This is a genomic window from Pseudomonas sp. FW305-3-2-15-C-LB1 (assembly GCF_058787615.1).
Window position 1 is genome coordinate 105891 of the sequence record NZ_JBYSZX010000004.1, and the last position, 57671, is coordinate 163561.

Annotated in this window: 51 protein-coding genes (1 of these 51 only partly in view); 29 read left to right on the forward strand and 22 right to left on the reverse strand. The window is 60.5% G+C overall.

The window, feature by feature from the left end:
* On the reverse strand, nt 1-502 hold a 502-nt coding region (locus tag AC3WP7_RS09850; protein ID WP_492599324.1), incomplete at its 3' end, for a hypothetical protein.
* 195 nt (nt 503-697) lie between these two features.
* On the reverse strand, nt 698-1270 hold the full coding sequence (locus tag AC3WP7_RS09855; RefSeq protein WP_092242187.1) for a DUF2780 domain-containing protein: 573 nt from the start codon (nt 1268-1270) through the stop codon (nt 698-700).
* Between the two features lie 135 nt (nt 1271-1405).
* On the opposite strand from AC3WP7_RS09855, the gene AC3WP7_RS09860 reads away from it, so the two are divergent.
* From AC3WP7_RS09860 to AC3WP7_RS09880, 5 genes are all read left to right on the forward strand, one after another.
* Nucleotides 1406-1864, forward strand: a complete 459-nt coding sequence (locus AC3WP7_RS09860) for an anti-sigma factor domain-containing protein (RefSeq protein WP_093120769.1) — start codon at nt 1406-1408, stop codon at nt 1862-1864.
* Nucleotides 1865-2260: 396 nt separating this feature from the next.
* Nucleotides 2261-2416: a hypothetical protein gene (locus tag AC3WP7_RS09865; protein ID WP_170856043.1), complete on the forward strand. Its 156-nt coding sequence runs from the start codon at nt 2261-2263 to the stop codon at nt 2414-2416.
* A gap of 206 nt (nt 2417-2622) precedes the next feature.
* Nucleotides 2623-2976, forward strand: a complete 354-nt coding sequence (locus AC3WP7_RS09870; RefSeq protein WP_092242181.1) for a hypothetical protein — start codon at nt 2623-2625, stop codon at nt 2974-2976.
* Nucleotides 2977-3029: 53 nt separating this feature from the next.
* Entirely contained in the window at nt 3030-3434 is a 405-nt protein-coding gene (locus AC3WP7_RS09875) for a DUF3757 domain-containing protein (protein ID WP_092242177.1), read from the forward strand.
* 157 nt (nt 3435-3591) lie between these two features.
* Entirely contained in the window at nt 3592-3975 is a 384-nt protein-coding gene (locus AC3WP7_RS09880; protein ID WP_078050475.1) for a hypothetical protein, read from the forward strand.
* 46 nt (nt 3976-4021) lie between these two features.
* Here the strand turns inward: AC3WP7_RS09880 and fdhA are convergent, their stop codons facing one another.
* From fdhA to glyA, 7 genes are all read right to left on the reverse strand, one after another.
* Complete coding sequence (gene fdhA / locus AC3WP7_RS09885; protein WP_016972852.1) at nt 4022-5221, reverse strand: formaldehyde dehydrogenase, glutathione-independent; 1200 nt, start codon at nt 5219-5221, stop codon at nt 4022-4024.
* Between the two features lie 180 nt (nt 5222-5401).
* Nucleotides 5402-6259: a formyltetrahydrofolate deformylase gene (purU, locus tag AC3WP7_RS09890; RefSeq protein WP_005792124.1), complete on the reverse strand. Its 858-nt coding sequence runs from the start codon at nt 6257-6259 to the stop codon at nt 5402-5404.
* Between the two features lie 10 nt (nt 6260-6269).
* Nucleotides 6270-6902 (reverse strand): sarcosine oxidase subunit gamma, encoded by a 633-nt coding sequence (locus AC3WP7_RS09895; protein WP_093527297.1) that lies wholly within the window; start codon nt 6900-6902, stop codon nt 6270-6272.
* Between the two features lie 103 nt (nt 6903-7005).
* The gene (locus tag AC3WP7_RS09900) at nt 7006-10023 is read right to left on the reverse strand and encodes a sarcosine oxidase subunit alpha (RefSeq protein WP_102591838.1); all 3018 of its coding nucleotides are present in this window, start codon (nt 10021-10023) and stop codon (nt 7006-7008) included.
* On the reverse strand, nt 10020-10322 hold the full coding sequence (locus AC3WP7_RS09905) for a sarcosine oxidase subunit delta (protein WP_010207083.1): 303 nt from the start codon (nt 10320-10322) through the stop codon (nt 10020-10022). Before AC3WP7_RS09905 ends, AC3WP7_RS09900 begins: the two co-directional genes overlap by 4 nt.
* Before the next feature lie 15 nt (nt 10323-10337).
* Complete coding sequence (locus AC3WP7_RS09910; protein ID WP_010207084.1) at nt 10338-11588, reverse strand: sarcosine oxidase subunit beta; 1251 nt, start codon at nt 11586-11588, stop codon at nt 10338-10340.
* A gap of 22 nt (nt 11589-11610) precedes the next feature.
* Nucleotides 11611-12864: a serine hydroxymethyltransferase gene (gene glyA, locus AC3WP7_RS09915; RefSeq protein WP_071490289.1), complete on the reverse strand. Its 1254-nt coding sequence runs from the start codon at nt 12862-12864 to the stop codon at nt 11611-11613.
* 407 nt (nt 12865-13271) lie between these two features.
* Here glyA and AC3WP7_RS09920 point away from each other — a divergent pair, with 407 nt between their 5' ends.
* Nucleotides 13272-15470: a hypothetical protein gene (locus tag AC3WP7_RS09920; RefSeq protein ID WP_092242169.1), complete on the forward strand. Its 2199-nt coding sequence runs from the start codon at nt 13272-13274 to the stop codon at nt 15468-15470.
* Nucleotides 15471-15491: 21 nt separating this feature from the next.
* Nucleotides 15492-16520 carry an NAD(P)/FAD-dependent oxidoreductase gene (locus AC3WP7_RS09925; RefSeq protein ID WP_093120756.1) on the forward strand — a complete coding sequence of 343 codons (1029 nt, stop codon included), beginning with the start codon at nt 15492-15494 and terminating at the stop codon, nt 16518-16520.
* A 20-nt stretch (nt 16521-16540) separates the two neighbouring features.
* On the opposite strand, the gene AC3WP7_RS09930 is transcribed toward AC3WP7_RS09925, so the two are convergent.
* Entirely contained in the window at nt 16541-17269 is a 729-nt protein-coding gene (locus AC3WP7_RS09930; RefSeq protein ID WP_093120754.1) for a TraX family protein, read from the reverse strand.
* A gap of 90 nt (nt 17270-17359) precedes the next feature.
* On the opposite strand from AC3WP7_RS09930, the gene AC3WP7_RS09935 reads away from it, so the two are divergent.
* Nucleotides 17360-18400, forward strand: a complete 1041-nt coding sequence (locus AC3WP7_RS09935; protein ID WP_092242160.1) for a threonine aldolase family protein — start codon at nt 17360-17362, stop codon at nt 18398-18400.
* 176 nt (nt 18401-18576) lie between these two features.
* Nucleotides 18577-18774 (forward strand): hypothetical protein, encoded by a 198-nt coding sequence (locus AC3WP7_RS09940; protein ID WP_092242156.1) that lies wholly within the window; start codon nt 18577-18579, stop codon nt 18772-18774.
* A gap of 57 nt (nt 18775-18831) precedes the next feature.
* Here the strand turns inward: AC3WP7_RS09940 and gbcB are convergent, their stop codons facing one another.
* Entirely contained in the window at nt 18832-19932 is a 1101-nt protein-coding gene (gene gbcB / locus AC3WP7_RS09945) for a glycine betaine monooxygenase reductase subunit (protein ID WP_092242153.1), read from the reverse strand.
* Between the two features lie 281 nt (nt 19933-20213).
* Between gbcB and gbca the strand changes: the two genes are divergently transcribed.
* Nucleotides 20214-21509 (forward strand): glycine betaine monooxygenase oxygenase subunit, encoded by a 1296-nt coding sequence (gene gbca / locus AC3WP7_RS09950; RefSeq protein WP_071490295.1) that lies wholly within the window; start codon nt 20214-20216, stop codon nt 21507-21509.
* 659 nt (nt 21510-22168) lie between these two features.
* Here gbca and etfB read toward each other — a convergent pair.
* From etfB to AC3WP7_RS09980, 6 genes are all read right to left on the reverse strand, one after another.
* Nucleotides 22169-22939 carry an electron transfer flavoprotein subunit beta gene (gene etfB, locus AC3WP7_RS09955; protein WP_093120748.1) on the reverse strand — a complete coding sequence of 257 codons (771 nt, stop codon included), beginning with the start codon at nt 22937-22939 and terminating at the stop codon, nt 22169-22171.
* 10 nt (nt 22940-22949) lie between these two features.
* A complete protein-coding gene (etfA, locus tag AC3WP7_RS09960) occupies nt 22950-24170 on the reverse strand; it encodes an electron transfer flavoprotein subunit alpha (RefSeq protein WP_092242147.1) in 1221 nt (406 codons plus the stop codon).
* Nucleotides 24170-26113, reverse strand: a complete 1944-nt coding sequence (dgcB, locus tag AC3WP7_RS09965) for a dimethylglycine demethylation protein DgcB (RefSeq protein WP_071490298.1) — start codon at nt 26111-26113, stop codon at nt 24170-24172. Before dgcB ends, etfA begins: the two co-directional genes overlap by 1 nt.
* A gap of 171 nt (nt 26114-26284) precedes the next feature.
* Complete coding sequence (dgcA, locus tag AC3WP7_RS09970) at nt 26285-28345, reverse strand: dimethylglycine demethylation protein DgcA (protein ID WP_071490299.1); 2061 nt, start codon at nt 28343-28345, stop codon at nt 26285-26287.
* Nucleotides 28346-28360: 15 nt separating this feature from the next.
* Complete coding sequence (locus AC3WP7_RS09975; RefSeq protein ID WP_008083165.1) at nt 28361-28891, reverse strand: DUF5943 domain-containing protein; 531 nt, start codon at nt 28889-28891, stop codon at nt 28361-28363.
* Between the two features lie 75 nt (nt 28892-28966).
* Nucleotides 28967-29944: a dipeptidase gene (locus tag AC3WP7_RS09980; protein WP_010207105.1), complete on the reverse strand. Its 978-nt coding sequence runs from the start codon at nt 29942-29944 to the stop codon at nt 28967-28969.
* A 219-nt stretch (nt 29945-30163) separates the two neighbouring features.
* Between AC3WP7_RS09980 and AC3WP7_RS09985 the strand changes: the two genes are divergently transcribed.
* Together AC3WP7_RS09985 and AC3WP7_RS09990 are read left to right on the forward strand one after the other, a co-directional pair.
* The gene (locus tag AC3WP7_RS09985) at nt 30164-30565 is read left to right on the forward strand and encodes a lysozyme inhibitor LprI family protein (RefSeq protein ID WP_071494402.1); all 402 of its coding nucleotides are present in this window, start codon (nt 30164-30166) and stop codon (nt 30563-30565) included.
* Nucleotides 30566-30606: 41 nt separating this feature from the next.
* The gene (locus AC3WP7_RS09990) at nt 30607-31023 is read left to right on the forward strand and encodes a DUF3010 family protein (protein ID WP_093120741.1); all 417 of its coding nucleotides are present in this window, start codon (nt 30607-30609) and stop codon (nt 31021-31023) included.
* A 109-nt stretch (nt 31024-31132) separates the two neighbouring features.
* On the opposite strand, the gene AC3WP7_RS09995 is transcribed toward AC3WP7_RS09990, so the two are convergent.
* A complete protein-coding gene (locus AC3WP7_RS09995) occupies nt 31133-32299 on the reverse strand; it encodes an AAA family ATPase (RefSeq protein ID WP_093514143.1) in 1167 nt (388 codons plus the stop codon).
* A 68-nt stretch (nt 32300-32367) separates the two neighbouring features.
* Nucleotides 32368-33312 (reverse strand): GlxA family transcriptional regulator, encoded by a 945-nt coding sequence (locus tag AC3WP7_RS10000; protein ID WP_093514142.1) that lies wholly within the window; start codon nt 33310-33312, stop codon nt 32368-32370.
* A gap of 193 nt (nt 33313-33505) precedes the next feature.
* On the opposite strand from AC3WP7_RS10000, the gene AC3WP7_RS10005 reads away from it, so the two are divergent.
* The 6 genes from AC3WP7_RS10005 (at nt 33506) to AC3WP7_RS10030 (ending at nt 38721) form a co-directional block, all read left to right on the forward strand.
* On the forward strand, nt 33506-34450 hold the full coding sequence (locus tag AC3WP7_RS10005) for a choline ABC transporter substrate-binding protein (protein WP_092242128.1): 945 nt from the start codon (nt 33506-33508) through the stop codon (nt 34448-34450).
* A 78-nt stretch (nt 34451-34528) separates the two neighbouring features.
* Entirely contained in the window at nt 34529-35416 is an 888-nt protein-coding gene (gene cdhC / locus AC3WP7_RS10010) for a 3-dehydrocarnitine:acetyl-CoA trimethylamine transferase CdhC (RefSeq protein ID WP_092242127.1), read from the forward strand.
* Between the two features lie 127 nt (nt 35417-35543).
* Complete coding sequence (locus AC3WP7_RS10015; RefSeq protein WP_092242126.1) at nt 35544-36509, forward strand: L-carnitine dehydrogenase; 966 nt, start codon at nt 35544-35546, stop codon at nt 36507-36509.
* A gap of 13 nt (nt 36510-36522) precedes the next feature.
* Nucleotides 36523-37002, forward strand: a complete 480-nt coding sequence (locus AC3WP7_RS10020; RefSeq protein WP_092242123.1) for a thioesterase family protein — start codon at nt 36523-36525, stop codon at nt 37000-37002.
* A gap of 9 nt (nt 37003-37011) precedes the next feature.
* Complete coding sequence (locus AC3WP7_RS10025; RefSeq protein ID WP_102591837.1) at nt 37012-38172, forward strand: gamma-butyrobetaine dioxygenase; 1161 nt, start codon at nt 37012-37014, stop codon at nt 38170-38172.
* A 285-nt stretch (nt 38173-38457) separates the two neighbouring features.
* Nucleotides 38458-38721 (forward strand): hypothetical protein, encoded by a 264-nt coding sequence (locus AC3WP7_RS10030; protein WP_010207120.1) that lies wholly within the window; start codon nt 38458-38460, stop codon nt 38719-38721.
* A gap of 95 nt (nt 38722-38816) precedes the next feature.
* Here the strand turns inward: AC3WP7_RS10030 and gbdR are convergent, their stop codons facing one another.
* Nucleotides 38817-39920, reverse strand: coding sequence for a choline metabolism transcriptional regulator GbdR (gbdR, locus tag AC3WP7_RS10035; RefSeq protein WP_005792167.1), 1104 nt, complete (start codon nt 39918-39920; stop codon nt 38817-38819).
* 508 nt (nt 39921-40428) lie between these two features.
* Nucleotides 40429-41805 carry an L-serine ammonia-lyase gene (locus tag AC3WP7_RS10040; RefSeq protein ID WP_102591836.1) on the reverse strand — a complete coding sequence of 459 codons (1377 nt, stop codon included), beginning with the start codon at nt 41803-41805 and terminating at the stop codon, nt 40429-40431.
* A gap of 415 nt (nt 41806-42220) precedes the next feature.
* Between AC3WP7_RS10040 and AC3WP7_RS10045 the strand changes: the two genes are divergently transcribed.
* The 3 genes from AC3WP7_RS10045 (at nt 42221) to choV (ending at nt 45258) form a co-directional block, all read left to right on the forward strand.
* Nucleotides 42221-43168: a choline ABC transporter substrate-binding protein gene (locus AC3WP7_RS10045; RefSeq protein ID WP_092242112.1), complete on the forward strand. Its 948-nt coding sequence runs from the start codon at nt 42221-42223 to the stop codon at nt 43166-43168.
* A gap of 69 nt (nt 43169-43237) precedes the next feature.
* Nucleotides 43238-44083, forward strand: a complete 846-nt coding sequence (choW, locus tag AC3WP7_RS10050) for a choline ABC transporter permease subunit (protein ID WP_016972877.1) — start codon at nt 43238-43240, stop codon at nt 44081-44083.
* The gene (gene choV, locus AC3WP7_RS10055) at nt 44080-45258 is read left to right on the forward strand and encodes a choline ABC transporter ATP-binding protein (protein WP_058426626.1); all 1179 of its coding nucleotides are present in this window, start codon (nt 44080-44082) and stop codon (nt 45256-45258) included. Before choW ends, choV begins: the two co-directional genes overlap by 4 nt.
* Before the next feature lie 61 nt (nt 45259-45319).
* On the opposite strand, the gene AC3WP7_RS10060 is transcribed toward choV, so the two are convergent.
* Nucleotides 45320-47254 carry a BCCT family transporter gene (locus tag AC3WP7_RS10060; RefSeq protein WP_232000993.1) on the reverse strand — a complete coding sequence of 645 codons (1935 nt, stop codon included), beginning with the start codon at nt 47252-47254 and terminating at the stop codon, nt 45320-45322.
* Nucleotides 47255-47632: 378 nt separating this feature from the next.
* On the opposite strand from AC3WP7_RS10060, the gene betI reads away from it, so the two are divergent.
* From betI to dbpA, 8 genes are all read left to right on the forward strand, one after another.
* The gene (gene betI / locus AC3WP7_RS10065; RefSeq protein ID WP_017735982.1) at nt 47633-48226 is read left to right on the forward strand and encodes a transcriptional regulator BetI; all 594 of its coding nucleotides are present in this window, start codon (nt 47633-47635) and stop codon (nt 48224-48226) included.
* Nucleotides 48227-48317: 91 nt separating this feature from the next.
* Nucleotides 48318-49790 carry a betaine-aldehyde dehydrogenase gene (gene betB / locus AC3WP7_RS10070; RefSeq protein ID WP_092242109.1) on the forward strand — a complete coding sequence of 491 codons (1473 nt, stop codon included), beginning with the start codon at nt 48318-48320 and terminating at the stop codon, nt 49788-49790.
* Between the two features lie 143 nt (nt 49791-49933).
* Nucleotides 49934-51637: a choline dehydrogenase gene (betA, locus tag AC3WP7_RS10075; protein ID WP_071490313.1), complete on the forward strand. Its 1704-nt coding sequence runs from the start codon at nt 49934-49936 to the stop codon at nt 51635-51637.
* A 181-nt stretch (nt 51638-51818) separates the two neighbouring features.
* Nucleotides 51819-53261 (forward strand): TldD/PmbA family protein, encoded by a 1443-nt coding sequence (locus AC3WP7_RS10080; protein ID WP_092242108.1) that lies wholly within the window; start codon nt 51819-51821, stop codon nt 53259-53261.
* Nucleotides 53261-54577, forward strand: a complete 1317-nt coding sequence (locus tag AC3WP7_RS10085; protein WP_093120724.1) for a TldD/PmbA family protein — start codon at nt 53261-53263, stop codon at nt 54575-54577. The genes AC3WP7_RS10080 and AC3WP7_RS10085 overlap by 1 nt, the downstream gene beginning before the upstream one ends.
* A gap of 199 nt (nt 54578-54776) precedes the next feature.
* A complete protein-coding gene (locus tag AC3WP7_RS10090; protein WP_071490316.1) occupies nt 54777-55625 on the forward strand; it encodes an alpha/beta fold hydrolase in 849 nt (282 codons plus the stop codon).
* A 36-nt stretch (nt 55626-55661) separates the two neighbouring features.
* Nucleotides 55662-57089 carry a multidrug transporter subunit MdtD gene (mdtD, locus tag AC3WP7_RS10095; RefSeq protein WP_093514136.1) on the forward strand — a complete coding sequence of 476 codons (1428 nt, stop codon included), beginning with the start codon at nt 55662-55664 and terminating at the stop codon, nt 57087-57089.
* Nucleotides 57090-57219: 130 nt separating this feature from the next.
* On the forward strand, nt 57220-57671 hold the 5' portion of the coding sequence (dbpA, locus tag AC3WP7_RS10100; RefSeq protein WP_231501119.1) for an ATP-dependent RNA helicase DbpA. It continues 886 nt past the right edge of the window; only the first 452 of its 1338 coding nucleotides appear in the window; the start codon lies at nt 57220-57222; the stop codon falls past the right edge of the window.

Here is a 57671-nt window from a genome sequence, read left to right on the forward strand (position 1 = left end):
TTAGCAGGCCGTCACTGCCCTTCACAAAGAATTTACCGCCTTCAGGGATCACTTTGTCTGCAGGCCACTCTTTGGCCGGGGTGATTTCTTTTGGCAGGCCACCACTGCCCTTCACAAAGAATTTACTGCCTTCGGGGAACCCTTTGTCTGCAGGCCACTCTTTGGGCGGGGTGATTTCTTTTAGCAGGCCGTCACTGCCCTTCACAAAGAATTTACCGCCTTCAGGGATCACTTTGTCTGCAGGCCACTCTTTGGCCCCGCCACTAAAAGAAGTCAGGAGTTGTTGAAACCCAGCCACCAAATTAGTGAGTGCCCGGTCAGGGACCGACCCATTAATCACCGCGTCCAAGTCATTTCGCAAGTTGTGCAGTAAGTTCGCGTTCAACCCCATATCATGCAAAAAATTGGGGGCAGTCAGCACAGGCTTGGTGCTCTGCAAGTTGGCGCCAATCTGGTTATATTGATTCTGAAGCGTTGTTTGCTGCGGATTAACAGATGTCATTAGTTCACCATTAATTCAGTCGATTTGCCCTTCAAACAGCACCGAAGTGATGCTGCGAAGGGTACAACTGCGTGGCACTCAGACTTCCTACCGTTCCTACCGCTTTACTACAACTCATTGCGCCGATAATCCAACTCATCATGAATAATGACGCAGAAATAATTACAGGAAATGCACTCCTTGGAGAAAGGGCGATTAACCGCCTGTACCCCAGGCCTTGGCCAGCTTGCCCAGCACCGAGCTGCTGGCACCCTGACCACCAAGGTATTGCAGGATCACCGGGGCAAACTGGCCGACCATGCCACTGTCCATGCCCAGGGCGCTGAACGCGGTGTTCAGGTCGTTGGTGTTCTTCACGTTACCCAGCAGGCCATCCAGGCCGCTGGTCTTGCTACCGCCAGCCTGGCCGAGCATCCCGCTCAAGGCCCCGAGGCTGCCCAACGCATTATTCCCCGACAGTTGGTCGAGGCCAGGCACACTATTGCCCAGTTGCGAATAGTCGTTGCCGCTCAATTTGTTCTTGGCCAGGCCCAGCATTGCGCCCGTACCGCCGACCGCTTGCTCGGGGGTGATGTTCAGTTGCGAGGTCAGGGCGCTCAGCAACCCGGCCGTCTCGGACGACGGCGCTGCTGCCGCTGCCTTGTTGTTACCACCCTGCATGCCGGAAATGGCATTGGCCGCGTCGCCAAGGCTGAACCCTGCGGCAAGCACCGGGCCGGCTGCCAGGGTCATCAGGCAGGAAAGGGCGAAACCGCGTGAAATCTTCATCGAAACAACCTCTGGGTGTAGGGGTGAAAGCAGGCGTTTGACTGGGTATCCGACGCATTGTTCCGGGCGGGCCGAGGAACCCAAGGGGAATACCAGAGTCCATGAAATGACTTCAACACAGCCAGGAATAGCCATATGAGCGCCACACGCCCCCAAGTGATTGAGCCAACGTCCCCATTCTGGAGCCGCCCACGTGTGTTTATCGGCGCCTGCATGGCCATCGTCGCCGGCCTCGGTGGCGCGCTCTACACCCAGGATAACGTCAAGTCCGCCGCCACCCTGGTGACCACGGCCCAGCAGCCGGCCGCTCAAATCATTGCGCACAAGGATTACCTCGAAGTTGAACCGATCGCCACGGCGGCCCCCGAGCCGGACCGCAGCCTGGAACTCTGGGCCATTCCAGAAGGCAGCGCGCCGGTTTCCCTGGGGCTGTTGCCGGAAGATGGCAAAGGCATTATCGGACTCAACCCACGCCAGCAGAAAAGCATCCGCAAGCCGGTGGAGTTGATGGTGAGCTCGGAGACCAAGGGTGGTTCCATCAGCAAACAGCCGACGGGGCCGACCGTCTACCAGGGCGCACTGGCCACACGCTGATTCCCCAAACACCACACACCCATGTGGGAGGGGGCTTGCTCCCGATAGCTGTAGTTCAGTCACAACTTTACTGACTGAGCCACCGCCATCGGAGCCCCCTCCCACATTGACATTCAGTGCCTGGGTGACTTGCTCGTGGCAAGGGATGGCGCTTTATAGTTCGGCCGTCGTCCACATGGCGACACGGGTTTGGCGACCCGGTGAATGGTGCAAAAGCTTCTGCTTTTTTGCAGGCCCTTTTGCGTCCGCAATAGCCGCTTTCATGGTGGCTGTGCGCGGGAGACCTTCGGGTCTGCCGGTTCCATTCCCGGCTCGCCAACCTGCGTACAGCTGCCACCCAATTCGTTTGGCGACGAATATATGTGTAGCCCACCTCTACTTGAATGGGTTCAAAACATGAACCGATACATGCCGCTCACCGGCCACGACAGCGCCACCCCATCCCTGCACACCGACACCCTCGTCCCCCAGGACTTCGACCTGCTATGCGCCATTCCGCTGTGCGACGGCTGCGATTTGCTCGATGTCATCAGCCGGCGATTGCAGGCTTAAAAAATTGCCGCAAAAAGGGCGATGCCCTGTCGCCCTTTCTGTACCTGCGTATGCTATTTCTGGCAGCTTCAAATATACCGACTCCCATATAAAACGAATTTCTCATACCGAATAATTATAAATTACTGTCATTTCTAACAGTACCCCACGCTAGCAAACCGTCTTAGCATTCAGACTTCACCTCACAATTCAATTAAGGATCAGATATGAATTATCAATTCGCCGTAGGGATGCTGGCTGCTTGTGTATTGGCCGGGGGCGCTCATGCAGCTGATATCGAGGACTGCCCGGCAACTAAAACCATTAAATCTGAAGCATTCCAAGAAACCATCCAAGGTAATAGCGTCGACGGTTTCAAATACACCGCCAAGAGCGGTGGTAAGGAGTGGACGGGCCAAACAGGTAACACTAAAGATGATTACCTGGCACCTGAATATGAACTCAAAGCAGAGACGTTCAATGTAGTGAATGGAAAGCAGCGCTGTGACTACGGAGGCAAAACGCTGATAAAAAATGGTGAAACTGCAGTTCCTAATCTAAGACTCACAGCACCGCAATAATTAATAAGGGCGACTTTGCGGTCGCCCTTCCCGCAACCCACAGGAGGCGGGTAATGAGAAGCTCACTGCTTGCAGGTATGTTGGCCACGATGGCCCTGGTGCACACTGTCGGTGCAGCGACCTCCACCTGTCCCTCGATCCAAGCCATCAAACAAACGGAGATGATCAATGGCGGTTACCGCTATGAGGCGTCACAACCTGATGGACGGGCCTGGATAGGTGAAAACCCGTTGGCTGCCGCTTCATACTTGAATGATTCGACCTTTCACGATGCCCGGTACGATGCAAATAACAAAACCGTCACCTGCACCTATAAGGGCCCCATGAATAACGACGCGAGCTTTTCGGTCACGCTCAAACCTGTGTCTGCCTGGAACCTTATCCCTCCTATTGGCGAGTGGAAAGGCACGTATTGCGAAGCCCTGGCAATTTCCAAGTGTTCATTTACGCATCAGTAAAAACGTCATCCGAATCATTCCGACCGTTCACGTTCACAAATCCTCAGCCAGCCGCCGACGTGCTTGCGGAACTGTAGGCCCGGCACGGCCCACCCAAGGCAGCCTTCTCACGATTTTCGACGCGAAGGTTCAGCCACAAACAAGGAACTGTGACGAGATGATCGGATTGATACCCAATATTTTTGCTGCCGCTACCGCACTCAACCTTCTCGATTTTCGCAGGCCACACCAGGCTTCGTCGGGCCAGGCCATCGACATCGGCCAATGCCCAGCCGTCAGCGACATCCACTCCAAACCCTACACGGACCCTGACCTGCCACCGCCCTACGGCGAAGGATATGAATACTCGGCCCACACCAGGGGCAGGACATGGAAGGGCCAGACAGCCGGAACAGATGACGATTATCTAGCCCCCAGGTACGCACTCAAGGCAGAGACCATCACCCAGACAGAGGGAAGGCTACGTTGTGACTATGGCGGAAAGACTGTCGTTGAAGAGGGTGTAACAGCCACTCCCTACCTGCGGCTCAACTCACAATAAATAATAAGGGCGACCCTGGGGTCGCCCTTATTATTTGCCCTGCTCTTTATGCCGCACTGAACAACTTATGCGGATCAATCACAAACTTCTTCGGCACGCCCGCATCGAACTCGCCATAGCCGCGCGGTGCGTCATCCAGGCTGATCACCTGCACACCGACGATTTCAGCAATGTTGATACGGTCCCACATGATCGCCTGCATCAGCTGGCGGTTGTACTTCATCACCGGCGTCTGCCCGGTGTGGAAGCTGTGGGATTTAGCCCAGCCCAGACCAAAGCGAATGCTCAGGCTGCCCATTTTTGCGGCGGCGTCCACGGCACCCGGATCTTCGGTGACGTACAGGCCAGGGATACCGATCTTGCCCGCCACGCGCACCACGCCCATCAGCGAGTTGAGTACGGTGGCCGGCGCTTCGGCCTTGACCCCTTCATGACCATGACCACGGGCTTCAAAGCCCACGGCATCGACGGCGCAGTCCACTTCCGGCTCGCCCAGCAGTGCGGCGATCTGTTCGTGCAACGGGGTGTCCTTGGACAGGTCGGCAATCTCGAAGCCCTGAGCCTTGGCGTGAGCCAGGCGGACCGGGTTGACGTCGCCGATGATCACCACTGCGGCGCCCAGCAGGCGGGCGGAGGCGGCAGCCGCCAGGCCCACAGGACCGGCACCCGCGATGTACACAGTGCTGCCCGGACCAACGCCGGCAGTGACGGCCCCGTGGTAGCCCGTCGGGAGAATGTCGGAGAGGCAGGTCAGGTCGCGGATCTTCTCCATGGCCTTGTCGCGATCCGGCAGTTTGAGCAGGTTGAAGTCGGCATACGGCACCAGCACGTATTCAGCCTGGCCGCCGGTCCAGTCGCCCATGTCAACATAGCCATAGGCGCCACCGGCACGGGCCGGGTTGACGGTCAGGCACACACCGGTGTGTTGCTCTTTGCACGAGCGGCAACGCCCGCACGCCACGTTGAAAGGCACCGAGACCAGATCGCCGATCTTCAGGTTCTCGACGTCGCTGCCCTTCTCGATCACTTCACCGGTAATTTCATGACCGAGCACCAGGCCGGTCTGGGCAGTGGTGCGGCCGCGCACCATGTGTTGGTCGGAGCCGCAGATGTTGGTGGAGACCACGCGCAGGATGACGCCATGCTCGATCTTCCTGCCACGGGGGTCCTGCATTTTGGGATAGTCGATTTTCTGTACTTCGACCTTGCCGTTGCCGAGATACACGACACCACGATTACCAGACATGCTTTCACCTCGCTGTTGTTTTTATGGAACTGCGTTGCCCGTTGGGTGGGCAGCGCGTTTAAGTGCTCGGGTACAGATGCTGTTCTTGCGTTGTTAGTGAGGGCCTCATCGGGGGCAAGCCCGCTCCCACATTCGACCGCATTCCAAAGGTGGGAGGGGGCTTGCCCCCGATGGCGTCAGTCAGAGCACCACCGTCCGATTGGCGTTCAAAAACACCCGCCGCTCAATGTGATACCCCACCGCCCGGGCCAACGTCAGCCCTTCGATATCCCGCCCCTTGGCAATCAAGTCCTCGGGATAGTGGCTGTGGTCCACCACCTCCACGCCCTGGGCGATGATCGGGCCTTCGTCCAGGTCGTTGTTGATGTAATGCGCCGTGGCGCCTACCAGCTTCACGCCCTTGTTATACGCCTGGTGATACGGCTTGGCGCCCTTGAACCCCGGCAGCAACGAGTGGTGAATGTTGATGGCCTTGCCATCGAGCTTGCGGCACAGCTCCGGCGACAGCACTTGCATGTAGCGCGCAAGGATCACCAATTCGGCGCCAGTGTCTTCCACCACCTGCCACACCTGACGCTCCTGGGACGGTTTGTCGTTGGGGTCGAGGGGGAAATGGTAGTAGGGAATCTGGTGCCAGTCGGCCAAGGGTTTCAGATCGGGGTGGTTGGACACCACCGCGACCACGTCCATCGACAGTTGGCCGATGCGCTGGCGATACAGCAGGTCGTTGAGGCAGTGATCGGCCTTGGATACCATGATCACCACTTTTGGCCGGTAGTTCGGCGCCGTCAGCTCGAAGATCATGCCGAAGGCTTCACCGCGGGTGGCCAGACCATCGCGGAACGCCTGTTCGTCAAAACCGTCGGGCTGGCGGAATTCCACGCGGATAAAGAACCGGCCCGAAAGCCGGTCATCGAACGAGTGGTGCTCGGTGACGTAGCAACCCTGCTCGAACAGGTAGCGGGTGACCGCGTCCACCGTGCCGAGCACGCTGGGGCAGTCGGCGGTCAAAATCCATGTATCGGGTGCGCGGCTCATGGCTCATTCCTCAGGCTTGGACGCTCAGGCCGAACTCGGCCGATGCATCCTGCAACCACAACCACCAGTAATCCGAGAAGCTGCGACGGATCACCAGCTCCCAGGTGTCTTCAGCCGTGTGGCGGATCACCAGTTGCGACTTGGCGAACACCGTGCCCACTGCCTTGCCCACCGGGAAGTTGCTGGGGTGCACGTCGTAGCTGGTGGACTTCATCAGCACATCGCGCACGTTCGGGCCGCTGAGTTCGAGGATCTGCTGACCGCCGCTGACATTGACGACCTGGATATGCAGGTCGCCCAGGGCGGCGCGCAGGTTTTGCTCGGCGGCGAATTCTTCACCGCTTGGCACGATCAGCAACCACTCATCCGGGCCGAGCCATTGCAGGCTGGTTTCGCCCTTGACGATCACTTGCAGCGCGCCGGGCAACTCGATGCCGATGGCTTTGTGCACGCCGGCGGCGAAAGCTGCGTCATGGCCGTCGCCACGAATCGTCAGATGGCCCAGGAGTTTCTTTTCACGCACGGTCACGCCGGCGTTCTTGCGGCCCTTGCCGACCAGGCTGGCGAGGTCGGCGTGGTGCAGCGACGACTCGGCCTTGGCGCCGGAGGTGGGGCGTTGTTGGTAAACATTGGCTGCTGTCATAAAGCACCTGTTCTGAATTCTGTTGTGAGGCTGCTGACCTCATCGGGGGCAAGCCCCCTACCACAGGGGAATGCATTTCAACTTGAGGGAGGGGCTTGGCCTGTCAGATGTTCTGGCGATCGCCTTTGGGGTCGAAGAACACCGAAGAAACAATCTCCGCCTCGATCACGCTGCCATCGGCCTGCGGTGAGAACACCCGCTCGCCGATACGCTTCAAGCCGCCCTTGACCACACCCAGCGCAAACGAATAGCCAAGGGAGTTGTGGGCGTAGCTGGAGGTGACGTGACCGACCATCTTCATCGGGATCGATTGCTTCGGATCAAACACCAGCTGCGCGCCTTCCGGCAGCCACACCTTCGGATCGACCGGCTTCAAGCCCACCAGTTGCTTGCGTTCTTCACGCACACAGTCTTCACGGTTCATGCCACGCCAGCCGATCCACGAGAACGGCTTGGTACGGCCCACGCACCACCCCATGTTGAGGTCATCCGGGGTCATCGAGCCGTCAGTGTCCTGGCCGACAATGATGAAGCCCTTCTCGGCCCGCAATACGTGCATGGTCTCGGTGCCGTACGGGGTCAGGTTGTACTTTTTGCCGGCGTCGACGATTTTTTCCAACACACCCATGGCGTAGTCGGCCTGCACGTTGACTTCGTACGACAGCTCACCGGTAAACGAAATGCGGAACACCCGCGCCGGTACGCCGCCGACCAGGCCTTCTTTCCAGGTCATGAACGGGAACCCGTCCTTGTCCAGGTCGATGTCGGTGACTTCCGCCAGCAGCTTGCGGCTGTTGGGGCCGGACAGGGTCATGGTCGCCCAGTGGTCGGTGACCGAGGTGAAATACACCTTGAGGTCTGGCCACTCGGTCTGTTGGTAGATTTCCAGCCATTGCAGCACACGGGCAGCGCCGCCGGTGGTGGTGGTCATCAGGAAGTGGTTGTCGGCGAGGCAGGCAGTCACGCCGTCGTCGAAGACCATGCCATCTTCCTTGCACATCAGGCCATAGCGCGCCTTGCCCACGTCGAGCTTGGTCCAGGCGTTGGTGTAGATGCGGTTGAGGAACTCCCGCGCGTCGGGGCCCTGGATGTCGATCTTGCCGAGGGTGGACGCATCCAGCAGGCCGACGCTGTCACGCACGGCCAGGCATTCGCGTTTGACGGCGGCGTGCAGGTCTTCACCGTTGCGCGGGAAATACCAAGGGCGCTTCCACTGGCCGACGTCTTCAAACTCGGCACCGTTCTTCACGTGCCAGGCGTGCAACGCGGTGTAGCGCACCGGTTCGAAGATGTGTCCACAGTGACGGCCCGCTACGGCGCCGAAAGTCACCGGCGTGTAGTTGGGACGGAACATGGTGGTGCCCATCTGCGGGATGGTCACGTTCAGCGAGCGGGCGGCAATGGCCAGGCCGTTGACGTTGCCCAGCTTGCCCTGGTCGGTGCCGAAGCCCAGCGCGGTGTAGCGCTTGACGTGCTCGACCGACTCGAAACCTTCGCGAGTGGCGAGTTCGATGGCGGCGGCGGTCACGTCGTTCTGCAGGTCGACGAATTGCTTCGGCGCCCGTGCAGTCGGCTTGTCGTGCGGTACTTGGTAAACCGCCAAAGTCGGCTCTTCCAGGCGGCTCAGCGCTTTGGGCAAGGTGCCTTCCACCGGCGCGAAACCGGCTTCGCTGGCCGCGCGCACGCCGCCTTCAAAACCATCCGCCAGGGAGTCGCCAAGGCCGTAGACCCCGTTGATCCCACCGACACACACGCGTTTCTGCGGCGCTTCGCCGGGTACAAACCCGAGGATATCTTCACGCCAGGTCGGCTTGCCGCCCAGGTGCGAAGCCAGGTGAACTACCGGGCTGTAGCCGCCGGAGCTGGCTACCAGGTCGCACTCCAGCCATTCGCCTGGGCTGGTGACTTTATGCGCTTTCACATCGATCGCGGCCACGCGGGCGGCTGTCACGTGCTTGCTGCCACGGGCTTCGATCACGGCGCTGCCGGTGAGGATACGAATGCCTTTGGCGCGGGCTTCTTCCACCAGCGCACCGCGTGGGTTGTGGCGAACATCGGCCACGGCCACCACGTGCAGGCCGGCATCGAGCCAGTCCAGGGCAACGCGGTAGGCGTGGTCGTTGTTGGTCGACAGCACCAGCTTCTTGCCCGGTGCCACGCCGTAGCGACGCACGTAGGTGGAGACCGCACCGGCCAGCATGTTGCCCGGCACGTCGTTGTTGCCGTACACCAGCGGACGCTCGCACGCGCCGGTCGCCAGCACCACGCGCTTGGCACGCACACGGTGGATACGCTGACGCACCACGCCAATCGGCGCACGGTCACCGAGGTGATCGGTGAGGCGCTCGTGAATGGTCAGGAAGTTATGGTCGTGGTAGCCATTGACGGTGGCGCGGGGCAACAGCACCACGTCCGGCAGGGCCTTGAGTTCAGCGATGACGCTGGCAACCCATTCCGCAGCCGGCTTGCCGTCGAGGCTTTCACGCGAATCCAGCAGCGAACCACCGAACTCTTCCTGCTCGTCGGCGAGGATCACGCGGGCACCGCTGCGGGCGGCGGCCAGTGCGGCAGCCAGGCCCGCAGGGCCGGCGCCGACGACCAGCACGTCACAGTGACGGTTGAAGTTGTCGTAGGTGTCCGGGTCATTCTCGGTCGGCGAGCGGCCGAGGCCGGCGGCCTTACGAATGTACTTCTCGTAGGTCATCCAGAACGATTGCGGGTACATGAAGGTTTTGTAGTAGAAACCCGGAGGCATCAGCTTGCCGCCGACCTTGCCGAGGATGCCCATCACGTCATTGTTGACGTTCGGCCAGCCGTTGGTGCTGGTGGCGACCAGGCCTTGGTACAACGCCTGTTGCGTGGCGCGCACGTTGGGAATCTGGGTGGCTTCGGTGGCACCGATCTGCAGCACCGCGTTCGGCTCTTCGGCGCCGGCGGCAAAGATGCCGCGAGGGCGCGAGTACTTGAAGCTGCGGCCGATGATGTCGACGCCGTTGGCCAGCAGGGCTGCGGCCAATGTGTCGCCTTCAAAGCCTTTGTAGGTCTGGCCGTTGAAAGTAAACGTCAGGACTTTATTACGGTCGATCCGGCCACCGTTGGACAGGCGATTGGTCTGGCTCATACCTTCTCTCCAGAGGCCTTGGCGGTGAATTGTGGCTTCTCACCGATCTTGTAGGTTTCAAGAATTTCGTAGGTCAGGGTGTCGCGGGTCGCGTTGAAGTACTGGCGGCAACCGGCAGCGTGGATCCACAGTTCGTGGTGCAGGCCGCGCGGGTTGTCGCGGAAGAACATATAGTCGCCCCACTCTTCATCGGTGCAGGCATTCGGGTCCAGCGGGCGCGGAATATGCGCCTGGCCGGATGCGTGGAATTCCTCTTCGGAGCGCAGTTCGCCACAGTGAGGACAGAAGATATGCAACATAGGGAATTTCTCCTGTTAGTGGGCGACGGCCGCAGCGCCGTGTTCGTCGATCAACGCACCGTTGTGGAAACGGTCGATGGAAAAAGGTGCCGCCAATGGGTGCATTTCACCCTTGGCCAGGCTGGCGGCAAACACGTTGCCTGAGCCCGGCGTGGCCTTGAAGCCACCGGTGCCCCAACCGCAGTTGAAGAACATGTTCGGCACCGGAGTCTTGGAGATGATCGGGCACGCATCCGGCGTGGTGTCGACGATGCCGCCCCACTGACGGTTCATGCGCACGCGGGACAGCACCGGGAACATCTCGACGATGGCCTGGATGGTGTGTTCGATCACCGGGTACGAGCCGCGCTGGCCGTAGCCGTTGTAGCCGTCGATACCGGCGCCGATCACCAGGTCGCCTTTGTCGGACTGGCTGATGTAGCCGTGTACGGCGTTGGACATGATCACGCTATCGATAATCGGCTTGATCGGCTCCGACACCAGCGCCTGCAGCGGGTGGGATTCGATGGGCAGGCGGAACCCGGCGAGCGAAGCCATGTGCCCGGAATTACCGGCAGTGACTACACCGACGCGCTTGGCGCCGATGAAGCCCTTGTTGGTTTCCACGCCGATGCACACGCCGTTTTCCTTGCGAAAGCCGATCACTTCGGTCTGCTGGATCAGGTCCACGCCAAGGGCGTCGGCGGCACGGGCAAAGCCCCAGGCCACGGCATCGTGACGGGCCACGCCGCCGCGCCGTTGCACGGTGGCGCCGAGCACCGGGTAGCGGGTGTTTTTCGAGCAGTCGAGGTATGGGATCTCGTCGGCCACTTGCTTGGCATTGAGCAATTCGCCGTCCACGCCATTGAGGCGGTTGGCGCTCACACGGCGCTCGGAATCACGGATGTCCTGCAAGGTGTGGCACAGGTTGTACACGCCACGCTGGGAGAACATCACGTTGTAGTTCAGGTCCTGGGACAGGCCTTCCCACAGTTTCATCGCGTGTTCGTACAGGTGCGCCGACTCGTCCCACAGGTAGTTGGAGCGCACGATGGTGGTGTTGCGCGCGGTGTTACCGCCGCCCAGCCAGCCTTTCTCGACCACGGCCACGTTGGTGATGCCGTGTTCTTTGGCCAGGTAGTAGGCGGTTGCCAGACCATGCCCGCCGCCGCCGACGATGACCACGTCGTAGACTTTCTTGGGGGTCGGCGTGCGCCACATCTTCTGCCAGTTTTCGTGGTGGCTGAGGGAGTGCTTGAAGAGGCCGAAGCCCGAGTAGCGTTGCATAGTCATTACTCCAAAACCGCGCTCAGCGATAAACCGGGAAATCAGCGCACAGGGCAGACACGTGCTTGGCCACGTTGGCCTCGACGTCGGCGTCGCCGAGGTTGTCGAGGATGTCGCAGATCCAGCCGGCCAGTTCGATGCACTGCGGCACTTTGAAACCACGCGTGGTCACCGCCGGGGTGCCGATGCGCAGGCCCGAGGTCACGAACGGCGACTGCGGGTCATTCGGCACGGCGTTCTTGTTGACGGTGATGTGGGCGCGACCGAGGGCGGCGTCCGCCTCTTTGCCGGTGAGGCCCTGACGGATCAGGCTGACCAGGAACAGGTGGTTATCGGTGCCGCCGGACACTACATCGTAGCCGCGTTTGATAAACACGCTGGCCATGGCCTGAGCGTTGTCGATCACTTGCTGCTGGTAAGCCTTGAAGCCTGGCTCCAGCGCCTCCTTGAAGCACACGGCCTTGCCGGCGATGACGTGCATCAGCGGGCCGCCCTGGGCGCCGGGGAATACGGCGGCGTTGAGTTTCTTTTCGATCTCTTCATTGGACCTGGCCAGGATCAGGCCGCCACGAGGACCGCGCAGGGTCTTGTGGGTGGTGGTGGTGACCACGTCGGCGTAGGGCAGCGGGTTCGGGTACAGGCCGGCGGCAACCAGGCCGGCGACGTGGGCCATGTCGACGAACAGCAGCGCCCCCACTTTGTCCGCGATCTGACGGAAGCGTGGGAAATCCAGGGTCTTGGAGTAGGCGGAGAAACCGGCCACGACCATTTTCGGCTTGTGCTCCACCGCCAGGCGCTCGACTTCGTCGTAATCGATCAGGCCGGTGTCGGTGTTGATCCCGTATTGCACCGCGTTGTACAGCTTGCCCGAGGACGACACCTTGGCGCCGTGGGTCAGGTGACCGCCGTGGGCCAGGCTCATGCCCAGGATGGTGTCGCCGGCGTTCAGCAGGGCCAGGTACACGGCGCTGTTGGCGGACGAACCGGAGTGTGGCTGCACGTTGGCGTAATCGGCGCCGAACAGCTGCTTGGCGCGCTCGATGGCCAGGGCTTCAACTTTGTCCACATGCTCGCAGCCACCGTAGTAGCGCTTGCCTGGGTAGCCTTCGGCGTATTTGTTGGTGAGGCCGCTGCCTTGGGCTTGCATCACGCGTTTGCTGGTGTAGTTCTCTGACGCGATCAACTCGATATGATCTTCCTGGCGCTGCTCCTCGGCATTCATGGCCGCCAGCAGTGCGTCGTCATATCCCTGGATCTGGTCTTGTTTGCTGAACATCGCGTCTCTCCCAGCCTTTCGTATTGTTGAGGCCCGTGCAGGGCCCTTTGATGCGATGGTAGGGCTGGCGCAGACAGGTCAAATGCCTGCGCACGCCATGCAAAGGTGCGTTTACGACATGGGTTGCTGGTCGACCTCGTTTTCAACGTACACGAAGAGGCAGGCACCTGCCCGGCAGAAAGTTTTTATATACAAAAAACCTACTGAAAGAGGCTTCTTACAAAAACCACTAACAGGCAAACATTAAAATAAACTTTGAAAATACCCAACCAAATAACCACTTACAAAACATCTTTTGCATTTCACCCTACATGAGAACTTAATTGCTCGCCGAGCAATACCTCGACTCGCGCAACAATCCGGCAACGCTATCTTGAAACTGACTTTTAAACCGCAGGAGAACAAACATGGCTTTAATTGATCAAGTCAAAGATATTTGCACCCGATTGGCCCCTGGTGGCTGGCATAACTTACTGCTTCATCACGGCCTTAACATCCTTGCACCGTCCTTGCAAGACGAACTTCGTAACATCTTAAAGGTGGATCGAACACTCGCCGGCTTTGAAGACTTCGCGTTAAGCGGAGTACGCGGCATTGAACCCGGCAACCCAGCACTCAGTTTGCTGTTTCACGCACTGGCCAACGCTAACGTAACAGTGGATGCGAAAGGTAATCCACTTCAGATTTACCCTACGGCTGCCGAGTTGGAAACGGTCATGAACTATGTTTACGGCAGCCAACCACCCAGCCTCCAGCAATTAAAAGAACGCGCCAATGGTGCGCCCATGGCTGTGGTCGTCTTTGCTAATGAGTACCGACCGGCACCTGATACAGTTCACAAAGAACAGGCCGATATGTGTTTTTCACGAACCGGCATATCACGCGTTGGCACCGCTGAACCTTTGTACGATGCGCAAAGTAGGGGGTTCCTACCTTTTGTTGCAGATGACAACCACGCCATTCGTGTCTTGCCTGCTCGATACGCCGCCTACATCGCCATCCAACGCAAGGGAGACGCCACAACTTTCGGCCCTATGCGCGTGCGCGAAGAGGACGAAACCCACGATTTTTGGGTACCCCTGCACAAACTGTTCAACGGCACCGAGTGCATTGCAGGTCTGAGCCTTGACGTCCAACTGACAGCGATGCACAAAAACGAGAAAATACGCCGCCTACACTTAATGTTGGGCGCCGGGTCGGGCTGGGAAGAACCAGACATCAGTCAACCACCTTTTGTCATAACCGAAGGGCTCGGCAACTGGCTTTGCGAACAGGAATTCGGCGCGGGGCTCATGGCAGCCTCGCCACGCAGATTTCTGGTTGAGGCGGCGCAATACAAAGGTAAACCGTTGACCTTCAACGTACCAAAATCGCCAAGGCTGTTAGCATCCACCTTGATCGGGCCCGAAAACGCTCCGGAATATGTGCACATTCGCCATAAAGTTGACGACGCCGGCAACCTTGTTAACTTCAACCAACAGCCAGGCATCCTCAGTGAGCTGGAAAAAGGCGACTTCCGAGCCCTGCATTACCTGGACTTTACCGCAGACGGCTGGATTCAAGCTCAGTGCCCAGCGCTGGACACCGCTTTTCCAACTCGCATACCCGCCTACTCTTTGCTGTGCGCTCCCGACTTCTACCCTCTGTGTAATCAGCGGCATCTGAGCGAGTGGCTGGAGACCCTGAGTCCGGACATTCAAAAAACCGTGTTTCAGACGCCCCCTGAATGCCTGTCCGATTCTCGCTATGCGGCCAATATCCAGTCTTTTCCCACCCTCTTTTCCAGCACTGATGTCAGCGTAACTGCGATTGTGGGTCACCATGGGTCAACTGTTGGGCAGTCGACTGCGGCAAAACCTGATACAGCGTCGGCAAAACGTGCCTCATGCCTTCCAGATGCCGCAGCGGGAGTCTTTGCTCCTGGCTGGGATGTCGGTGCTGTCGAATACGAGAGTAGCTCGGGGGCCGTGCCGCACCTCGCAGCCTACAGGCTAGGCAGCCCTTTTCCAGAGGACGCAAAACTGTGTGCCGCGCTCAGTTCATTTTGGCCGGCAGTCGCTCCTGACGCCGCTCAATCCTTTGAACCCGACGCCGGAGCGGGCCCGACGATTAAACCGATGCTCGATCAGGAAATTGGCATAACTTCCGGTTTTTCTTGGGACGGCATCCCCGCACCACACAGTATTATTACCAACAACGTGACACAAATTGCTTATCACAGTTATCGCTATGGTGATTATACGGAAAGCGCTCTGGAAGGTAAGTTCTCACTCGCCCTGACCGGCAAGATTGATACATTGGAATACCAAAGACGTATTGATGCATTCCGACGCGTCAAACTTGCACTCGGCTCCCTGCATGAAAAATGGTTTATACGCTCGTTCAAAACTATAACTTCCGACGATTTAAGAGAGCTCGATTCCCCTCTAAATTCAAACGTCACCCTTGATACCACAGCATATCGATTCGAACTCTATCGCTATGAACCAAGCGCCTCTCCACATTTCAATAAAACCCTAATCAAAGTCATAGAAACTTCAAATTATCTCGTCTGGCCACATGTGATCTTTCACCAATCAGGCACGCGTCCATGGCAACCCGTTTAACCACAGCTAAAGTCCGACACGATGAATGACTACGATGTCGTCATAATAGGCGCTGGCCCGGCAGGATGCGCGGCGGCTATTGCTTGCGCTCAACATGGCCTGAGGGTGGCCATTGTTGAGCGCCTTTCATTTCCTCGCGAACGTCCTGGCGAAACACTGCATCCTGGCATTGAGCCTCTTCTTAAGCAGCTAGGCGTGATGAACCAAGTGCAGGCGGGCAAATTCATCAGGCCTTTTGGAAACTGGGTAACCTGGGATAAGGAGCGCAACTTTACTCCCTTCGGAAATGATGCCGATGGCGCTTGGTCAGGGTTTCAAATACCCAGGTCCATATTGGATGGCTTTTTATTGGCGAAGGCAATCGCGCTGGGGGTCCATGCCCTGCAGCCTTGCCATGCAAAAAAGGTACTCCTGGAAAACGGTCGCGTCATGGGCGTACAAACCCTTACCGGGACTCTGTCTTGCCGCCAGCTTGTGGATGCCAGCGGCGCTCATGGCTGGCTCACACGTCAGCTCGGGCTGGGATCACGTTGCTACTCACCGCCACTTACGGCCCTGTATGGCTATACGAGCGGAACCATCGACGAAAGTGCACTGGGTATTTTCGCCGATCGGCTGGGGTGGTATTGGACCGCACACGTAGGACGAAAGCTGTATCACTGGACACGCCTCTATTTTGAGCACGATCAGATCTGCAAGGCATCTGCTGTTCCATCCTCCTTCGAACACCTGACCCGCGTGGGGAAAATGCAGGGTGCCGATGTTACTTGGAGAATCTGCGATCAATCGGCAGGCAGTGGCTACTTCATCGTGGGAGACGCCAGCGCGGTGATAGATCCGGGCGCCTCTCATGGGGTTCTTAAAGCACTAATGTCAGGAATGATGGCCGCCCAGGCTGTCGTCGAAGGATGTGCCAACCCAACGAATCAACAGGTTATTTCCCTGCAGTACCAACGATGGATACGGGACTGGTTCGAGAGCGATGTAAAAAGAATGCGTGAACTGTATCGTGCCCATCCGTTCCCTCCTCCGTGGCTTGAAAAGCCATAGCCAATACGGCCCTTGCGCGGTCAAGCAATCAGCTGTCGAACGGCAAGCAACACTATAAAATGCGCAGGGTAAAGGCTATACGCCCAGCGCCGCATGGCGGGTGGCGCGGCGTTTTTGGCATGTCGCAGCAGGACCAAGCCGAGCAGTGGCGCGATCATGCACACCGTCAGTCCCGACAGCGCCAAAAACGTACCGCTGTTGAGCAGGGCCTGCCATTGATTGGCTGCTACGCAGATCGCGCCCGGCAAGACGCTGAAATACCAGGGGCGACTGAAGACCAGCAACATCGCCAACGGCAGTAATACACCGAAAAAGCCGAACATCAAGTGCGCGGAAAAAACGGTCGCAATCGTGATGGCGATCAACGCCAATCCTCGATCAAAAAACGTCTTCTGCTGCCATCCTCTGGCAACCAGCAAACCCAGCGCCAGGGTTGGCAACACATTCAATGTATCGGCATCGTCGATAAACATCCGGTACGGCACTTCGCTGATCACACTGAACAGCAGTAGCCATCCCAGGTAACGCCACTGGCGCGTCACCGGCGTGCCTGCGACCCGATGCAGGTTGGCCGCAATTGCCAGGCAAAACCACGGAAACGCCAGGCGCCCCGGCACATACAGGCCATCCAGGCTTAAACCGACATAGCGCAGGTGGTCCAGCACCATACTCAACAGCGCCAGCCACTTGAGCAGATCCAGAGCGCCATCGCGGACACGTCCGACAGGCATCGTTCCAGTACCGTGCATAATTCCCCAGTGACTTTGCATTTACAGTGCGTGCGCACCCGCGACAATCTTGGTTACAGTGCGCACCAACATCGACCACAGGAATGGGCCATGACCGACAAGAGCCAACAATTCGCCAGTGACAACTATTCCGGCATCTGCCCGGAAGCCTGGGCCGCCATGGAACAAGCCAACCAGGGTCATCAACGCGCCTATGGCGATGATGAATGGACCCACCGCGCCGCCGACGGTTTCCGCAACTTGTTCGAAACCGACTGCGAAGTGTTCTTCGCCTTCAACGGTACTGCCGCCAACTCGCTTGCGCTGTCTTCGCTGTGCCAGAGCTACCATAGCGTGATTTGCTCGGAAACCGCCCACGTCGAAACCGACGAATGCGGCGCGCCGGAGTTTTTCTCCAACGGCTCCAAGCTGCTCACCGCCCGCACCGAAAACGGCAAGTTGACCCCGGAGTCGATCCGCGAGATCGCCCTCAAGCGCCAGGACATCCACTACCCCAAGCCACGCGTGGTCACCCTGACCCAAGCCACGGAAGTCGGCAGCGTGTACACCCCGGAAGAAATCCGCGCCATCAGCGCCACCTGCAAAGAGCTGGGCCTGAACCTGCACATGGACGGCGCACGCTTCTCCAACGCCTGCGCGTTCCTCGGCTGCTCGCCCGCCGACCTGACCTGGAAAGCCGGTGTGGACGTGCTGTGCTTTGGCGGCACCAAGAACGGCATGGCCGTGGGCGAAGCGATCCTGTTCTTCAACCACAAGCTGGCCGAAGACTTCGACTACCGCTGCAAACAGGCCGGGCAGCTGGCGTCGAAAATGCGCTTTCTTTCGGCCCCGTGGGTAGGTCTGTTGGAAAACGACGCCTGGCTCAAACACGCACGCCATGCCAACCACTGCGCGCAGCTGCTGAGCAGCCTGGTGGCGGATATTCCCGGTGTGGAGTTGATGTTCCCGGTGCAGGCCAACGGCGTGTTCCTGCAACTCTCGGAGCCGGCCATCGCAGCGCTGACGGCCAAGGGCTGGCGTTTCTATACCTTCATCGGCAAAGGCGGCGCGCGTTTTATGTGTGCGTGGGATACCGAGGAAGAGCGTGTAAGAGAATTGGCGGCGGATATTCGGAAAGTGATGGGGGCCTGAGACTACGGGCCTTCCAGCCCGTTTTCAGAGACTGTTTGTACGTATTTCTGACAGTATCTATCTAGCCCCTGCCCTGGATAAGATCTCGTCACCCCGAACCAATGGACGCGTTGTTTCGGGGCTGACTGCCTGCCGAATAGTCGGCTGGAAATGGATATCCCACAGAGGGCAACATCATGGAAATTCAATGCTACACGACTGCTTCTCAGCTTCAATCCGACACCAACGCCACCCTCGTCGGCCTGGACGACCTGAGGAAACTGGCGAACGTTGGTGACGCTATCATCGAGCCTTCAAGGCACTTTACCGTCACGGGTAAAGAGTTCGAAATGACAGCATCGGGTGCGTATCTCATCAACCTGTTTGTGCGTTAAGCACTGACTGTGGGAGGGGGTTCTACACCCCTCCCACATTTAGAGCGGCTTCGTTAGTCAGAACTCGATACGCACATCACCCTTCGGCACGCTGCAGCACGACAGGATGTAACCCTCGGCTTCATCTTCCTCGGTAATCCCGCCGTTGTGGTCCATCTCGACCTCGCCACCCAGCTTCATCACCTTGCACGTACCACAGATGCCCATGCCGCAGGCTTTCGGGATCAGCAATCCAAGCTTCGCAGCAGCGGCGTGGACAGTTTCGCCAGGGGCCACGCGAATACTTTTGCCCGACGCAATGAACTCCACCTGATGCAGATCCGCCAAGTCGATTTCCGGCGCGTCGGCGGCCTGTTCGGCTTGTTCTACCGCATCCGCACGGGCCTCCGGCGGCGTGGCGCCAAAGGACTCCTCGTGATACCGCGTCATGTCGAAACCCGCCACTTCCAGCAGGCGCTTCACCGCATTCATATACGGTGTAGGCCCGCAACAGAACACTTCGCGCTCGAGGAAGTCCGGCACCATCAGTTCGAGCATCTTGTGGTTCAGGTAACCGCGATAACCGGCCCATGGCTCGCCCAGCCCATGCTTCTCGCAAATCAGGTGCAGGCTGAAGTTGTCGATCCGCGACGCCATGTGCTCCAGCTCGCGGTGGTAGATGATGTCTTTCGGCGAGCGGGCGCTGTGGATAAACGTCATGTCGACGTTGGCGTTGGTGTCGTAGAACCAACGGGCCATGGACATCACCGGCGTGATGCCGACGCCGCCGCTGAGGTACAGCACCTTCGGGCTCGGATAGTCGATGGCATTGAACAGGCCTACCGGCCCGTGCACCGCCAGTTCCTGGCCCTCGTGCAACGTGTCGTGCAGCCAGTTGGAAACCTTGCCGCCCGGCACGCGCTTGATGGTCACCGAGAAGCTGTACGGCACCGACGGCGAGCTGGAAATGGTGTAGGAACGCATGATCGGCTGGCCTTCGATCTCCAGTTCCAGGGTGACGAATTGCCCTGGCTTGAAGAAGAACAGGATCGGCTGATCAGCCATGAAGCAGAAGGTGCGTACGTCCCAGGTTTCCTGGATGACTTTGACGCACCGGACAATGTGCCGACCATTGGCCCAGGTCTGGGTGGTTACCGGATTCAGGAAATTATTGGACATGTTGTTCTCCACCGCCGACGTCGGCCTTATGGTGGCGATTCTGCGTAACGCCGGAACCGCCCATTTACCTATCTGCGACATTCACATACTTATCGCGACCAGCCCCCAACGACCTAGGGTTGCGCGTCGGGAACAGATTGGGCCATGTCGCCCATGGATAAGGTTCTGACGTTGCGCGGCCCCACACTCGCTCCCAACAACGACGCTTTCTTTATGCCTTGCGTAGTACAACCGTAGCCACTATTCGCCGGCCACACAGAATGGCCATGAGGACACACACGATGGACGTCACCGCAACCTTAAGCTTGGGCGATCCGCTGGAACCCGCACGCAAGGCCACCGCGCAGATGCTGCAAGAGCGCGAGCGCACTTTCTCGCTGCCACAGCCGTTCTACTCTGATGAGCGGCTGTTTGATATCGACATGCAGGAGATCTTCCAGAAAGAGTGGTTGATCGCCGGCATGACCTGCGAGATCCCCACCAAGGGCAACTACCTGACCCTGCAAGTGGGCAAGAACCCGATCATCGTGATCCGTGGCGCCGAAGGCGTGGTGCACGCGTTCCACAACGTGTGCCGCCACCGTGGCTCGCGCTTGTGCACCAGCGACAAGGGCAAGGTCGCCAAACTCGTGTGCCACTACCACCAGTGGACCTACGAGCTGGACGGCCGCCTGCTGTTCGCCGGCACCGAGATGGGCGCCGACTTTGACATGAAGCAGTACGGCCTCAAGCCAGTGAACGTGAAGACCGCCGGCGGCTACATCTTCATCAGCCTGGCCGAGAACCCGCCAGCCATCGACGACTTCCTGTCGACGCTGAACCACTACATGGAACCCTACGACATGGAGAACACCAAGGTGGCGGTGCAAACCACCTTGATGGAAAAAGCCAACTGGAAGCTGGTGCTGGAAAACAACCGCGAGTGCTACCACTGCAACGCGTCGCACCCGGAACTGCTGAAAACCCTGCTGGAATGGGACGACGTCACCGATCCGCGCGCCGACCAGGCGTTCAAGGACCATGTAGCCGCCTCCGCCGCCGCCTGGGATGCCGAGAAGATCCCTTACGCCCACGCCAGCTTCGGCTTGCGTAACCGTATCGTGCGCATGCCGCTGCTCAAAGGCACCGTGTCGATGACCATGGACGGCAAGCAGGGCTGCGCCAAACTCATGGGCCGCATCAAGAACCCGGACCTGGGCTCGATGCGCATCCTGCACCTGCCCCACTCCTGGAACCACTGCATGGGCGACCACATCATCGTGTTCACTGTGTGGCCGATCAGCGCCCAGGAAACCATGGTCACCACCAAGTGGCTGGTGCACAAAGACGCCGTGGAAGGTGTTGACTACGATGTGGCACGCATGCGCGAAGTGTGGGACGCCACCAACGACCAGGATCGTCGCCTGGCCGAAGAGAACCAGCGCGGGATCAACTCCACCGCTTACCAGCCTGGCCCGTACTCCAAGACCTATGAGTTCGGCGTGGTGAACTTCGTGGACTGGTATAGCGAGCGCATGCTGCACAACCTTGGGGCCGCTCCGGCGCCCTACCTCAAGGGTGTTGCCGCTCACGAATGACACGTTGGTCCGGGGGGCTGAATTGTGCAAAAAACATTCAACCCCCTGCTTCCCCTTGTTTCCCCTGCCCTCCAGACTTTGCCCAACAACTTATCCACAGAGCCACCCACAGCAATTGTGGACAAGCGCCGCACCAGCCTGAAATTAAGTGAATAAAATCCGTGACTTATTCAAACCAGTGAGTCTGGCCCGGCTTTGTTCGTTTTTTGAACAACCTACTGAAAGCCATGATTTACGTGGCTTGTAGCAGTACACGAACACCTTATCCACAGATGCACCAACAGACTTTGGGGGCAACTCCGATCACGCTGTGGAAAACCACCTCAAAGCTTCACGAATCTAGGCTTTCAGGCGTCTCAGCTGAGAAACCGCTTACATCGATCAGATTTTGATCAACTCCATGCAGGCCTTTATTAATAAGGTCCTCAGCCGAGAGCGAACACGTTATCCACAGAAGCACCAACAGACTATGGGGGCAAGTCGGTTCAGCGAAATACACCGACGCAGCGAAAAACCCCATCAAAAACCTTCAGTTAGCTTGGTTATTTTTCGTACATGGGACTCTAGGGCTTGATTCATAAGGGGTGTGGACAACCGCGAACAGGTTATCCACAGACAGGTCAACAGGGATTGTGGGTAAACACAGTCCCTGTTCACGTTCAGCGAACCACACCTTCCTCAACCAATAGCTTGAGGATCGCCTGGGCGCCCTCTTCCGGGCTCACACCCTTGAGCACTTGCCCACCGCCACCACTGGCCTTGGCCGTGGCGGCTTTCATCCGGTCAGCGCCGCTCTTGGCCTTGATCACCTTGAGACGCTTGGGCCGTGGCTTGGCCGGCTGCAACACCGCCGCATGGAACAGCTCATCCTCTTCAATCTGGACTTCATGGGCCGCCAACTCACCGCGTTGCGCCGGGCCGTAGGCGCTTTGCCGTGGCTTGGGCGCAGCGTTATCCACCGTCGCCAGGAACGGCAGGCGCACCTTCAAGCGCCGCCGCTGACCACGGGGCAAGGCTTGCAGCACATGGGCCACACCGCCGTCGATGGACTCCACCTGCGCCAGCCCCACGATCAGCGGCCAACCCAGTTGCTCGGCCAGCAGGAACGGCAGCATGCCCGAGCCTTCACCGGTTTCGGCCTGGCTGCCGGCGAGCACCACTTGGGCACCCGCATCGCGCAGGTACTCGCTGAGCACCGGCAACGCATCGCTACCCGCCGGTTGCTCCAGCACATGCAATTGCGGCAGGCCCATGCCCAGGTAGCTGCGCAGGGTCGGTTCGGCGATGTTGCCGGCGTGCAGCACCTGCAACTTATCCCCAGCCATTTGCAGGCCCAGCTCCACGGCTCGCGCATCCTGCTCGGCACGGCGCGGGCGCCCGGAAGTCGGGTGGGCGCCGATGGACACCAGGCTGATTACATTCGTCGTCATGGTCGTATCCTCATGCTGCATCGCGCTTGGCGCCATTGCGGTAGGCTTCGACCGCCGCGATCAAGGCTTGCAGTATTGCGGCGCTTTCGCCGATCACCGACAGGTCGGCCCGCTTGATCATGTCGCAGCCCGGGTCGAGGTTGATCGCCACCACTTTGTCGCAGGCGCCGATGCCTTGCAGGTGCTGGATCGCACCGGAAATACCCACGGCCACGTAGACCCGCGCCGTGACCCAGGTGCCGCTGGCACCGACCTGGCGATCACGCGCCATGAAGCCATCGTCCACCGCCACCCGCGAGGCGCCTTCGGTGGCGCCCAGGGCGGCGGCGGTCTGGTGGAACAGCGCCCAGTCCTTCACGCCGTTGCCGCCGGAGAAAATGAATTCCGCTTCGGCCATGGGAATCGCCGCCGGGTCCACCGCCACCGCGCCGAGGTCTTCGATGCGTGGCAGGCTGCGCGCCAGGGCTGTGGATAACTCCACTGGCAGCACTTCGTGACGGGTTTCGCTGACCGGATCGGCACATTCGGCAGCCGCCAGGACCAGGCGCGGCAGTGGCCGGGCCAAGTCTTCCTGGCCGGCACCGGCGCGGCCGATGCACTCGTCGCCCTTGATCTGCCACACCCGCGTGGCCGGGCGCTCCTTGAGGCTGGCGGCAAAGCGTCGACCCAACTCGCCACCGCCGCTGCGGCTGTCCGGCAGCAGCCAGTGTCGCGGGTTGAACTGGTTATCCACAGCCCGCAGGCCCTGGACGCGTTGCTCCGGTGAATAACCGTCGAATGCGTGGCCCTCCAGCACCAGCAAACGGTCGACACCCGCCGTGGCAAACGCACTTTCCTTGTGCTCACCAAACACCACCGCCAGCACCGCGCCGTCGCTGCCGGCCAGTTGTCGCGCCAGGCCAAGCAGGTCGCGATCGTGGCTGCTCAAGCGGCCGCCAACCATGTCCGGTACCACGTTGATGTAGAACGCGGGGGCGGCAATCTGATGCAGCGGCAATTGCACTTCTACCGCCGCCGTACGCTTGGCCGAGCCGCCCTGCTGCGCGCCGCTGCGGTCGATACGCTTGATGCCATTGGGGCCGATAAAACCGACGCCGTGCACGTTCTTGCGGATGACGCCATTGGGCCCCATCCAACTGTGCTGCACCGGTTGCATCGCCGCATGCAGCGGGTGCAGGCGGTTGCGGGCGATCCACTCGGCGCGTGGGTCGCGGCGGATAATGTCGCTCATCAGTGCACCTCCGCAGGTTCACGCTTCAATGGGGCTTTGGCAGGCGCGGCGTCTTCAAGCAGCGCGTCGGCCACCAGCTCGGCAATGTCCTTGATCAAGGGTCTTGGTTCTACAACGCCCTCAAGCATCGCCGTGCACTGTGGACAACCCACCGCCACCAGCTCGGCACCGGTTTCGCGGATGTCTTCCATGCGCATGTCCGGGATACGTTGCTTACCGGGGATGTCAGTGATTGGCGCACCGCCGCCGCCACCGCAGCAGCGTGAACGGAACCCCGAGCGTTGCATTTCCTTGACCTCAATCCCCAATGCACGCAGCACTTGGCGTGGCGCCTCGTACTCGCCGTTGTAGCGGCCGAGGTAACAAGGGTCGTGATAGGTCACGCTGTTGCCTTTGTGCTGGCCCAGGTTCAGCGCTCCCTCACCGATCAACTCGGCCATGAAGGTGCTGTGGTGCTGTACCCGGTAATTGCCGTTGAAAGCGCCGTATTCATTTTTCAGCACATGGAAACTGTGGGGGTCGCAGGTGACGATCCGCTTGAAGCTGTACTTGGCCAGGGTCTGGATATTGCGCGAAGCCAGCAGCTGGAAGGTCGCTTCATCACCCAGGCGCCGGGCGACATCACCGCTGTCGCGTTCTTCCAGGCCGAGCACGGCGAAGTCGACCTTGGCCGCTTTCAGCACTTTGACGAAGGCACGCAAAGTCCGTTGGTTACGCATGTCGAAGGCACCGTCGCCGACCCAGAACAGCACCTCGGCACTGCCTTTTTCGCTGAGCAGCGGCAGGTTCAGGTCCGCCGCCCAGTTCAGGCGACCGCCCGGTGCGAAACCACCGGGGTTGTCGGTGGCTATCAGGTTTTCCAGGACTTCGGCACCCTTGTTCGGCGTGGCGCCTTTTTCCAACGTGAGGTGGCGACGCATGTCGACGATGGCGTCCACGTGCTCGATCATCATCGGGCACTCTTCCACGCAGGCGCGGCAGGTGGTGCACGACCACAGAGTCTCGGCGTCGACCAGGCCGTTGACGATCGGCTGGTGCGGGTTGCCGCTGTGCTCGCCCACCGCTTTGCCCGGATACGGGCTGCCGGCGAACTTGGCATCGGTGCCGCCGGCCAGGCCGACGACCATGTCCTGGATCAGCTTTTTCGGGTTCAGCGGCTGGCCGGCGGCGAACGCCGGGCACGCGGCTTCACACTTGCCGCACTGCACGCAGGCGTCGAAACCGAGCAGTTGGTTCCAGGTGAAATCCTTGGGTTTCTCCACACCCAGGGGCGCAGTCTTGTCACTGAGGTCCAGCGGTTTCAAACCGGTGGAACGGCCACCGCCAAAACGCTCGGCGCGGCGGTGCCAGGCCAGGTGCAGGGCACCGGCGAAGGCGTGTTTCATCGGGCCGCCCCAGGTCATGCCGAAGAACATCTCGGACACGCCCCACAACACACCGACGCTGAGCAATGCGGCGAGCAGCCAGCCGCCGAAGTCCGCCGGCAGAATCCCAGCCACCGGCAGCGTCACCAGAAAGAAGCTCACCGAGAACGCCATCAGGCTTTTCGGCAGGCGCATCCACGGGCCTTTCGACAGGCGCGACGGCGGGTTGCGCCGACGCAGATAGACGAAGGTGGCGCCAACAAACATCAGCACCGAGGCCAACAGTAAGGCGTAACCGAGGATACGGCTTTGCAGGCCGAAACCGTGGACCAGGATCGCCAGCAAGGCCGACAGCACAAAGCCCAGCGCGGTGGCGACGTGGGTATTGGCGATGTATTTATCGCGGGCGACCACGTGGTGCAGGTCGACCATGTAGCGCTTGGGCATGGCCAGCAGGCCACCCAGCAGGTCGACTTTGGACGCGCGGCCACGGCGCCACATGTTCACCCGGCGCAGGGCGCCGAGGACGGCGAGGCCCAGGGCGGTAAACAAGAGAATAGGCAGCAAGGTGTTCAACATGGTGAAGCTCCCACAGACCGCACAGGTCTACTGTGAAACTGGCGCTGAATGTGGGAGGGGGCTTGCCCCCGATAGCAGTGGGTCAGCTACAGCTGTATCAACTGACACTCCGCCATCGGGGGCAAGCCCCCTCCCACATTTGGACCGAGTACACATTGGTTCAAGGCTGGCTCAGAAATCTTTGCACAGGCGCAGAGCGTCATAGATCGCAGCGTGGGTATTACGCTGCGCCACACAGTCACCGATGCGGAACAGCAAGTACCCATCACCCGTCTCGCTCAGGCACGGCTGCGGCTTGATCGCGAACAAGGCTTCGACGTCGATCTGGCCCTTGTTGCGCGAGCCTTCCTTGAGCGCGTAGTAGATGGCTTCGTCCGGCCGCACGCCGTTCTCTACCACTACCTGGTCGACCACCCGCTCCTCTTTGGCGCCGGTGTATTCGTTCTCCAGCACCGCCACCAGCTTGTCGCCCTCGCGGTAGACCTTTTCCAGCATCATGTCGCCGGTCATGATCACTTCCTTGGGGTACATGCTGCGGTAGTAGGTCGGGAACGACGTACCGCCGATGGCCACGCCCGGCTTGATGTCGTCGGTGACGATCTCGACCTGGCTGCCTTTGTCCGCGAGGAAATCCGCCACCGACATGCCGGTGAATTCGCAGATGGTGTCGTACACCAGCACGTTCTTGCCCGGTGCTACCTTGCCGTCGAGCACATCCCAACTGCTCACCACCAAACCTTCGGCGGCGCCCCAGTGCTCGTTCTGCTCCACATTCGGATGCCCACCCACCGCCAGCACCACCACGTCCGGACGCAGGTCCAGGATGGTGTCGGCATCCGCCGCCACGCCAAGGCGCAGGTCGACTTTCAAGCGTGCCAGCTCCAGTTGGAACCAGCGGGTGATACCCGCAATCTGGTCACGCTGCGGCGCTTTCGAAGCGGTGGTGATCTGCCCACCGATAAATTCTTTCTTCTCCAGCAGCGTCACATCATGGCCACGTTCGGCGGCCACGCGTGCAGCTTCCATCCCGGCCGGGCCGGCACCCACCACCACCACTTTGCGTTTCGGCCCGGTGGACTTCTCGATGATATGCGGCACGCCCATGTATTCACGGGACGTCGCGGCGTTCTGGATGCACAACACATCCAGGCCCTGGTACTGGCGGTCGATGCAATAGTTGGCGCCGACGCATTGCTTGATCTGGTCGATCTGGCCCATCTTGATCTTGGCGATCAGGTGCGGGTCGGCAATGTGCGCGCGGGTCATGCCGACCATGTCCACATAACCGCCTTCCAGGATGCGCGTGGCCTGATTCGGGTCCTTGATGTTCTGCGCGTGCAGCACCGGGACCTTGACCACTTCCTTGATACCGGCGGCCAGGTGCAAAAACGGCTCCGGTGGATAACTCATATTGGGGATAACGTTGGCCAGGGTGTTGTGGGTATCGCAACCCGAACCCACCACGCCGATGAAATCGAGCATGCCGGTGTCGTCGTAATACTTGGCGATCTGCTTCATGTCCTCGTGGGACAAACCATCCGGGTGGAACTCGTCACCGCACAGGCGCATGCCCACGCAGAAGTCGTCACCCACCTCGGCACGCACGGCCTTCAGCACTTCCAGGCCGAACTTCATGCGCCCTTCAAACGTGCCGCCCCACTCGTCGGTCCGCTTGTTGACCCGCGGGCTCCAGAACTGGTCGATCATGTGCTGGTGCACGGCGGACAATTCCACCCCGTCCAGGCCACCGGCCTTGGCGCGGCGTGCGGCCTGGGCGTAGTTGCCGATCACGCGCCAGATTTCTTCCGGTTCGATAGTCTTGCAGGTGGCGCGGTGCACCGGCTCACGCACGCCAGACGGCGACATCAGCGTCGGCCAGTTGAAGCCGTCCCAACGCGAGCGGCGGCCCATGTGGGTAATCTGGATCATGATCTTGGCGCCATGCTTGTGCATGGCGTCGGCCAGGTTCTGGAAGTGCGGGATGATGCGGTCGGTGGACAGGTTCACCGAGCTCCACCATTCCTGCGGGCTGTCGATGGCCACCACCGAGGAACCGCCGCAGATTGCCAGGCCGATACCGCCCTTGGCTTTCTCTTCGTAATACTTCACATAGCGGTCAGTGGTCATCCCGCCATCGGTGGCATACACCTCGGCGTGGGCGGTACTGAGCACGCGGTTGCGGATGGTCAGCTTGCCGATCTGGATCGGCTGGAACATTGCTTCGAAAGCCATGGCACGGTCCTCGGCTTACAACGGCTTGACGGTGAACAGGCCGTCATCGTGGCCCTCTTCGGAGCCTCCGTAGACTTGTTCGGCCACAGTGCGAATCTTGCTGCCTCGGGCCTCAAGAATCTGGTCCATGGCACCGGCAAACCAGCCGGTGAACATGTAGTCGACCTTGCGCCCGACCTTGCCGTACACGTAGACAAACGCCGAGTGTTCGAGCTTGACGCTGGCGGTGCCTTTGTCGAGGTCGATGTCCTGGATCTTGAACAGGCCCCAGCCACGTTGCGACAGACGCTTCATGTAGTGCTCGAACACCGCGACGCCTTCCAGGCCGTGGCATTCGGCTTCTTTCTCGCACCAGTGCCAGGCGGATTTGTAGCCGGCCTTGTAGAGGATCTCGGCATAGGCCTCGGCGCCCAGCACTTCTTCGATGCCCATGTGGTTGTTGACGAAGAAATGGCGTGGCACGTACAGCATCGGCAGGGCGTCGGAGGTCCAGACACCGGTTTCGCTGTCGACTTCGATAGGCAATTGCGGGGCGATCTTGGCCATGGAAACTTAACTCCAGAAAATTCTTGTGTAGTGCCCCGGCGCGGATGGCCGGGGAGAAGATGCGTTAGCGGTGGCTTATTCGCCCCAGACGTCCTTGAGGACGTTGACCCAGTTCTCGCCCATGATCTTGCGCACCACGCGCTCAGGGTGGCCGCGCTTGAGCAGGGTCTCGGTGAGGTTGGGGAACTCGCCCACGGTGCGGATGCCCAGCGGGTTGATGATCTTGCCGAAGCTGGTCAGGCGGCGGGCGTAGCCCTTGTCATGGGTCAGCATTTCGAAGAAATCCTGGCCATGGCCCTGGGTGAAGTCGGTGCCAATGCCGATGGCGTCTTCACCGACGATGTTCATGGTGTATTCGATGGCTTCGGCGTAGTCGTCGATGGTCGAATCGATGCCCTTGGCCAGGAACGGCGCGAACATGGTCACACCGACAAACCCCCCGTGATCGGCGATGAACTTCAGCTCTTCATCGGACTTGTTGCGCGGGTGTTCTTTAAGGCCCGACGGCAGGCAGTGGGAATAGCACACCGGCTTTTTCGATTCGAGGATGACTTCTTCGGACGTCTTGGAGCCCACGTGGGACAGGTCGCACATGATGCCGACACGGTTCATCTCGGCGACAATCTCGCGACCGAAGCCCGACAGGCCGCCGTCGCGCTCGTAGCAACCGGTGCCGACCAGGTTCTGGGTGTTGTAGCACATCTGCACCACACCGACGCCGAGCTGCTTGAAGATCTCGACGTAGCCGAGTTGGTCTTCGAAGGCATGGGCGTTCTGGAAGCCGAAGATGATGCCGGTCTTGCCCTGTTCCTTGGCTTTGCGGATGTCCGCAGTGGTTTTCACCGGGATCACCAGGTCGCTGTTCTCACGGATCAAAGTCTGGCTGGCCACGATATTGTTGATGGTGGCCTGGAACCCTTCCCACACCGACACCGTGCAGTTGGCGGCGGTGAGCCCCCCTTTGCGCATGTCCTCGAACAGGTCGCGGTTCCACTTGGCAATAATCAGCCCGTCGATAACGATGCTGTCGGCGTGCAATTCGGCTGGGCTCATCAGGCGTCCCCTTATTGGCGATTCATGCGCCGAATCGTCTGCCGGCGCTTTGGGGCCAGCATATGCCCAGGGGCCGACAGAGCCGGGTGCAAAAACGACAGGGGAATTGCCGAAAGCGTCAATCCGCGACAAAGGCTACCAAGAGAGGTCTGACTCGCGGCTGTTCTTTGTCTTACGCTTGAGCCAGAATTCGGGCATCAACTGATATGAGACGGCGCAATGAAATCGATTTTCCTGGCTTTGGCACTCATCGCAACCGGCGTTCACGCGGCTGAAGACACCGACAGCACGCCGTGCGACGGCATCGAAAACGACAAGCAAACCCTGGAATGCGCCACCTATAACAAAACCACTGCTGAACAGCTGCTCAAGGATAACTACCAGGGCCTGCTCGAACGCATGGCGTCGACCTACGGCAGCGACAAGACCAAGCTGGCGGACATTACCGCTCGTCTGAAGGATGCCCAGCAAAAGTGGGAAAAATTGCGTGACGCTGATTGCGCGGTGGACACCTTTCCGGCGGTGACCGGCACCAAGGCCTACGCGATCGCACAGAACGACTGCCTGGCGCGGATGAGTGATGAGCGGTCGGAGTTTTTGGAGTCGATTGGGCAGGAATAAGCGACAATCTCCGCCACTTTTACTCTGAACCAAGGCTATTCATGAAGACTTGCGGCATCGAAATCAAAGGCAGCGAAGCCATCATCGCCGTCGCCTCACTGGACAACCAGGCACTTGCCCACGTCATCCTGGCGACCAAGAAAATTGCCCTGGAAGACGATGACGAGGCCGCCAACGTCAAAGCCTTCGCCGCACAGGTAAAGGCATTTGTGCAGGAAAACGCCATCGAGCGTATCGCGATCAAGAAGCGCAGCAAGAAAGGCGAGTTCGCCGGTGGCCCGACCACGTTCAAGATTGAAGGGGTGTTCCAGCTGCTGGACGGGGTTGAGGTGACCTTGCTGTCGCCGCAGACCCTTAATGCGCAGAACAAGAAGCACAACTTCGAACTGCCGGCGACGCTGAACAAATACCAGCATGAAGCGTACAAAGCAGCGTGTTCGGCGCTGCTGAAGAAATAGGCCACATCATTAATCTACTGTGGGAGGGGGCTTGCCCCCGATAGCGGTGGGTCAGCCGAAGTTGTATCAACTGACAGCCTGTCATCGGGGGCAAGCCCCCTCCCACATGTCAGCGCTTGTTGCGCAGCCAGTCGCCGAAGGTTTTGTCCTCCAGGGCATACCCTCCCCGGCTCGACTTCCACACCAGTTCCTTGTCGCGCAGGGCATCGATACAGGCCTGAATCGTCTGAGTGCCCGGCACCACGTCGCTGCCCATGTCCTCCAGCGCCTTGCTGACCGCCGTTACGGTGCTGTCGGTGAACGGCGCGAAGGGTTCGTTGTTTTGCGAGCGCTCCACCATCACTTGCAGTACGGCGCGCTGGGGGATGGTGAGGTTGTTCCAGGCGCTTTCGAATTCGGTCCACACACCGGCACGCAGCAGTTCGGCACGGCTGTGCAGCAACTGGCCGAGGTTGCTGGCTTCGCCCAACTCCAGCGCCACTTCACCGATGATCGTGCGCAACATCTCGGGGCGCCGGCCTACCAGCTCAAAGGCTTCATCAATATCGGCGGCGTTGAATTGGTTGGTCTTGGCCAGGTGCGCGTTGAGGTGCGCGGTGTAGGCCTGGGTGAACTCTTTACCCAGCAGCGGGAACGGCGTGATGCTGGAGCCGAAGAACGGCTGGCTTTTACCCAGTACCAAGTGAGCCAGCTTGTCGCGATTGGAGCCGGTGAATACCAGATGCAAACCGCTGCCGTCCTCGTCACGGCCTTGGTTGAGCTGATCCCGGGCAGCCTTGAGCGCGAACATCACATTGATGCCTGAATCGCTGGTCAAAGCGTGCTGAGCCTCGTCAATCACCAGGACGACAGGTTTTTCCGCTGCGCGGTGGAGCAACTCCAAGGCCTGGGTCAACGTCGCGCCAACCGGCAATTGAGGCTTGCTGAAGTCCCAGGACAGGGTACGCAGAAAGCTCAGTTTCTCGATTCCAATGTGCTTGGCCAGCTTGCGAATGCCCTTTTCATAGGGCACCAGCGCGGCAGCAATAGCACTGGCAATCAACTCCGCGGGATCTTTCTCTTTGTCGGCCCACAGATCGACATACACGGTAAGCCAACCCCGAAGCTGGCACTCCGGGATCAGATCCTCACGCAAAAAAGTACTTTTGCCCGTACGACGCGGCGCCGCGAGAAACAGGCCAGAGGTGAAATCCTGAATGCCGGCGCCCACCAGGCCGTCAGCAATACTGCTGGCCAGGGTGGGGCGGCGGAATACAAAGCCGCTGTGCTTGGACATGGTTTTATACTCAATTATGGAAAGGACTATAAATTATAGTCGCGAGTATAATTTACTATAATTGGCCATTACACCACCTCCCGTCGCCGATCCTCCCTCGGACACTTCGCAAACCGCGCGCGATAACTGCGGGTGAAGTACGACGGCGACTCGAACCCGCACGCAATACCTACCTCCAACACGCTCATACCGCTTTGGCGTAAGAGCTGTCGGGCTTTTTCCAGGCGCAGGCCCAAGTAGAAATTGCTCGGGGTGTCGTTCAGGTGCAGGCGGAACAGCCGCTCCAACTGGCGCCGGGTGACTTTGATCGCCTCGGCCAGGGCCAAGGTGCTCAGCGGCGGCTCGGTGTGTTGCTCCATTTCGCCGATCACCTGCACCAGTTTCTTGTTGTTGATGCCGTAGCGCGTGGCGATCTGCATGCGCTGGTGGTCTTTGCGTGGGCGGATGCGGCCGAGCACGAATTGTTCGGAGACCTGGATCGCCAGTTCGGGGCCGTGGGCCTGGGCAATCAAGTCGAGCATCAGGTCGATGGAAGCGGTGCCGCCAGCGCAGGTGATGCGACGGCGGTCGATTTCGAACAGTTCCTGGGTGACCATCAGGTGCGGATAGGATTCCTTGAACGCGTCGATGGCTTCCCAGTGCAGGGTGAGGCGGTGGCCGTCGAGCAGCCCGGCTTCGGCGAGCACACAAGCGCCGGTGTCGATGGCGCCGAGGGTCACGCCATCATGGTCAAGGCGCCGTAGCCAGTGCTCCAGCGCAGGCGTGGCGAACTGCAGCGGCTCGAAGCCCGCCACCACCAATAACGTCGCGCCCTTTTTCAACGGTTCCAGCGCGGCGTCAGCGTTGACCGACATGCCATTGCTCGCCAATACCGCGCCGCCATCGGCACTCAATACATGCCAGCGGTACAGCTCGCCACGAAAGCGGTTGGCCACCCGCAGCGGTTCCAGCGCAGAGATAAAGCCGATGGCCGAGAAGCCCGGCATCAGCAGAAAGTAGAAATCCTGGGACATGGTGCGCTCTCGTAGGACGGACAGCGTGCTCACTGTGATACGCCAGTTCAACGAGCCATTCAAGAGCACAGGTCGCTGCAGTGCAAGAGCTGGTCGCCGCCGTGCGTTTTGTCGGCCCTCAAGCTGCGTAATTTGATCCCACGGCGCACAAAGACGCCGGACCCCACAATAACGACCTGCCGAGGGATCCACCATGAACCGACTGATCAGCCGCTGCGTGCTCGCACTCAGCGCCAGCGCCATCTTGAGCACGAACGTACTGGCTGCCGACGCGGCATCCTGCCAGAACGTGCGCATGGGCGTGGTGAACTGGACCGACGTAATCGCCACCAGCGCCATGACCCAAGTGTTGCTCGACGGCCTCGGCTACAAGACCAAACAGACCAGCGCCTCCCAGCAAATCATCTTCGCCGGTATCCGCGACCAGCGCCTGGACCTGTTCCTGGGCTACTGGAACCCGCTGATGACCCAGACCATCACGCCGTTCGTCGACGCCAAGCAAGTCAAGGTGCTCGACAAGCCCAGCCTGGAAGACGCCCGTGCCACCCTCGCCGTGCCTACCTACCTGGCAGACAAAGGCCTGAAAACCTTTGCCGACATCGCCAGGTTCGAGAAAGAACTGGGCGGCAAGATCTACGGCATCGAGCCAGGCTCGGGCGCCAACACCCAGATCAAGGCGATGATCGCCAAGAACCAGTTCGGCCTCGGCAAATTCCAGCTGGTCGAGTCCAGTGAAGCCGGCATGCTCGCCGCCGTCGACCGCGCCGTGCGCCGCAAGGAAGCCGTAGTGTTCTTCGGCTGGGCGCCGCACCCGATGAACGTCAACGTCGCCATGACCTACCTCACCGGCAGCGACGACGCCCTGGGGCCGAACGAAGGCATGGCCACCGTGTGGAGCGTCACCGCACCGAACTACGCCGAACAATGCCCCAACGTGCACAAACTGCTGACCAACCTGACCTTCACCGCCGCCGACGAGAGCCGGATGATGCAGCCGCTGCTGGATCACAAGGACCCTATCGAGTCCGCCAGGCAATGGCTCAAGGATCACCCGCAAGACCAGGCCCGCTGGCTGGAAGGTGTGACCACCTTCGACGGCAAACCGGCGGCGGCCAACCTGCAATTGACCAGCAAATAACCTGATTCGAATCACCGTGTCGCAGCCACTCCCGGCTGCGCACGGCACCCCTACGCCCGCTTGTAAGGAACCTGCCTCATGAACCACGACGTCATCATCACCTGCGCACTCACCGGTGCTGGCGACACGACCAGCAAAAGCCCACACGTGCCGGTCACCCCCAAACAAATCGCCGCCGCCGCCGTGGAAGCCGCCAAAGCGGGCGCGACCGTTGTGCACTGCCACGTGCGCGACCCGCACACCGGCAAGTTCAGCCGTGACGTCGCCTTGTATCGCGAAGTGATGGAGCGTATCCGCGAGGCCGACATCGACATCATCGTCAACCTCACTGCCGGCATGGGCGGCGACCTGGAGATCGGTGGCGGCGAGAACCCGATGGAATTCGGCCCCAACACCGACCTGGTCGGCCCGCTGACCCGCCTGGCCCACGTCGAAGAACTGCTGCCGGAAATCTGCACCCTGGACTGCGGCACCCTGAACTTTGGCGATGGCGACACCATTTACGTGTCCACCCCGGCACAACTGCGGGCGGGTGCCAAACGCATCCAGGAGCTGGGCGTAAAGGCCGAGCTGGAGATCTTCGACACCGGTCACCTGTGGTTCGCCAAACAGATGATCAAGGAAGGCCTGCTCGACAACCCGCTGTTCCAACTGTGCCTGGGCATCCCGTGGGGCGCCCCGGCCGACACCACCACCATGAAAGCCATGGTCGACAACCTGCCCGCCGACGCCGTGTGGGCCGGCTTTGGGATTGGCCGCATGCAAATGCCGATGGCGGCGCAAGCGGTGCTGCTGGGCGGCAACGTGCGGGTCGGTCTGGAAGACAACCTGTGGCTGGACAAGGGTGTGCTTGCGACCAACGGCCAGTTGGTGGAACGGGCCAGTGAAATCCTCAGCCGCCTCGGCGCACGGGTCATGACCCCCGCCGAAGGACGCATAAAAATGGGCCTCACCAAACGCCGCTAATCAAAAAATGTGGGAGGGGGCTTGCCCCCGATTACGGTGCATCAGTACCGAATGTATCGACTGACACACCGCTATCGGGGGCAAGCCCCCTCCCACACTGGACCACCGAAATCCATAGGAATTTGCCATGAGCTTTATCACCGAAATCAAAACCTTCGCCGCCCTCGGCAGCGGTGTCATCGGCAGCGGCTGGGTGTCCCGCGCGCTGGCCCATGGCCTGGATGTGGTCGCCTGGGACCCGGCACCTGGTGCCGAAGCTGCGCTGCGCAAGCGCGTCGCCAACGCCTGGGGCGCCCTGGAGAAACAAGGGCTGGCGCCGGGTGCGTCGCAAGAGCGCCTGCGCTTTGTCGCCACCATTGAAGAATGCGTGAAAGACGCCGACTTCATCCAGGAAAGCGCCCCGGAACGCCTGGAGCTGAAGCTGGACCTGCACAGCAAGATCAGTGCGGCAGCCAAGCCGAATGCGTTGATCGGTTCAAGCACCTCGGGCCTGTTGCCGAGTGAGTTCTACGAAGGTTCGACCCACCCGGAACGCTGTGTGGTCGGCCACCCGTTCAACCCGGTTTACCTGTTGCCGCTGGTGGAAGTGGTTGGCGGCAAGAACACCGCGCCAGAAGCCATCCAGGCCGCGATCAAGGTGTATGAATCCCTCGGTATGCGCCCGCTGCATGTGCGCAAGGAAGTCCCGGGGTTCATCGCCGATCGCCTGCTCGAAGCGTTGTGGCGTGAAGCACTGCACCTGGTCAATGATGGCGTGGCGACCACCGGCGAGATCGATGACGCAATCCGTTTTGGCGCCGGCCTGCGCTGGTCGTTCATGGGCACGTTCCTCACCTACACCCTGGCGGGCGGCGATGCCGGCATGCGGCACTTCATGGCGCAGTTCGGCCCGGCACTGCAATTGCCGTGGACCTACCTGCCGGCGCCGGAACTGACCGACAAGCTGATCGACGACGTGGTCGACGGCACCAGCGACCAGTTGGGCAAGCACAGCATTTCGGCGCTGGAGCGCTATCGTGATGATTGCCTGCTGGCGGTGCTGGAAGCGGTGAAAACCACCAAGGCCAAGCACGGCATGACCTTCGCTGAATAACGGAACCCCTGACATGCCCGCACTCACCACTTACACCACCCAGGTCCACCCCGACTGGGTGGACTACAACGGCCATCTGCGCGACGCGTTCTACCTGCTGATCTTCAGCTACGCCACCGACGCGCTGATGGACATCCTCGGGCTGAACAGTGAAAACCGCGAAGCCAGCGGCCATTCGCTGTTCACCCTGGAGCTGCACCTGAACTACCTGCACGAAGTGAAACTCGGCGCCGACGTGGAGGTGCATACCCAACTGATCGCCCATGACGCCAAGCGCCTGCACCTCTATCACAGCCTGCACTTGGTGGGGGATGAGAAGGAACTTGCGGGCAACGAACAGATGCTGTTGCATGTTGACCTGGCCGGTCCGCATGCCGCGCCGTTCACCGATGCCACGTTGGAAAGACTCACTGCCATCAGCGCCCAGCAGGCTGACCTGCCTCGCCCCGCCCTGCTCGGCCGAGTGATTGGACTGCCACCCAAAAAACAATAAGGAGACACCATGCAAACCGCCGCCGCTGTTGCCGATTTCCGTACCTACCCGAAGATCTGCGACCTTGCGCAGGTGCGGGTGCTAAATGATCAGATTCGTGTGCAATGGGCCGATGGGCGGGTCAGCCCGTTTCATCATCAGTGGCTGCGGGACAACTGCCCCTGCGCGGAATGCGTGTACAGCGTGACCCGCGAGCAGGTGCTGGAGATTGTCGATGTGGACGAGCACCTCAGCGCTGTCGACGCATGCATCGATCAAGGCTTGTTGAGCGTGCAATGGAGCGGCGGCCACCGCAGCCAGTACGACCCCGGCTGGCTGCGGGCGCATGCCTACGACGATGAGTCCCGCGCCGAACGCTGGGCGGCGAAGCCCAAACCCCAGCTGTGGGACAGCCGCTTCCAACTGCCGGTGTTCGACTATTCAGCGGTCATGCAAGACCCCCACGCATTGTTGCAGTGGCTGCTGGCGCTACGTGACTGCGGCCTCACGCAAATCCGCGGCGTGCCCACCGAGCCCGGCGCCCTGGCGCTGGTCGCCAAGCGCATTTCATTCATCCGCGAGAGCAACTTCGGCGTGCTGTTCAACGTGCAATCCAAGGCCGATGCCGACAGCAATGCCTACACCGCCTTCAACCTGCCGTTGCACAGTGACTTGCCCACGCGGGAGCTGCAACCGGGCCTGCAGTTTTTGCATTGCCTGGTGAACGATGCCGACGGTGGCGAAAGTATTTTTGTCGATGGGTTTGCCATCGCCTGCGCCCTGCGTACCGAAGACCCCGAAGCGTTCCTGGCTCTGTGCGACATCCCGGTGGAGTTTCGCAACAAGGACCGTCACAGCGACTACCGCCAGTTGGCGCCGATCATTGCGCTGGATGCCTTGGGCGATATCGCGGAGATCCGCATGGCCAATTTTCTACGCGGGCCGTTTGAGACGAGTGTGGAACAGATGCCGTTGCTGTATCGCGCCTATCGGCGCTTTATCGCGATGACGCGGGAAGATCGCTTTCGTGTGGTGCAGCGCCTGAACCCCGGTGAGCTGTGGGGCTTCGATAACCGCCGCACGTTGCATGCGCGTCATGCTTTTGACCCGGCTTCCGGGGCTCGGCATTTTCAAGGGTGTTATATCGATAGGGATGAGTTGCTCTCGCGCATTTTGGTGTTGCAACGGTAGACCGTAGCGCGCCTTTCGCGAGCAAGCCCGCTCCCACAAAAAAGCCCCGATCCAGCCGTGACTGGATCGAGGCAGAGGGCCTTGTGTGAGCGTGACATCTCGAGGGTGACCAAACCTTCAAGCTGTTTGCTGGTACTCAGTGTGCCCATTACCGCCGCCGGTAAATGGCCCGAAAACGACATGCTCATAGCCATCTGAGGCATTCGTACAATCTGCGCTTGCCGCCCCCTTGGGTGGCTACCAGAATCCCAGTCAGACCCCGTTCACCTCACCAGGATAAACGTCATGATGCACGCGGATTTGATTGACCAGGATGACCTGCTGGGCCAACTGCGCTCGCTGGGTTTCGAAGTGTCCAGCGGCGCCACTGCCGAGCAGGCCTGCGAGTGCGCGGTGCGCGGCTTGAGCGAGGCACGGGCCAAGGCGCTCAAGGGCATGGTGGAGCAGATGTACACCGGCAGTGCGACGATTCTGCCGGCCGTGCGCCAGGCAATCGACAAGCAGTTGTTGCCGGCACTGGTGCAGTTCAAGCAGAACTCTGGCGCCTGACAGATTGCTATCGGGGGCAAGCCCCCTCCCACATTTGGATGGGTGAACACAGTCAAAGGTGGGAGGGGGCTTGCCCCCGATGCAGACACCTCGGTCTAGAGCCTTACGCTGGCAAACGTCGACTCATTGCGCGCCTGACTCAACGCCGACATCGGCCCCGACAACGGCGACAACACCAGCGCCTGTGGAATTGGCATCATCGCCACCTGTTGGGTGGTGTTGGAGCCGACGCGTTCATCCCGTGGCGGAATGCCGAAATATTCGCGGTAGCACTTGGAGAAGTGCGGCGTGGACACAAACCCGCACACCGACGCCACTTCGATGATCGACATCGGCGTTTGCTTGAGCAACTGCCGTGCACGGATCAGGCGCAGCTTGAGGTAGTAACGCGACGGCGAGCAATGCAGGTACTTCTGGAACAACCGCTCCAACTGGCGACGTGAGACGGCGACGTATACCGCCAGTTCATCCAGGTCGATCGGTTCTTCCAGATTGGCTTCCATCAGCGCGACGATTTCCTGAAGCTTCGGCTGGTTGGTGCCGAGCATGTGCTTGAGCGGCACGCGCTGGTGGTCTTGCTCGTTGCGGATGCGTTCGTACACAAACATCTCGGAGATGGCGGCCGACAGTTCGCGACCGTGATCTCGGCTGATCAGGTGCAGCATCATGTCCAGCGGCGCGGTGCCGCCCGAGCTGGTGAAGCGGTTGCGGTCGAGGGTAAACAGGCGTGTGCTCATGGCCACGCGGGGGAAGGCTTCCTGCATCGAAGCCAGGCATTCCCAATGCACGCTGCAATCAAAACCGTCGAGCAGACCGGCGCAAGCCAAGGCCCAACTGCCGGTGCATACCGCGCCCAAGCGGCGCGATTGGCGTGCCTGGCTTTGCAGCCACGACACATGTTCACGGGTCACGGTACGCTGGATACCCACACCCCCGCACACGATCACGGTATCCAGGGCGGGCGCTTTGTGCATGGAAGCATCGGGAGTGATTTGCAGACCGTCGCTGGCCCACACCTGGTTTCCATCGACGCTCAAGGTCGTCCAGCGATACAGCTCGCGGCCGGAGAGCTGGTTGGCCATGCGCAGCGGTTCGACTGCGGAGGCCAGGGAAATCAGCGTGAAATTGTCCAGCAGCAAAAAGCCGATGGATTGAGGCGCACGGTTCTGGGGTTGGGCCCCGGAGTTGAACGACGTCATCGCGGTATCTCCTCACACAAAGCGGGTGATGGCCTCAGGCGAGGCTCTTGTTATTGCGCTCTTCATCCGGCGAGGAGAGAGGCTTTGAATTGATAGAGCAAATGCCATGCCTAAATTTGAATGGCCGTCCAATAACTCCTAAAAACGACCTCATGACGCGTCTAAATAAGCCCGCGCCGCACGTACGGTTATGGCTGGAATTGGCCGTAGGAACACGCCCGGGCAAGGTGTGTGAGCAGATCGGTAGCACTTGTGGGAAGGCGCTTTGCGGGTGTGGGAGAAGTCTGTCACCCAAAGCGCGGGAGGTCAGTGGTCAGGTCGAAAATCGTTCGCAAGCTACTTATCTATTTGCGACGCGCTAAAAGGTGGCGCTTTTGGTTGGGGTGTTCACTTTTTGCGCAGCGGCGCCTGGATGATTGCTATCGGGGGCGAGCCCCCTCCCACCTTTGACTGTGTTCACCAATCCAAATGTGGGAGGGGGCTTGCCCCCGATGCAGGCAACGCGGTCTCAGCACTCCACCGCGCTGACCGCCAACCCACCGCGCGATGTCTCTTTGTACTTGTCATGCATGTCCGCCCCGGTATCGCGCATGGTGCGGATCACCCGGTCCAGAGAGATAAAGTGCTGGCCGTCGCCGCGCAGCGCCATTTGCGCCGCGTTGATCGCCTTCACCGCCGCGATTGCGTTGCGCTCGATGCACGGCACCTGCACCAAGCCGCCCACCGGGTCGCAGGTCAGCCCCAGGTTGTGTTCCAGGCCGATTTCGGCAGCATTGCACAGTTGCTCCGGCGTGGCGCCGAGGATCTCGGCCAGCCCGGCGGCGGCCATGGCGCAGGCAGAGCCCACTTCGCCCTGGCAGCCGACTTCGGCGCCGGAGATCGAGGCGTTCTTCTTGCACAGAATGCCCACCGCCGCCGCACCGAGCAGGTAGTCGACCACATTGGCCTCGGTGACTTCTTCGCTGAATTTCATGAAGTAATGCAGCACCGCCGGGATGATCCCGGCAGCGCCGTTGGTGGGCGCCGTGACCATGCGTCCACCGGCGGCGTTTTCTTCGTTCACCGCCAGGGCGAACAGGTTGACCCATTCCATGGCACTCAGGGTCGAACCAATCACATTGGGCTTGTTCAACTCCTGCAGGCTGCGGTGCAACTTGGCGGCACGCCGGCGCACGTTGAGGCCGCCGGGCAGGATGCCTTCGTGCTTGAGACCCTGTTCCACGCAATCCTGCATGGCGCGCCAGAGTTTCATCAGGCCGCTGCGGATTTCATCTTCAGAGCGCCAGACCTTCTCGTTGGCCATCATCAACTCGGCCACGCGCAGGTTGTGGGTCTTGCACAGCTGCAACAGCTCCACCGCGCTGGAAAAGTCGTAAGGCAATTCGGTGCGGTCCATATCGGCCACGCCGCTTTGCGCCTGGGCTTCATCCACCACGAAACCGCCACCCACCGAATAGTAGGTGTCGCGGTGCAGCTCGCCGTTGTCACCCGACACCACCAGGGTCACGGCGTTGGGATGGAACGGCAGGTTTTCGTCGAGCAGGCGCATGTCCCTGGCCCAGACAAAGGGCACCGGCAAGCGCCCGTCGAGCAGCAGGGTGTCGGTCTCGCGCAGGGTGTGGATGCGTTGGCCGATCTGCGAAGGGTCGATGGCGTCCGGCCATTCGCCCATCAGGCCCATGATGGTCGCGGTGTCGCTGCCATGGCCGATGCCGGTGGCCGACAGCGAGCCATACAGCTGAACTTCGACGCGCCGCACTTGTTCCAACAGATCACGTTCACGCAACCCTTGAACGAACAACGCCGCGGCGCGCATGGGGCCGACGGTATGAGAACTAGAAGGCCCGATGCCGATCTTGAACAGGTCGAAAACACTGATAGCCATTAACGTGGAACTCCGCAGGTGAACAGGCCGGACACCAACGAGCTGCTACGCTCAGATCGCCCAGATGGCGGCATCATCAAGCTTTTGTTTGCCGTCACGGCGTCTCACACCGACGCACCCATGCTCACCAGCGTCGCGCCTGTGCGATCACCGGTTTTGGCCGTTTTTAGCGGTGCAGATGGGCAAAAACTGCAGTTTTGCCTTGGGAAAAACCTGTAAGCGACGTCACCGACACTGGATACGACCCTCCCTGTACTGGATACGACGCCCCCTGTAGGCGTCAGATTTTCACTGGTACATGATCAGTCTCGACTCGTTTGCAAGGCACCGTGCCAGAGCTGTTGTCGCACGCTCCAACCGCAACACTTATAAAGCGCGGCGAACGCCGTCAGAAAAAACACAGGAGTCTAGCCCCATGAAAGCTTCACCCTCGTTGTTGTTGGCCGCCATGCTGAGTCTGCCAGTCGTGGCGCACGCTGCAGAACCGGCACAATGCCAGACCGTCAACTTCTCCGATGTCGGCTGGACCGATATCACCGTCACCACCGCCGCCACCAGCGAAGTCCTCAAGGGCCTGGGCTACAAGCCACGCACCACGATGATTTCGGTGCCCGTGACCTACAAGTCCCTGGCCGACGGCAAGAACATGGACATCTTCCTCGGCAACTGGATGCCGACCATGGAAAACGACATCAAGCAGTACCGCGATGCCGGCACCGTGGAAACCGTGCGCGCCAACCTGGAGAACGCCAAGTACACCCTGGCGGTCCCGGAAGCGCTGTACAACAAAGGCCTGAAGGACTTCGCCGATATCGCCAAATTCAAGGATGAGCTGGGCGGCAAGATCTACGGCATCGAGCCGGGCAACGACGGCAACCGCACCATCCAGACGCTGATCGACAAAGACGCCTTCGGCCTGAAAACCGCCGGTTTCAAAGTCGTCGAGTCCAGCGAAGCCGGCATGCTCTCCCAGGTCGAACGCGCCACCAAGCGCGACCAGGCCATCGTGTTCCTCGGCTGGGAACCGCACCCGATGAACACCCGCTTCAAGATGAAGTACCTGACGGGGGGTGATGATTCCTTCGGCCCCAACTACGGCCAGGCCACCATCTACACCAACACCCGCAAGGGCTACACCCAGGAATGCAGCAACGTGGGTCAGTTGCTGAAGAACCTGGTGTTCACCCTGAACATGGAAAGCACTCTGATGGGTAATGTCCTGGACGACAAGATGAAACCTGACGCCGCGGCGAAAGCCTGGCTGAAGAAGAACCCTCAAGTACTCGACACCTGGCTCGCCGGTGTCACCACCGTTGATGGCAAACCTGGCCTGGAGGCCGTGAAAGCTTACCTCTCCAAGTAATGCCGCTGACCCCGGGGCGGTGCGCTGCCCCGGGATGTTTTCCCTCTTCGCATGTGGACATTCACTACCATGCTGACTGAACAGAAAATCCCACTAGGCCAGTACATCGCTGCCTTCGTCGAATGGTTGACCCAACACGGCGCCAACTATTTCGACGCAATCGCATCGACACTGGAAACGATGATCCACGGCGTGACGTTTGCGCTGACCTGGTTCAATCCGCTGGCATTGATCGGTCTGATTGCGCTGCTGGCTCACTTTATCCAACGTAAATGGGGACTGACTGTTTTTGTCATCGCCTCCTTCCTGCTGATCCTCAACCTGGGTTACTGGCAGGAAACCATGGAGACCCTGGCGCAGGTGCTGTTCGCCACCCTGGTCTGCGTGGTCATCGGTGTGCCGCTGGGCATTGTTGCCGCGCACAAACCGTTGTTCTACACCATGATGCGGCCGGTGCTCGATCTGATGCAGACCGTACCGACCTTCGTCTACCTCATCCCTACCCTGACCCTCTTCGGGCTGGGTGTCGTGCCCGGGCTGATTTCCACGGTGGTGTTCGCGATTGCCGCGCCGATCCGCCTGACCTACCTGGGTATCCGTGATGTACCGCAAGAGTTGATGGACGCCGGCAAGGCCTTTGGCTGCTCGCGCCGTCAGTTGCTCTCGCGCATTGAACTGCCCCACGCCATGCCGAGCATTGCCGCCGGCATTACCCAATGCATCATGCTGTCGTTGTCGATGGTGGTGATCGCGGCCCTGGTGGGCGCCGACGGCCTCGGCAAGCCGGTGGTCAACGCGCTCAACACCGCTGACATCGCCCTGGGCTTTGAAGCGGGCCTGGCGATCGTCCTGCTGGCCATCATGCTCGACCGCATCTGCAAACAACCCGACGCCAAAGTAGGGGGTGATGCATGAGCATTATCCGATTCGACAAAGTCGACGTGATCTTCTCCAAAGACCCACGCGAAGCGCTCAAGCTGCTGGACCAGGGCATGAGCCGTAACGAGATCCTGAAAAAGACCGGACAGATTGTCGGCGTGGAAAAAGCCAGCCTGGATATCGAGAAAGGTGAGATCTGCGTGCTGATGGGCCTGTCGGGCTCCGGCAAATCGAGCCTGCTGCGCTGCATCAACGGTCTCAACACCGTGAGCCGTGGCCAGCTGTTCGTGGAGCATGAAGGTCGCCAGATCGACATCGCGTCCTGCACGCCCGCCGAGCTGAAAATGATGCGCACCAAGCGCATCGCCATGGTGTTCCAGAAGTTCGCCCTGATGCCCTGGCTGACGGTGCGCGAAAACATCAGCTTCGGCCTGGAGATGCAGGGCCGCCCAGAGAAAGACCGGCGCAAGCTGGTGGATGAAAAGCTTGAACTGGTGGGCCTGACCCAGTGGCGCAACAAGAAGCCGGACGAACTCTCCGGCGGCATGCAGCAGCGCGTCGGCCTGGCTCGAGCGTTGGCGATGGACGCCGATATCCTGCTGATGGATGAACCCTTCTCCGCCCTCGACCCGCTGATCCGGCAAGGCCTGCAGGACGAGTTGCTGGAGCTGCAACGCAAGCTGAGCAAAACCATCGTGTTCGTGAGCCACGACCTCGACGAAGCGCTCAAGCTGGGCAGCCGTATCGCAATCATGAAAGACGGCAAGATCATCCAGTACAGCGTGCCGGAAGAGATCGTGCTGAACCCGGCGGACGACTATGTGCGTACCTTCGTCGCCCACACCAACCCGCTGAACGTGCTGTGCGGTCGCAGCCTGATGCGCACCCTGGACAACTGCAAGCGCGTGAACGGTTCGGTATGCCTCGATCCGGGCGGCGACTCGTGGCTGGACCTGGCCGAAGGCAACACCATCAAGGGCGCCCGCCAGAACGGCGCGGTGATGAACCTGCAGAACTGGGCGCCGGGGCAAGCGGTGGAAGGTTTGGGTCGGTTGCCGACACTGGTGGACTCGAACATCGGCATGCGCGATGCGTTGCAGATTCGTTATCACACCGGCAACAAGCTGGTGTTGCATGACAACAACCAGGTGGTGGGGATTCTGGGAGACAGTGAGCTGTACCACGCCCTCTTGGGCAAGAACCTGGGCTAACACTGCACATCTCACTGTGCAAACAGGTGGTGTCAGTGAGGACACCACCCGTCTTCAACTATCAGCTATAGACCCGGCCAAGGAGTTGCCGATGGCTTTCAAACTGATCGAGCACATCCCGGGTGATCTGTTCCTGGGTGAAGCCCATCAGGTCGTATTCCTGAGGTCCGTTGTGCAGGTACACCTCGGCACGGTAGTAGCGAGTGCGCTCTTCCTCGGGCAGGTCGCTCGGCGCCGACGAGTAGGCATCCAGGCTCACTTCATAGACAAACGGGTTGCCCTCTTCCATCTCGATGCGCACACCGATGCAACGCTTGGACTTACCGAGCAGGGTCTGCACTTCCAAGCCCTGATCACGCAACGCCGTCGCCGCCTCTTCCAACGCTGGCGTCACATGCTTGTCCATGAAACGCTGCACGGTGCCTTGGCTCGGTTGCAGGTCCAGCGCCGTCAGACGCTCGCTGAAACCACGGCGACCACGCTCGGCCAATTGCGCCTGCTCCTGTTCGATGGCCACGTCCTGGCGCATCGCCTTGTGCAAGCCGAACATAAAGAAGATCAGCACCACCGAGAACGGCAGCCCCGCCAGCACCACCATGGTTTGCATGGCTTCGAAGTTGCCGGCAAACAGCAGGCCGATGGTCACCAGGGTGATCACCGCCGACCAGAAGATCCGCAGCCAGTGCGGCGCATCTTCATCCACGTTGCCACCTTTGCACGACAGGTTGGCCATCATCACCGCGCCCGAATCCGCCGGGGTGAGGAACAGCACGAAGCCTACAAAGATCGACACGCCGATAACAATTTTCGACGCAGGATAATGCTCCAGCAACTGGTAGATGGCCATGGAAGGCTGCTCCAGCGCCGTCTTGCCCAACTCCACCGCACCGTGGTTCAGCACCAGGTCCAGGGCCGAGTTACCGAAGATCGACAACCACGCCAGGGTAAAGCCCAGCGGAATCAGCAGCACGCCGGCCACCAGTTCACGCACCGTGCGACCACGGGAAATCCGCGCGATGAACATACCCACAAATGGCGCCCAGGAAATCCACCACGCCCAGTAGAACAGGGTCCACAGGCCCATCCAGCGTTCGGTCTTGTCGGCGTCGCCTTCGTACACGTAGAGGTCGAAGGTTTTCAGGATGATGCCGTTGAGGTAGTCCCCGGTGTTCTGCACCAGGCCGTTGAGCAAATGCAGGGTCGGGCCGAACAACAGCACAAAGATCAACAGGCCGCTGAACAGCACGATGTTGAGGTTGGACAGGCGGCGGATGCCGTTCTCCACGCCCGACACGGCAGCAATGGTCGCCACGGTGCTCATCACGATGATCACGATCAACAGGTTGGTGTTGCTGTGCTGCATGCCGAACAGGTTTTCCAACCCGGACGACACCTGCATCGAACCAATCCCCAGGTTCGTCACCAGGCCCAGCAGGGTCACGAACATACCGAAACCGTCCACCGCATGGCCGGCCGCGCCTTTCACCCAACGCTCGCCCACCAGCGGGTACAGCGCCGAACGCAGGGCCAGCGGCTGGTTATGGCGATACGCGAAGTACGCCACGGCCAGGCCGACCAGGGCATAGATCGCCCAGCCATGCAGGCCCCAGTGCAGGAAGGTCAGTTGCAGCGCCTGGCGTGCGGCGCCATTGCTGGCGGCTGCGCCTTCGGGCGGGTTGAAGTAATGGTCCAGCGGCTCCGAGGCGCCAAAGTACAGCAGCGAGATGCCGATGCCCGAGGAGAACAACATGCCGGCCCAGGCGCCGTAGCTGAAGTCCGGGGTGTCGTCCTTGCTGCCCAGTTTCAACTTGCCGTAGGACGAAAACGCCAGGCCCACCACAAACACCAGATAGGCGGCGATGACCACCATGTAGTACCAGCCGAAGCTTTTCGAAAGCCACGCCTGGGCAACACCGAGCATGCGCCCGGCCTCCTGCGGGGCGATGATCAGAATGGCAGTCAACAACAGAATCAGCGCGGTGGAGGTGTAGAACACCCAACCGTTGACCCGCACCTTTTCCGGTGGGGTTTTTATAAGAGAGGCAGAACTCATGGCGCAGATGCTCCGGGCAGTGCGAGAGAGAAACACAAGGCAACGGTTATCCCGGGACATCGATTTTTCGGCAGTCGACGGACGGGTGTTATAAAGACACCCCTTAAACCCCTGTCCCCCACGGGCGCAGTGCCCAGGGACGTTTCAGGGGTTTAACCAGGTGCCGGATGTCGCGCCTGCAGGTGGGAAATACCTGTAGGACGCGACCATTTGTCGCAGATCTTATTCTTTGTTGATTGAACGTTCAATCAAAACAAAATAGACTGGCCATCAAGCCGACGGACGTTTATCGCCCGCCGCAGGCCTAAGGAGAGGTGCTACATGCCCAAGGTCGGTATGCAACCCATACGCCGCCAGCAGTTGATCGAAGCCACGTTGACGGCCATCGATCAGGTCGGAATGGGAGATGCCAGCATTGCGCTGATCGCCCGTTTGGCCGGCGTCTCGAACGGCATCATCAGTCACTACTTCAAGGACAAGAACGGCCTTATTGCAGCGACGATGCGCTACTTGATGAACGCGCTGATCGACAACGTCCATGAGCGCCGGCAGGCGCTGACGGACGACAGCCCACGGGCGCACCTTCAGGTGATCATCGAGGGCAACTTCGACGCCAGCCAGGTCAACGGACCGGCAATGAAAACCTGGCTGGCCTTCTGGGCCACCAGCATGCACCACCCGTCATTGCACAGGTTGCAGCGGATCAACGATCAACGTCTGTATTCCAACCTGTGCTGCCAGTTCCGCCGAGTGCTGCCGCTGCCGCACGCACGCAAAGCAGCCCGAGGCCTGGCGGCCCTGATCGACGGTTTGTGGTTGCGCGGCGCCCTGTCGGGAGACGCTTTCGACACGGCGCAGGCGCAACGGATCGCTTACGAATACATGGATTTCCAATTGGCCAAGCAGGTGAGTTAGAGCACACATAAACGCTCAACCCCTGAACGCTGCCGCACCGGCTTACGGTACGGCAGTCAACGCCAACCACTTATGCACTTGCGAGGACTTTATGGCCCGTTTCGAACTGCAAAAACTCTACATTGACGGCGGCTACAGCGACGCTGGCAGCGATGCCACCTTCGAAGCCATCAACCCGGCTAACGGTGAAGTTCTCGCCCAAGTGCAACGCGCGACGAAAGAAGACGTTGAACGTGCCGTGGTCAGCGCCGAGAAAGGCCAGAAAATCTGGGCAGCGATGACCGCCATGGAGCGCTCGCGCATCCTGCGTCGTGCCGTCGACATCCTGCGCGAGCGCAACGACGAGCTGGCAGCCCTGGAAACCCTGGACACCGGTAAAGCCTTCTCCGAAACCAAGTACGTCGACATCGTCACTGGCGCCGACGTGCTGGAATACTACGCAGGCCTGGTGCCGGCCATCGAAGGCGAGCAGATTCCGCTGCGCGACACCTCGTTCGTCTACACCCGCCGCGAGCCGCTGGGCGTGGTTGCCGGTATCGGCGCGTGGAACTACCCGATCCAGATCGCCCTGTGGAAATCCGCACCGGCCCTGGCCGCCGGCAACGCGATGATCTTCAAGCCAAGCGAAGTCACCTCGCTGACCACGCTGAAACTGGCCGAGATCTACACCGAAGCCGGCGTTCCGGCGGGCGTGTTCAACGTGCTGACCGGCAGCGGCCGTGAAGTCGGCACCTGGCTGACCGAGCACCCTCGCATCGAGAAAGTCTCGTTCACCGGCGGCACCGACACCGGCAAGAAAGTCATGGCGAGCGCGTCGAGCTCCTCGCTCAAGGAAGTGACCATGGAACTGGGCGGCAAGTCGCCATTGATCGTGTTCGAAGACGCCGACCTGGATCGCGCCGCCGACATCGCGATGATGGCCAACTTCTACAGCTCCGGCCAGGTCTGCACCAACGGCACTCGCGTGTTCGTACCCAAGCACCTGCAAGCGGCATTCGAAGCCAAGATCGTCGAGCGTGTTGCGCGCATCCGCGTCGGCGACCCGCAGGACGACAACACCAACTTCGGCCCGCTGGTCAGCTTCGCCCACATGGAAAGCGTGCTGGGCTACATCGCCAAAGGCAAGGAAGAAGGCGCACGCGTACTGTGCGGTGGCGACCGCCTGACCGACGGCGACTTCGCCAAAGGCGCCTACGTGGCCCCGACCGTGTTCACCGACTGCACCGACGAAATGACCATCGTCCGTGAAGAAATCTTCGGCCCAGTGATGAGCATCCTCACCTACGAGACCGAAGAAGAAGTGATCCGCCGCGCCAACGACACCGACTTCGGCCTGGCCGCTGGCCTGGTGACCAAAGACCTGAACCGCGCTCACCGCGTGATTCACCAATTGGAAGCGGGTATCTGCTGGATCAACGCCTGGGGCGAATCCGACGCGAAGATGCCGGTCGGTGGCTACAAGCAATCGGGTGTGGGCCGTGAGAACGGCATCAGCTCGCTGAACAACTTCACCCGCATCAAATCGGTACAGGTCGAGCTGGGCGACTACGCCTCGGTGTTCTAAGACCCAGGCCTTGTATTGCCTGAGGCCGCCATCGGAGGCAAGCCTCCTCCCACACTTTGATTTGCGAATACATTCAAAAATGTGGGAGGGGGCTTGCCCCCGATGAGGCCCGACCTGACCACACATCAAAGAGGGTGCATCCAATGTCCCAAGAATACGACTACATCATTGTGGGTGCCGGCTCCGCCGGTAACACCCTGGCGACCCGTCTGACCGAAGACGAAGGCGTCACCGTCCTGCTGCTGGAAGCCGGTGGTCCCGACTACCGTTTCGACTTCCGCACGCAAATGCCAGCCGCCCTGGCGTTCCCACTGCAAGGCCGCCGCTACAACTGGGCCTACGAAACCGATCCAGAGCCGCACATGGACGGTCGCCGGATGGAATGCGGGCGCGGCAAGGGCCTGGGTGGTTCCTCGCTGATCAACGGCATGTGCTACATCCGTGGCAACGCCATGGACTACGACAACTGGGCGAAGCTGCCGGGCCTGGAAGACTGGACCTACCTCGACTGCCTGCCATATTTCCGCAAGGCCGAAACCCGCGATATCGGCCCCAACGACTGGCACGGCGGCGATGGCCCGGTCAGCGTGACCACGCCCAAGCCTGGCAACAACCCACTGTTCCACGCGATGGTCGAAGCCGGCGTGCAGGCCGGTTACCCGCGTACCGAAGACTTGAACGGTTACCAACAGGAAGGCTTCGGCCCGATGGACCGTACCGTCACGCCTAAAGGCCGTCGCGCCAGCACCGCACGCGGTTACCTGGACACCGCCAAGAAGCGTTCCACCCTGACCATCGTCACCCACGCCCTCACCGACAAAGTGTTGTTCGAAGGCAAACGTGCGGTTGGCGTGCGTTACCTGATCGGCGCCGCCGAAGAGCGCGTCGAAGCCCGCGCCCGTAAGGAAGTGCTGGTGTGCAGCGGCGCAATCGCTTCGCCGCAATTGCTGCAACGCTCCGGTGTCGGCCCGGCCAAACTGCTGGAAAGCCTCGACATCCCGGTGGTCCACGACCTGCCAGGCGTCGGTGAAAACCTGCAGGACCACCTTGAGCTGTACCTGCAATACGCCTGCACCCAGCCCGTGTCGCTGTACCCGTCGCTGCTCTGGTACAACCAGCCGGCCATTGGTGCCGAGTGGCTGTTCAACGGCACCGGCATCGGCGCCAGCAACCAGTTCGAAGCGGGCGGGTTCATCCGCACCCGTGAAGAGTTCGAATGGCCGAACATCCAGTACCACTTCCTGCCGGTGGCGATTAACTACAACGGCAGCAACGGTGTGAAAGAGCACGGCTTCCAGGCGCACATGGGCTCCATGCGCTCGCCGAGCCGTGGCCGCATCCAGTTGAAGTCGAAGAACCCACGGGACTACCCGAGCATCCTCTTCAACTACATGGCCACCGAGCAGGACTGGCAGGAATTTCGCGACGGCATCCGCCTGACCCGTGAAATCATGCAGCAGCCGGCGCTGGACCCCTACCGTGGCCGCGAAATCAGCCCGGGTATCGATGTGCAAACCGATGAGCAACTGGACAAGTTCATCCGTGAGCACGCCGAAACGGCGTTCCACCCGTCCTGCTCGTGCAAGATGGGCACCGACGAAATGGCAGTAGTCGATGGCGAAGGCCGCGTGCATGGCATGCAGGGTCTGCGTGTAGTCGATGCGTCGATCATGCCGATCATCACCACCGGCAACCTGAACGCGCCAACGATCATGATCGCCGAGAAAATCGCCGACAAGATCCGTGGCCGCAAGCCATTGCCACGCAGCACCGCCGACTACTACGTGGCAGGCGACGCGCCGGTACGTGGCAAGCCGCTGCGTGAAGTGGGCCCTACCGCGCAGTAACGGATACACCGCGGTATTCCCATCGGGGGCAAGCCCCCTCCCACATTTTTGACCGTGTGAACCCGATCAAGTGTGGGAGGGGGCTTGCCCCCGAAGAGGCCCGACCAGTCACTGCAAAACCCCTCCTTGATCAGCTACTCTGTCTGCCTGCCCGCGACGAGCCGCCCACAAGGAAGGCCCCATGTTCGACCACCACGCCACACTCAGACAGCACTTCAGTGCCCTGCGCACCCGCGCCGAATTCTTCTCGCTGCGCTACGTACGCGAATCCGGCCAATACCTGGCCGTACGCAAGAACGTCGCCGAACCGCCCCACCTGAGCCACGACGAGGGCGCCATGCTCACCGTGCGTCTCAACGGTGTGGAAGCCTACGCCGCGACCAACGACATTTCCCTCGCCGGCCTGCAAGCCGCCCTTGAGCGTGCCGAACAACAAGCCCGCCTGATCAGCCCCCACGCCTTGCTCGACCTGCGCGAGCAACACGTCTCCAGTGACGTCGCCGATTACCTGTCGCCCGAGCTTCAACAGCCCTTCCCGTCCCTGAGCGATTGCTACCAGTTGCTCGGCAGCGAGTCGGCCTCCGTGCCCAAGGACGAGCGCCTGGTGAGCTGGGAAGTCAGCCTGGGCCTGACCCACGTCGAGCAGATCTACCTGAACAATGCCGGTGCCCAGTTGCGCCAGGCCCAGCGCTTTGTATTCCCCGGCGTCAACGTCACCGCCTACGACGGTGATGACAGCCAGACCCGCACCCTCGGCGGCAGCAACTTCGGCCAGCAAGGCGGGTTCGACGTGATCAGCCGCTTCGGCCTGGTCGGCGCCGCGCCACGCATCGCCGATGAGGCCCTGCAACTGCTGGCCGCGCCGAACACGCCCAACGGTCCGCGTGACCTGCTGTTGATGCCCGACCAGATGATCCTGCAGATCCACGAATCCATCGGCCACCCCCTGGAACTGGACCGCATCCTCGGCGACGAGCGCAATTACGCCGGCACCAGCTTTGTGAAGGCCAGCGACTTCGGCCACCTGCAATACGGCTCCCCGCTGCTGAACGTGACCTTCGACCCGGACATTCCCGAACAACTGGCCAGCTACGGCCACGATGACGAAGGCACCAAAGCCAGCAAACAATTCCTGATCCGTGAGGGGCTGCTGCTCAAGCCTCTCGGTGGAGCGCTGTCGCAATTCCGTGCAGGCATGCCAGGCGTGGCCAACAGCCGGGCCAGCAGTTGGAACCGCGCGCCCATCGATCGCATGGCCAACTTGAATATCGAAGCAGGCGACAAGAGCCTCGCGCAACTGATCGGCGGCATCGAAAACGGCATCCTGATGTCGACCAACCGCTCGTGGTCCATCGACGATGCGCGCAATAAATTCCAGTTCGGCTGCGAATGGGGCCAACTGATCGAAAATGGCGAGTTGAAAGGCGTGGTGAAAAACCCCAACTACCGGGCCATTTCCGCGAACTTCTGGCGCAATCTCAGCGCCGTCGGCGATGCCAGTACGTTCAAGGTGCTGGGTACACCGAACTGCGGCAAAGGCGAGCCCAACCAGGTGATTCGCGTCGGCCATGCGTCGCCGGCCTGCGTATTCAGTGATGTCGATGTATTTGGGGGAGATGCCTGATGAACAATTTCAAGGCACTGGTGGAGTGGCTCAAGCAGGCCATCACCGACAACGAACAATTCCACCTCGGCTATGCGGATGAAGCCTCCGAATTCGTACGCTTCAACCACGCCAAGGTGCGCCAGGCCGGCCAGGTGCAACAAGCCAGCCTCACCCTGAAACTGATCAACGATGGCCGCCATGCCGACCTGGGCATCACCTTGTCCGGCGAAGCGGGGCTGGACCGCCAACGCCTGGCCGACGGCCTGCAACAACTGCGCGACACCTTGCCGTTGCTACCCAAGGACCCGTACCTGCTGCTCAACCACAATGCCTGGCAAAGCAGCAACGAACAAACGCGACCGCTGCCGGACCTGGCCCGGGTGTTGGAAGACATCAGCCAGGCTGCTGAAGGTGTTGATCTGGTCGGTTTCTACGCTGCCGGCCCGATCAGCCGTGGCTTTGCCAGCTCGGACGGCGCGTTCGGCTGGCACCGCGCCAACAGCTTCAACTTCGACTTCAGCCTGTTCCACGCCAATGGTGAAGCGGTCAAGGCCAGCTATGCCGGGCACACCTGGAACAGCGCCGAGTTCGCCGCGCGCTTCCAGCAAGCCCGCGAGCAACTGGAATTCCTTGGCCGCCCGCTGCACAAGCTGGCACCCGGGCAGTACCGCGCCTACCTCGCCCCGGCGGCACTGGAAGAGATCATCAGCCTCATCACCTGGGGTGGTTTTTCCGCCCAGGCCATTGCCAGCAAAGGCAGTTCGCTGCAAAAGCTGTATGCCGGTGAACAATCCCTGAGCCCGCTGGTGACCGTGGACGAACAGATCAGCGGCTCCCTGAGCCAGGCGTTTTCCACCGAAGGCTATCCGCGCAGTGACGTGACACTGATCAGCGCGGGCAAAGGCGAAGGCCAGTTGGTCAACTCGCGCAGCGCCGCCGAATACGGCCTGAGCACCAACGGCGCCAGCAGCGACGAATCCCCCAGCGCCTTGCAGATGGCCGCCGGCGGCCTGGCCCAGGCCGATATCCTCAAGCAATTGGGCACCGGGCTGTACATCAGCAACCTGTGGTATTTGAACTACTCGGACCTGCCGGCGGCGCGCCTGACCGGCATGACACGCTTCGCCACGTTCTGGGTGGAAGACGGCGAGATCAAGGCACCGGTCAGCACCATGCGCTTTGATGACAGCGTGTACAACCTGCTCGGCTCGCAGCTTGAAGCCCTGACCGCTGAGCGGGAATTGCTGCTCTCGGCCAGCACCTACAGCCAGCGCAACACCGCTTCCAACCTGTTGCCGGGAGCCCTGGTCAAACGCCTGACCCTCACCCTGTAAACCCCATCCTTCGTGGGCGCCGGCTTGCCGGCTCCTACAGGGGATTTACCTGCGCCGTAGCGAAGCTTCCCTTCTCCACACTTTGGCCATTCGGCCTGTTGTTCACCTCCAGATTCCTCGTTATAAGGGTTAGTGGCACCCCGCCACCCCACCCACGAGAGCATGGCCTTGCCCGGGAAGGGCAAGCTGGAGCGTTGACATGAACCATGGAAGTTTTGTCATAGAGAAGCTGTTCAAACACTACAACGTTCATGTTGAGCAGCTAGGAAACGATTCGGAAAAAAAGACCGTCCTGATGGTCAACGGCGCGCTGTCCACCACGCGTTCCTTCGCCCGCACCAGCAAATGCCTGGCCGGGCATTTCAATGTGCTGCTGTTCGACCTGCCGTTCTCCGGCTATTCCAGGGAACACAACGCCGAACTGGACCTGGTCACCAAGGACGATGAGGTGCAGATGCTGCGCGCCCTGGTCGAGCGCTTCCAGGTCAACCACCTGGTGTCGGCCTCCTGGGGCGGCATCTCGACGTTGCTGACCCTGGCCCATAACCCGCCGTCCATCGAAAGCTCGGTGGTGATGGCCCTGGCGCCCAGCCTCAACCAGGCCATGCTCGATTATGTGGAGCGCGTGCGCGTGCTGATCGAGGCCGATGACAAGTCCGCGGTCGGCCACTTGCTCAACGAGACCGTGGGCAAGTACCTGTCGCCCCGCCTCAAGCGCAACAACCACCGGCACTTGTCGAGCATGGCCACCACCGAATACCGCCAGGCGCGTTTTCACATCCATCAGGTATTGGCCTTGGGCGACGGCAACTACCTGCCGACACTCAAGCAGATTGAAACACCGGTGCACTTCCTCAACGGCGCACTCGACGAATACACCCCCGCCGCCGAAGCGCAATTGTTCAAGCAGTACGTAGGGCGCAGCAGCTTTGCCGTGGCCGAACACACTGGCCACTTGCTCGACCTCGAATCCAACGAAGCCGCCGCAGCGGTACACCGTGAACTGCTGGATTTCCTGGTGGGAAAAAGCACCCCGGTTGGCGCATAATCGCCGACACATAGCCAGCTAACAAAAAGGTTCTCTATGCCCAATCGCGTCCCGCTCGATGCCAAGACCGCCCGCTGGCTCCCCTGGGTGGTCGCGATTGCCTTCTTCATGCAGTCGCTGGACGGGACGATCCTCAACACGGCGTTGCCGGCCATGGCCCGGGACCTCGCTGAAAACCCGCTGCGCATGCAAGGGGTGGTGATCGCCTACATGCTCACCGTTGCCTTGCTGATCCCGGCTTCGGGCTGGATCGCCGACCGCTTCGGCACCAAGAAAATCTTCTTTGGCGCGATCATGCTGTTCAGCATCGGTTCGCTGCTGTGCGCCTTGTCCAGCAGCCTGACCATGCTGGTGGGCGCCCGGGTGATCCAGGGCCTGGGCGGCGCGCTGATGTTGCCGGTCGGCCGCTTGGTGGTGCTGCGTGCTTACCCCCGCTCCGAACTGGTGCGCATCATGGGCTTCATTACCATTCCCGGCCTGCTCGGCCCGCTACTCGGCCCGACCATGGGTGGCTGGATGGTGCAATACCTGACCTGGCACTGGATCTTCCTGATCAACCTGCCGGTGGGTATGGTCGGCTGTTACGCCGTGTGGAAACTCATCCCCGATCTGCGCGGCAGCGAACGTACGCGCTTTGATGGCGTCGGGTTTCTCTTGTTTGGCGCGGCAATGGTGTTGATCACCATCGCCATGGAAGGCCTGGGCGAACTGCACCTGCCGCACCTGCGGGTGATGTTGCTGCTGTTCGGCGGGCTGGCGTGCCTGGCGGCGTATTGGCTGCGCGCCGGGCATATCGACAACCCACTGTTTTCGCCGGTGCTGTTCAAGACTCGCACCTTTGCTATTGGCATCCTCGGCAACCTGTTTGCGCGGCTGGGCAGCGGTGCGTTGCCGTTTCTGGTGCCGTTGCTGTTGCAGGTCGCGCTGGGTTACTCACCGTCCGAAGCCGGTATGAGCATGCTGCCCCTGGCGGCGGCGGCGATGTTTGCCAAGTCCATCGCCCGCCCCCTGATCGAACGCCTCGGCTACCGCATCGTGCTCACCGGCAACACGCTGGCGCTGGGCATCATGCTGGCGAGCATGGGCCTGGTCAGCGAGCACACGCCCTACCCGCTGCTGTTGTGCATGCTGGCGGTACTCGGGGCGATCAATTCCCTGCAATTTACCGCGATGAACACCGTCACCCTGATCGACCTCGACGACGCCCAGGCCAGCAGCGGCAACAGTTTGCTGTCAGTGGTGGCGCAGTTGTCCCTCAGCCTCGGCGTGGCCTGCGCGGGTGCGCTGCTCGGCGGGTTCACCGCCGAAACCGGTAATGATGGGGTGGAAAGCGTACTCGGCGCGTTCCAACTGACCTTTCTGACAGTGGGCATCATGGCGATGCTGGCGGCGGCGATCTTCCTGCAGTTGTCGCCAACCGATGGCAAACGAGTAGTCAGCCGCGAGCACGACATCGAGCATTAACAGGCTTCTCGTCTAGAACTTGCAGGGAAATTCCCACGGGACTGGTACACTGCGCGACATTTTGTTTTGCAGAGCCAGTCCCGTGACTACCATCGCCACCGCTTTTAATACTTTGCCCCTGTCCGCCGCCATGCTGGCTAACCTCGACTCGCTGGGTTATGTCGAGATGACGCAGATCCAGGCGCAAAGCTTGCCGGTGATCCTCAAGGGGCTGGACCTGATTGCCCAGGCCAAGACCGGCAGCGGCAAGACCGCCGCCTTCGGCATCGGCCTGTTGAACCCGATCAACCCGCGCTACTTCGGTTGCCAGGCCCTGGTCATGTGCCCGACCCGTGAGCTGGCCGACCAGGTCGCCAAGGAAATCCGCCGCCTGGCCCGTGCCGAAGACAACATCAAGGTGCTGACCCTGTGCGGCGGCGTGTCCCTCGGCCCGCAGATCGCTTCCCTGGAGCACGGCGCCCACGTCATCGTCGGCACACCGGGCCGCATCCAGCAGCACTTGCGCAAGGGTTCGCTGGTGCTGGACGGCCTCAACACGCTGATCCTCGATGAAGCCGACCGCATGCTCGACATGGGCTTCTA

Bases quoted from the DNA above. Each gene is read 5' to 3' on its own strand.
- gbca (WP_071490295.1), top strand. From the start codon at position 20,214: ATGGACGTCACCGCAACCTTAAGCTTGGGCGATCCGCTGGAACCCGCA.
- fdhA (WP_016972852.1), bottom strand. From the start codon at position 5,221: ATGTCTGGTAATCGTGGTGTCGTGTATCTCGGCAACGGCAAGGTCGAA.
- AC3WP7_RS10080 (WP_092242108.1), top strand. From the start codon at position 51,819: ATGTTCGACCACCACGCCACACTCAGACAGCACTTCAGTGCCCTGCGC.
- AC3WP7_RS09865 (WP_170856043.1), top strand. From the start codon at position 2,261: ATGAACCGATACATGCCGCTCACCGGCCACGACAGCGCCACCCCATCC.
- AC3WP7_RS09975 (WP_008083165.1), bottom strand. From the start codon at position 28,891: ATGGCCAAGATCGCCCCGCAATTGCCTATCGAAGTCGACAGCGAAACC.
- AC3WP7_RS09995 (WP_093514143.1), bottom strand. From the start codon at position 32,299: ATGTCCAAGCACAGCGGCTTTGTATTCCGCCGCCCCACCCTGGCCAGC.
- AC3WP7_RS10020 (WP_092242123.1), top strand. From the start codon at position 36,523: ATGCCCGCACTCACCACTTACACCACCCAGGTCCACCCCGACTGGGTG.
- choW (WP_016972877.1), top strand. From the start codon at position 43,238: ATGCTGACTGAACAGAAAATCCCACTAGGCCAGTACATCGCTGCCTTC.
- AC3WP7_RS10005 (WP_092242128.1), top strand. From the start codon at position 33,506: ATGAACCGACTGATCAGCCGCTGCGTGCTCGCACTCAGCGCCAGCGCC.
- etfA (WP_092242147.1), bottom strand. From the start codon at position 24,170: ATGAGCGACATTATCCGCCGCGACCCACGCGCCGAGTGGATCGCCCGC.
- AC3WP7_RS09940 (WP_092242156.1), top strand. From the start codon at position 18,577: ATGGAAATTCAATGCTACACGACTGCTTCTCAGCTTCAATCCGACACC.
- glyA (WP_071490289.1), bottom strand. From the start codon at position 12,864: ATGTTCAGCAAACAAGACCAGATCCAGGGATATGACGACGCACTGCTG.
- cdhC (WP_092242127.1), top strand. From the start codon at position 34,529: ATGAACCACGACGTCATCATCACCTGCGCACTCACCGGTGCTGGCGAC.
- AC3WP7_RS09990 (WP_093120741.1), top strand. From the start codon at position 30,607: ATGAAGACTTGCGGCATCGAAATCAAAGGCAGCGAAGCCATCATCGCC.
- AC3WP7_RS09900 (WP_102591838.1), bottom strand. From the start codon at position 10,023: ATGAGCCAGACCAATCGCCTGTCCAACGGTGGCCGGATCGACCGTAAT.
- AC3WP7_RS10040 (WP_102591836.1), bottom strand. From the start codon at position 41,805: ATGGCTATCAGTGTTTTCGACCTGTTCAAGATCGGCATCGGGCCTTCT.
- AC3WP7_RS10085 (WP_093120724.1), top strand. From the start codon at position 53,261: ATGAACAATTTCAAGGCACTGGTGGAGTGGCTCAAGCAGGCCATCACC.
- AC3WP7_RS09880 (WP_078050475.1), top strand. From the start codon at position 3,592: ATGATCGGATTGATACCCAATATTTTTGCTGCCGCTACCGCACTCAAC.
- AC3WP7_RS09895 (WP_093527297.1), bottom strand. From the start codon at position 6,902: ATGACAGCAGCCAATGTTTACCAACAACGCCCCACCTCCGGCGCCAAG.
- gbdR (WP_005792167.1), bottom strand. From the start codon at position 39,920: ATGACGTCGTTCAACTCCGGGGCCCAACCCCAGAACCGTGCGCCTCAA.
- AC3WP7_RS10030 (WP_010207120.1), top strand. From the start codon at position 38,458: ATGATGCACGCGGATTTGATTGACCAGGATGACCTGCTGGGCCAACTG.
- AC3WP7_RS09905 (WP_010207083.1), bottom strand. From the start codon at position 10,322: ATGTTGCATATCTTCTGTCCTCACTGTGGCGAACTGCGCTCCGAAGAG.
- etfB (WP_093120748.1), bottom strand. From the start codon at position 22,939: ATGACGACGAATGTAATCAGCCTGGTGTCCATCGGCGCCCACCCGACT.
- AC3WP7_RS09980 (WP_010207105.1), bottom strand. From the start codon at position 29,944: ATGAGCCCAGCCGAATTGCACGCCGACAGCATCGTTATCGACGGGCTG.
- AC3WP7_RS10090 (WP_071490316.1), top strand. From the start codon at position 54,777: ATGAACCATGGAAGTTTTGTCATAGAGAAGCTGTTCAAACACTACAAC.
- gbcB (WP_092242153.1), bottom strand. From the start codon at position 19,932: ATGTCCAATAATTTCCTGAATCCGGTAACCACCCAGACCTGGGCCAAT.
- AC3WP7_RS10000 (WP_093514142.1), bottom strand. From the start codon at position 33,312: ATGTCCCAGGATTTCTACTTTCTGCTGATGCCGGGCTTCTCGGCCATC.
- betI (WP_017735982.1), top strand. From the start codon at position 47,633: ATGCCCAAGGTCGGTATGCAACCCATACGCCGCCAGCAGTTGATCGAA.
- AC3WP7_RS09870 (WP_092242181.1), top strand. From the start codon at position 2,623: ATGAATTATCAATTCGCCGTAGGGATGCTGGCTGCTTGTGTATTGGCC.
- AC3WP7_RS09930 (WP_093120754.1), bottom strand. From the start codon at position 17,269: ATGCACGGTACTGGAACGATGCCTGTCGGACGTGTCCGCGATGGCGCT.
- choV (WP_058426626.1), top strand. From the start codon at position 44,080: ATGAGCATTATCCGATTCGACAAAGTCGACGTGATCTTCTCCAAAGAC.
- dgcA (WP_071490299.1), bottom strand. From the start codon at position 28,345: ATGGCTTTCGAAGCAATGTTCCAGCCGATCCAGATCGGCAAGCTGACC.
- AC3WP7_RS10015 (WP_092242126.1), top strand. From the start codon at position 35,544: ATGAGCTTTATCACCGAAATCAAAACCTTCGCCGCCCTCGGCAGCGGT.
- dgcB (WP_071490298.1), bottom strand. From the start codon at position 26,113: ATGTTGAACACCTTGCTGCCTATTCTCTTGTTTACCGCCCTGGGCCTC.
- AC3WP7_RS10025 (WP_102591837.1), top strand. From the start codon at position 37,012: ATGCAAACCGCCGCCGCTGTTGCCGATTTCCGTACCTACCCGAAGATC.
- betA (WP_071490313.1), top strand. From the start codon at position 49,934: ATGTCCCAAGAATACGACTACATCATTGTGGGTGCCGGCTCCGCCGGT.
- AC3WP7_RS09855 (WP_092242187.1), bottom strand. From the start codon at position 1,270: ATGAAGATTTCACGCGGTTTCGCCCTTTCCTGCCTGATGACCCTGGCA.
- AC3WP7_RS10045 (WP_092242112.1), top strand. From the start codon at position 42,221: ATGAAAGCTTCACCCTCGTTGTTGTTGGCCGCCATGCTGAGTCTGCCA.
- AC3WP7_RS09935 (WP_092242160.1), top strand. From the start codon at position 17,360: ATGACCGACAAGAGCCAACAATTCGCCAGTGACAACTATTCCGGCATC.
- AC3WP7_RS09920 (WP_092242169.1), top strand. From the start codon at position 13,272: ATGGCTTTAATTGATCAAGTCAAAGATATTTGCACCCGATTGGCCCCT.
- AC3WP7_RS09860 (WP_093120769.1), top strand. From the start codon at position 1,406: ATGAGCGCCACACGCCCCCAAGTGATTGAGCCAACGTCCCCATTCTGG.
- AC3WP7_RS09875 (WP_092242177.1), top strand. From the start codon at position 3,030: ATGAGAAGCTCACTGCTTGCAGGTATGTTGGCCACGATGGCCCTGGTG.
- purU (WP_005792124.1), bottom strand. From the start codon at position 6,259: ATGAGCCGCGCACCCGATACATGGATTTTGACCGCCGACTGCCCCAGC.
- mdtD (WP_093514136.1), top strand. From the start codon at position 55,662: ATGCCCAATCGCGTCCCGCTCGATGCCAAGACCGCCCGCTGGCTCCCC.
- AC3WP7_RS09925 (WP_093120756.1), top strand. From the start codon at position 15,492: ATGAATGACTACGATGTCGTCATAATAGGCGCTGGCCCGGCAGGATGC.
- betB (WP_092242109.1), top strand. From the start codon at position 48,318: ATGGCCCGTTTCGAACTGCAAAAACTCTACATTGACGGCGGCTACAGC.
- AC3WP7_RS09985 (WP_071494402.1), top strand. From the start codon at position 30,164: ATGAAATCGATTTTCCTGGCTTTGGCACTCATCGCAACCGGCGTTCAC.
- AC3WP7_RS09910 (WP_010207084.1), bottom strand. From the start codon at position 11,588: ATGCAACGCTACTCGGGCTTCGGCCTCTTCAAGCACTCCCTCAGCCAC.